Source organism: Kribbella hippodromi (assembly GCF_039531045.1).
In the GTDB taxonomy this organism is placed as follows: Bacteria; Actinomycetota; Actinomycetes; order Propionibacteriales; family Kribbellaceae; genus Kribbella; species Kribbella hippodromi.
Genome location: NZ_BAAAPH010000020.1, coordinates 114234 through 164638 on the forward strand (window position 1 = coordinate 114234; position 50405 = coordinate 164638).

At 67.3% G+C, this 50405-nt stretch carries 44 protein-coding genes; 30 read left to right on the top strand and 14 right to left on the bottom strand.

Annotation, left to right across the window (positions count from 1 at the left end; genetic code table 11):
* The first annotated feature begins 204 nt into the window (after positions 1-204).
* Positions 205-2832 (top strand): phosphoenolpyruvate carboxylase, encoded by a 2628-nt coding sequence (locus ABD260_RS27755; RefSeq protein WP_344238002.1) that lies wholly within the window; start codon positions 205-207, stop codon positions 2830-2832.
* A complete protein-coding gene (locus tag ABD260_RS27760; RefSeq protein WP_344238004.1) occupies positions 2832-3641 on the top strand; it encodes a biotin--[acetyl-CoA-carboxylase] ligase in 810 nt (269 codons plus the stop codon). The genes ABD260_RS27755 and ABD260_RS27760 overlap by 1 nt, the downstream gene beginning before the upstream one ends.
* Here ABD260_RS27760 and ABD260_RS37650 read toward each other — a convergent pair.
* Positions 3631-3738, bottom strand: a complete 108-nt coding sequence (locus ABD260_RS37650; protein WP_425553403.1) for an MFS transporter small subunit — start codon at positions 3736-3738, stop codon at positions 3631-3633. The genes ABD260_RS27760 and ABD260_RS37650 overlap by 11 nt on opposite strands.
* A complete protein-coding gene (locus ABD260_RS27765) occupies positions 3735-5120 on the bottom strand; it encodes an OFA family MFS transporter (RefSeq protein WP_344238006.1) in 1386 nt (461 codons plus the stop codon). Before ABD260_RS27765 ends, ABD260_RS37650 begins: the two co-directional genes overlap by 4 nt.
* 134 nt (positions 5121-5254) lie before the next feature.
* Here ABD260_RS27765 and ABD260_RS27770 point away from each other — a divergent pair, with 134 nt between their 5' ends.
* Entirely contained in the window at positions 5255-5887 is a 633-nt protein-coding gene (locus ABD260_RS27770; protein WP_344238008.1) for a PH domain-containing protein, read from the top strand.
* Between the two features lie 3 nt (positions 5888-5890).
* Here the strand turns inward: ABD260_RS27770 and ABD260_RS27775 are convergent, their stop codons facing one another.
* Positions 5891-7102, bottom strand: coding sequence for a GNAT family N-acetyltransferase (locus ABD260_RS27775; RefSeq protein WP_344238010.1), 1212 nt, complete (start codon positions 7100-7102; stop codon positions 5891-5893).
* A gap of 74 nt (positions 7103-7176) precedes the next feature.
* The gene (locus ABD260_RS27780; protein ID WP_184836428.1) at positions 7177-7734 is read right to left on the bottom strand and encodes a GtrA family protein; all 558 of its coding nucleotides are present in this window, start codon (positions 7732-7734) and stop codon (positions 7177-7179) included.
* A 123-nt stretch (positions 7735-7857) separates the two neighbouring features.
* Between ABD260_RS27780 and ABD260_RS27785 the strand changes: the two genes are divergently transcribed.
* From ABD260_RS27785 to ABD260_RS27795, 3 genes are all read left to right on the top strand, one after another.
* Positions 7858-9051: a 5-(carboxyamino)imidazole ribonucleotide synthase gene (locus ABD260_RS27785; RefSeq protein WP_344238012.1), complete on the top strand. Its 1194-nt coding sequence runs from the start codon at positions 7858-7860 to the stop codon at positions 9049-9051.
* A gap of 9 nt (positions 9052-9060) precedes the next feature.
* Complete coding sequence (gene purE, locus ABD260_RS27790) at positions 9061-9561, top strand: 5-(carboxyamino)imidazole ribonucleotide mutase (protein WP_344238014.1); 501 nt, start codon at positions 9061-9063, stop codon at positions 9559-9561.
* A gap of 75 nt (positions 9562-9636) precedes the next feature.
* Complete coding sequence (locus ABD260_RS27795) at positions 9637-10857, top strand: MFS transporter (protein ID WP_344238016.1); 1221 nt, start codon at positions 9637-9639, stop codon at positions 10855-10857.
* 18 nt (positions 10858-10875) lie between these two features.
* Here ABD260_RS27795 and ABD260_RS27800 read toward each other — a convergent pair whose 3' ends face one another.
* Positions 10876-12213: a UDP-glucose dehydrogenase family protein gene (locus tag ABD260_RS27800; protein WP_344238018.1), complete on the bottom strand. Its 1338-nt coding sequence runs from the start codon at positions 12211-12213 to the stop codon at positions 10876-10878.
* A 113-nt stretch (positions 12214-12326) separates the two neighbouring features.
* On the opposite strand from ABD260_RS27800, the gene ABD260_RS27805 reads away from it, so the two are divergent.
* The gene (locus ABD260_RS27805) at positions 12327-13490 is read left to right on the top strand and encodes an acyl-CoA dehydrogenase family protein (RefSeq protein WP_344238020.1); all 1164 of its coding nucleotides are present in this window, start codon (positions 12327-12329) and stop codon (positions 13488-13490) included.
* 223 nt (positions 13491-13713) lie between these two features.
* Here ABD260_RS27805 and ABD260_RS27810 read toward each other — a convergent pair whose 3' ends face one another.
* Both ABD260_RS27810 and ABD260_RS27815 read right to left on the bottom strand, forming a co-directional pair.
* A complete protein-coding gene (locus tag ABD260_RS27810) occupies positions 13714-14289 on the bottom strand; it encodes an HD domain-containing protein (protein WP_344238022.1) in 576 nt (191 codons plus the stop codon).
* A 13-nt stretch (positions 14290-14302) separates the two neighbouring features.
* The gene (locus ABD260_RS27815; protein ID WP_344238024.1) at positions 14303-15427 is read right to left on the bottom strand and encodes a helix-turn-helix domain-containing protein; all 1125 of its coding nucleotides are present in this window, start codon (positions 15425-15427) and stop codon (positions 14303-14305) included.
* A gap of 93 nt (positions 15428-15520) precedes the next feature.
* Here ABD260_RS27815 and ABD260_RS27820 point away from each other — a divergent pair, with 93 nt between their 5' ends.
* The 6 genes from ABD260_RS27820 to ABD260_RS27840 all read left to right on the top strand — a co-directional run bounded on the left by ABD260_RS27820 (position 15521) and on the right by ABD260_RS27840 (position 19440).
* The gene (locus tag ABD260_RS27820; protein WP_344238026.1) at positions 15521-15877 is read left to right on the top strand and encodes a hypothetical protein; all 357 of its coding nucleotides are present in this window, start codon (positions 15521-15523) and stop codon (positions 15875-15877) included.
* Positions 15870-16130, top strand: a complete 261-nt coding sequence (locus tag ABD260_RS27825) for a hypothetical protein (protein WP_344238028.1) — start codon at positions 15870-15872, stop codon at positions 16128-16130. Before ABD260_RS27820 ends, ABD260_RS27825 begins: the two co-directional genes overlap by 8 nt.
* Positions 16131-16349: 219 nt before the next feature.
* Positions 16350-16886, top strand: coding sequence for a DddA-like double-stranded DNA deaminase toxin (locus tag ABD260_RS37655; protein ID WP_425553404.1), 537 nt, complete (start codon positions 16350-16352; stop codon positions 16884-16886).
* Positions 16883-17332, top strand: coding sequence for an Imm1 family immunity protein (locus ABD260_RS27830; protein WP_344238030.1), 450 nt, complete (start codon positions 16883-16885; stop codon positions 17330-17332). The genes ABD260_RS37655 and ABD260_RS27830 overlap by 4 nt, the downstream gene beginning before the upstream one ends.
* A 149-nt stretch (positions 17333-17481) precedes the next feature.
* A complete protein-coding gene (locus tag ABD260_RS27835; RefSeq protein ID WP_344238032.1) occupies positions 17482-18237 on the top strand; it encodes a DUF5131 family protein in 756 nt (251 codons plus the stop codon).
* 96 nt (positions 18238-18333) lie between these two features.
* Positions 18334-19440 (top strand): three-Cys-motif partner protein TcmP, encoded by a 1107-nt coding sequence (locus tag ABD260_RS27840; RefSeq protein ID WP_344238034.1) that lies wholly within the window; start codon positions 18334-18336, stop codon positions 19438-19440.
* Positions 19441-20054: 614 nt separating this feature from the next.
* Here the strand turns inward: ABD260_RS27840 and ABD260_RS27845 are convergent.
* Positions 20055-21272, bottom strand: a complete 1218-nt coding sequence (locus tag ABD260_RS27845; RefSeq protein ID WP_344238036.1) for a PucR family transcriptional regulator — start codon at positions 21270-21272, stop codon at positions 20055-20057.
* A gap of 150 nt (positions 21273-21422) precedes the next feature.
* Between ABD260_RS27845 and ABD260_RS27850 the strand changes: the two genes are divergently transcribed.
* The 8 genes from ABD260_RS27850 (at position 21423) to ABD260_RS27885 (ending at position 31312) form a co-directional block, all read left to right on the top strand.
* On the top strand, positions 21423-22610 hold the full coding sequence (locus ABD260_RS27850; RefSeq protein ID WP_344238038.1) for a four-carbon acid sugar kinase family protein: 1188 nt from the start codon (positions 21423-21425) through the stop codon (positions 22608-22610).
* Positions 22611-22685: 75 nt separating this feature from the next.
* Positions 22686-23303 carry an isochorismatase family protein gene (locus tag ABD260_RS27855; RefSeq protein WP_344238040.1) on the top strand — a complete coding sequence of 206 codons (618 nt, stop codon included), beginning with the start codon at positions 22686-22688 and terminating at the stop codon, positions 23301-23303.
* Entirely contained in the window at positions 23300-24445 is a 1146-nt protein-coding gene (locus ABD260_RS27860) for an alpha-hydroxy acid oxidase (RefSeq protein WP_344238042.1), read from the top strand. The genes ABD260_RS27855 and ABD260_RS27860 overlap by 4 nt, the downstream gene beginning before the upstream one ends.
* Positions 24446-24485: 40 nt before the next feature.
* A complete protein-coding gene (locus ABD260_RS27865; protein WP_344238044.1) occupies positions 24486-26192 on the top strand; it encodes an ABC transporter family substrate-binding protein in 1707 nt (568 codons plus the stop codon).
* A 39-nt stretch (positions 26193-26231) separates the two neighbouring features.
* Positions 26232-27203 (top strand): ABC transporter permease, encoded by a 972-nt coding sequence (locus ABD260_RS27870; protein ID WP_344238046.1) that lies wholly within the window; start codon positions 26232-26234, stop codon positions 27201-27203.
* A gap of 10 nt (positions 27204-27213) precedes the next feature.
* Positions 27214-28122, top strand: coding sequence for an ABC transporter permease (locus tag ABD260_RS27875; RefSeq protein ID WP_344238048.1), 909 nt, complete (start codon positions 27214-27216; stop codon positions 28120-28122).
* The gene (locus ABD260_RS27880; protein WP_344238050.1) at positions 28119-30155 is read left to right on the top strand and encodes a dipeptide ABC transporter ATP-binding protein; all 2037 of its coding nucleotides are present in this window, start codon (positions 28119-28121) and stop codon (positions 30153-30155) included. The genes ABD260_RS27875 and ABD260_RS27880 overlap by 4 nt, the downstream gene beginning before the upstream one ends.
* Positions 30156-30166: 11 nt before the next feature.
* Positions 30167-31312 carry an NAD(P)/FAD-dependent oxidoreductase gene (locus tag ABD260_RS27885; protein ID WP_344238052.1) on the top strand — a complete coding sequence of 382 codons (1146 nt, stop codon included), beginning with the start codon at positions 30167-30169 and terminating at the stop codon, positions 31310-31312.
* A 31-nt stretch (positions 31313-31343) separates the two neighbouring features.
* On the opposite strand, the gene ABD260_RS27890 is transcribed toward ABD260_RS27885, so the two are convergent.
* Both ABD260_RS27890 and ABD260_RS27895 read right to left on the bottom strand, forming a co-directional pair.
* Entirely contained in the window at positions 31344-32123 is a 780-nt protein-coding gene (locus ABD260_RS27890) for a GntR family transcriptional regulator (RefSeq protein ID WP_344238054.1), read from the bottom strand.
* An 86-nt stretch (positions 32124-32209) separates the two neighbouring features.
* A complete protein-coding gene (locus ABD260_RS27895; RefSeq protein WP_344238056.1) occupies positions 32210-33211 on the bottom strand; it encodes a zinc-dependent alcohol dehydrogenase in 1002 nt (333 codons plus the stop codon).
* Between the two features lie 178 nt (positions 33212-33389).
* Here ABD260_RS27895 and ABD260_RS27900 point away from each other — a divergent pair, with 178 nt between their 5' ends.
* The 6 genes from ABD260_RS27900 to ABD260_RS27925 are packed head-to-tail and all read left to right on the top strand — an operon-like array spanning position 33390 to position 41162.
* On the top strand, positions 33390-35036 hold the full coding sequence (locus ABD260_RS27900; RefSeq protein ID WP_344238060.1) for an ABC transporter substrate-binding protein: 1647 nt from the start codon (positions 33390-33392) through the stop codon (positions 35034-35036).
* A 2-nt stretch (positions 35037-35038) separates the two neighbouring features.
* A complete protein-coding gene (locus ABD260_RS27905) occupies positions 35039-35992 on the top strand; it encodes an ABC transporter permease (RefSeq protein ID WP_344238062.1) in 954 nt (317 codons plus the stop codon).
* A complete protein-coding gene (locus ABD260_RS27910) occupies positions 35989-36858 on the top strand; it encodes an ABC transporter permease (RefSeq protein ID WP_344238064.1) in 870 nt (289 codons plus the stop codon). Before ABD260_RS27905 ends, ABD260_RS27910 begins: the two co-directional genes overlap by 4 nt.
* Positions 36851-38713 (top strand): dipeptide ABC transporter ATP-binding protein, encoded by a 1863-nt coding sequence (locus ABD260_RS27915; RefSeq protein WP_344238066.1) that lies wholly within the window; start codon positions 36851-36853, stop codon positions 38711-38713. Before ABD260_RS27910 ends, ABD260_RS27915 begins: the two co-directional genes overlap by 8 nt.
* The gene (locus tag ABD260_RS27920; protein ID WP_344238068.1) at positions 38710-39699 is read left to right on the top strand and encodes a Gfo/Idh/MocA family protein; all 990 of its coding nucleotides are present in this window, start codon (positions 38710-38712) and stop codon (positions 39697-39699) included. Before ABD260_RS27915 ends, ABD260_RS27920 begins: the two co-directional genes overlap by 4 nt.
* On the top strand, positions 39696-41162 hold the full coding sequence (locus ABD260_RS27925; protein ID WP_344238071.1) for a glycoside hydrolase family 3 protein: 1467 nt from the start codon (positions 39696-39698) through the stop codon (positions 41160-41162). Before ABD260_RS27920 ends, ABD260_RS27925 begins: the two co-directional genes overlap by 4 nt.
* Before the next feature lie 12 nt (positions 41163-41174).
* On the opposite strand, the gene ABD260_RS27930 is transcribed toward ABD260_RS27925, so the two are convergent.
* Positions 41175-42032, bottom strand: a complete 858-nt coding sequence (locus ABD260_RS27930) for an AraC family transcriptional regulator (protein WP_344238073.1) — start codon at positions 42030-42032, stop codon at positions 41175-41177.
* A 152-nt stretch (positions 42033-42184) separates the two neighbouring features.
* Here ABD260_RS27930 and ABD260_RS27935 point away from each other — a divergent pair, with 152 nt between their 5' ends.
* Positions 42185-43417: an NAD(P)/FAD-dependent oxidoreductase gene (locus ABD260_RS27935; RefSeq protein ID WP_344238075.1), complete on the top strand. Its 1233-nt coding sequence runs from the start codon at positions 42185-42187 to the stop codon at positions 43415-43417.
* A 2-nt stretch (positions 43418-43419) separates the two neighbouring features.
* On the opposite strand, the gene ABD260_RS27940 is transcribed toward ABD260_RS27935, so the two are convergent.
* Together ABD260_RS27940 and ABD260_RS27945 are read right to left on the bottom strand one after the other, a co-directional pair.
* A complete protein-coding gene (locus ABD260_RS27940; protein WP_344238077.1) occupies positions 43420-45204 on the bottom strand; it encodes an alpha/beta fold hydrolase in 1785 nt (594 codons plus the stop codon).
* The gene (locus tag ABD260_RS27945) at positions 45201-45821 is read right to left on the bottom strand and encodes a TetR/AcrR family transcriptional regulator (protein ID WP_344238079.1); all 621 of its coding nucleotides are present in this window, start codon (positions 45819-45821) and stop codon (positions 45201-45203) included. Before ABD260_RS27945 ends, ABD260_RS27940 begins: the two co-directional genes overlap by 4 nt.
* Before the next feature lie 119 nt (positions 45822-45940).
* Between ABD260_RS27945 and ABD260_RS27950 the strand changes: the two genes are divergently transcribed.
* Positions 45941-47545 (top strand): helix-turn-helix transcriptional regulator, encoded by a 1605-nt coding sequence (locus ABD260_RS27950; RefSeq protein ID WP_344238088.1) that lies wholly within the window; start codon positions 45941-45943, stop codon positions 47543-47545.
* A gap of 11 nt (positions 47546-47556) precedes the next feature.
* On the opposite strand, the gene ABD260_RS27955 is transcribed toward ABD260_RS27950, so the two are convergent.
* Entirely contained in the window at positions 47557-48750 is a 1194-nt protein-coding gene (locus ABD260_RS27955) for a Dyp-type peroxidase (protein ID WP_344238081.1), read from the bottom strand.
* A gap of 63 nt (positions 48751-48813) precedes the next feature.
* Between ABD260_RS27955 and ABD260_RS27960 the strand changes: the two genes are divergently transcribed.
* Entirely contained in the window at positions 48814-50295 is a 1482-nt protein-coding gene (locus ABD260_RS27960; RefSeq protein WP_344238083.1) for a right-handed parallel beta-helix repeat-containing protein, read from the top strand.
* Positions 50296-50405: the final 110 nt, after the last annotated feature.

Here is a 50405-nt window from a genome sequence, read left to right on the forward strand (position 1 = left end):
GCGTCAAGTACTGACGAACGCAGCGTCAAGTGCTGACCAACCCGCCGTCCAGTGCTGACCAGGGCCCCCGAAGTGCCGGCCGCCGGGACGCTCGGTTACGCACAGTGCCCGAAACTGGGAGATGGCTGAGCGATCGGTCACGATCGGCTTCCAGTGGATGGACGCTGCGGCGGCGACGGGCGTCCGCCGATAGGGTGGGCGAACGTGAGCGAGACCGGAAGTGAGACCCGTACCCGCGCGCGGTTCGAGGTGCCTGAGGAACTCAGGGCCGACGTCCGCCTGCTCGGCGAGATCCTCGGCAAAGTTCTGGTCGAGTACGCCGGTCAGCCGCTGCTCGACGACGTCGAGAAGTTGCGTGAGCTGACCATCGCCGGAGACGGCGCCGCGGCCGAGGCGCTGGTTGCCTCCTGGCCGCACGAGCGTGCCGAGGACGTTGCCCGGGCCTTCACCTGCTATTTCCATCTGACGAACCTCAGCGAGGAGCTGCACCGCGCCCGCGTGCTGCGTGAGCGTGACCGGGCCGGCAGCGAGGCGGTGGTGTCGGAGCTGGCCCAGGCGGTCGAGCAGATCGCCAAGGAGAGCGGCGAGCAGCAGGCCCGGGCGTTGCTGAACGGCCTGGAGTTCCGCCCGGTGCTGACCGCGCATCCGACCGAAGCACGCCGCCGTGCCGTACTGGCGACGATCCGCCGCATCTCGTCCTTGCTGGACGAGCGGCACGACCCGCGGGCCGGTGACAGCGACCTGGCCGAGAACCGGCGCCGTCTGGTCGAGCAGGTCGATGTCCTCTGGCGTACGTCCCAGCTCCGCACCAGCCGCCCGACTCCACTGGACGAGGTCCGGTCGGCGATGGCGGTCTTCGAGGAGACCCTGTTCGATGTCGTCGGCAACGTGTACCGGCGGCTCGATGATGCGCTCGCCGGAGACGCGGCCGGGACGCGTACGCCGGTGGTGGCCCCGTTCGTCCATCTGGGGTCGTGGATCGGTGGTGACCGCGACGGCAACCCGAATGTGACCGCCGCGATCACCCGCGAGGCCATGCAGATCCAGGCCGACCACGTGCTCCGGGCGCTGGAGCGGGCCACTGAGGCGCTCGGTCGTTCGCTGACGCTGGATGCCGCGACCACGCCGCCGTCCGCGCCGGTCCGTCGCATGCTGGAGGACGCCCGCGCGGTGAACCCGGAGCTGATCGCGGACATCGAGTCCCGTTCGCCCTCCGAGCCGCACCGGCAACTCCTGCTGCTCGCAGCACGCCGGCTGGCTGCCACCCGGTCCCGCGACGCGGACTTCGGCTATCCGCGCTCTGCTGACTTCCTGCACGAGCTGAAGGTGCTGCAGGACTCCCTGGTGACTGCAGGTGCACCCCGCCAGGCGTACGGCGAGCTGCAGCAGCTCATCTGGCAGGTGAACTCGTTCGGCTTCCACCTGGCCGAGCTGGAGATCCGCCAGCACTCATCCGTCCACGCCAAGGCGCTGGAGGAGGTGCTGGGCGGCGGCGAGCTGTCCGACCAGACCGAAGAGGTGCTGGCGACGCTGCGGGTGATCGCGCAGATCCAGCAGCGCTTCGGCCCGGAGGCGTGCCGTCGGTACGTCGTGTCGTTCACCCGCAACGCCGGTGACCTCGCAGCTGTGTACGAGTTGGCCGACGCCGCGCTTGACGGCCGTGCGATCGAGCTGGACGTCGTACCGCTGTTCGAAACCGGTGAAGACCTGCAGAACTCGGTGGAGGTGCTGGACAACGCGATCCAGCTCACCCGCGTACGCCACCGGCTGACTGCGAACGACCGGCGCTTCGAGGTCATGCTGGGCTACTCCGACTCCGCCAAGGACGTCGGACCGGTGTCGGCGACGCTGGCGCTGTACGACGCGCAGGCGCGGATCACTGCCTGGGCGCAGCGCAATGCCATCCGGCTGACGCTGTTCCATGGTCGTGGTGGTGCACTGGGCCGTGGCGGCGGTCCGGCCAACCGCGCCGTACTCGCGCAGGCTCCTGGTTCCGTTGCGGGCCGGTTCAAGCTCACTGAACAGGGTGAAGCGATCCCGGCTCGGTACGGGAATGCTCCGATCGCGCAGCGGCACATCGAGCAGGTCACTGCGGCGACACTGCTGGCGTCGACCCCTGCGATCGAGGAGCGGGCCACTGTGGCCGCGGAGCGGTTCGCGGTGATGGAGAAGACGCTCGACGAGGCTGCGCGGACGGCCTACCACCGGTTGGTGAAGGCGGACGGGTTCGCGGAGTGGTTCAGCACGGTGACTCCGCTGGAGGAGCTGGGCCAGCTGCCACTCGGTTCACGTCCGGCCCGGCGTGGTGTGGCGGTGTCGTCGCTGGAGGACCTGCGGGCGATCCCGTGGGTCTTTGCCTGGTCGCAGGCGCGTGTGAACGCTCCAGGCTGGTACGGGCTGGGCACAGCGCTCTCCGCGGTTGGAGACGTGCCGCTGCTGCAGGAGGCGAACCAGAACTGGCCGCTCTTCCAGGTGATGCTGGAGAACGCGGAGATGTCTCTGGCCAAGACGGACCGGCGCATCCTCGGCCGCTACCTCGAGCTGGGTGACCGGCCTGAGTTGACGCAGCAGATGCTGGACGAGCATGCACTCACTACTGAGTGGGTGCTGAAGGTGCTTGACCAGGAGCGGCTGCTGCAGGGGCGGCGTGTACTGGGCCGTGCAGTCGAGCTGCGCAACCCGTACGTGGATGCACTGAGCTACCTGCAACTGCGTGCGCTCCGGACGCTGCGTACCGATGACTCACTGGACGAGGAGCAGGTCATCCGCACTCGACGGTTACTGCTGCTGACCGTCTCGGGTGTTGCGGCCGGCCTCCAGAACACCGGCTGATGTTCAACGACCTGGACCGGCCCCCGCTGGACGAGAAGTTCCTGCGGGGCCGGTTGGTGCGTCCTGGTTCGCTGTGGACGCAGATCGATGTACTGGCCGAGACACCTTCGACCAATGCGGTAGTAGCAGCCGCAGCGGCGTCCGGCCAGCCGGAGGGGCTTGTAGTCACTGCGGAGTACCAGTCGTCCGGTCGTGGCCGACTAGGACGGACGTGGACGACCCCGCCGCAGTCAGCTGTGCTCATGTCGGTTCTACTGCGCCCCACTGCGGTAGACGCGTCCCGCTGGCCGTGGCTGGGCCTGCTGGTGCCCCTGGCTGTTGCTGCGGCTGTCCGCGAGGTCGGGGAGATCCCAGCACAGGTGAAGTGGCCGAACGACGTATTGGTCGAGAACCGCAAGCTGGCCGGCATCCTGCTCGAACGCGTCGAAGGACCCGCGGCCGTGGTCGGTATCGGTCTCAACGTCACGCTCCGCGAGTCGGAGAAGCCGCACGAGGCCGCGACTTCACTCGCGTTGGAGAACGCGGCCACCACCGACCGCGCGACCGTACTGGCGGCTGTGCTTCGGCAACTCGCCACTCGCTACCAGTCGTGGGTCGAGGCGAACGGTGATCCGGCCGTGCTCCTGCCCGAGTACCGCGAGCTGTCCGCGACCCTCGGCCGGCCGGTCCGCGTCGAGCTTCCGGACGGTACGTTCCTGACCGGCACTGCCCGTGACCTGGCCGATGACGGCCGGCTGATCGTCGACACCCGCGACGGCGTACACCAGCTCGCCGCCGGGGACGTGACGCACCTGCGCACTACGCGGTGAACAGCTTCACCGCGGTGATCAGGGTTTCGACGATCCCGTAGCCGAGCAGTACGGCGACCAGGAGCCAGGAGATCACCAGGCGTGGCGTCTGGTTCATCGTGCTGCCTCCGTCGCGGTCGCGGGTTGTTCGTGGAAGCGGCCGGCGACCGCGCGGATCAGCAGGTTGGCGACGAACCCCACCGCCAGTACGCCGACCATCGTGAACAGCGCCGGCCGGTACGCCGCCGCGGTCAACGTGCCTGGTTTGCCCTCCCGGTCGAGGAATCCGTTCACGATCAGCGGCCCGGCGATCCCGGCCGCCGACCACGCGGTCAGCAGCCGGCCGTGGATCGCGCCGACCTGATACGTACCGAAGAGATCCCGCAGGTACGCGGGCGCGGTCGCGAATCCGCCGCCGTAGAACGAGATGATCACCGCCGCCAGCAGGACGAACACCGCCGTACTCGTCTGCCCGACGGTGGCGAGCAAGGTGTACGCGATGATGCCGATGCCCAGGTACAGCGCGTAGATCGGCTTCCGGCCGATCACGTCCGAGGTCGACGACCAGCCGAACCGGCCGCCCATGTTGAAGATCGACAGCAGCCCGACGAAGCCGGCCGCCGCCGCGACCGCGACGCTCGAGGTCCCGTCCGCGCCGCGGAAGAAGTCCTGGATCATCGGGCTGGCCTGTTCGAGGATGCCGATGCCCGCGGTCACGTTGCAGAACAGGACGATCCACAGCAGCCAGAACTGCGGTGTCTTGATCGCGTTCGCCGCGGACACGTTCGCGCTGGTGACGAGGGTCTTCTGCCGGACGGCGGCCGAGTCGAAACCGTCCGGTGCCCAGCCGTCGGCCGGTACGCGAATGGTGAAGACGCCGAACATCATGATCGCGAAGTAGCCGATGCCCAAGGTGAGGAACAGCCCGACCAGGGCATTGTCGCCCGCGACCGACGTACTCACGTTCGGGTCGTACCCGGAGTCGTACAACCCAAGGAGTTGCCGCGACAGCGGGCTGGCGACGAGCGCGCCGCCGCCGAAACCCATGATCGCCAACCCGGTCGCGAGTCCGGGGCGGTCCGGGAACCACTTGATCAGCGTGGAAACGGGGGAGATGTACCCGATGCCGAGGCCGATCCCGCCGATCACGCCGTACCCGAGGTAGACGAGCCAGAGCTGACCGGTACCGATGCCGAGGGCACCGACCAGGAACCCGGCCGACCAGAAGCAGGCGGCGACGAACATCGCCTTGCGGGGGCCGTTGCGCTCGACCCAGGTGCCGCCGATCGCGGCGGACAGGCCGAGCATCACGATCGCGATGCTGAACACCACCCCGACCGCGGTCTGACTGCTGCCGAAGTGCTTGACCATCGAGGTCTTGTAGACGCTGGTCGCATACGCCTGCCCGATGCAGAGGTGTACGGCCAGCGCGGCCGGCGGGATCAGCCAGCGACTGTAGCCCGGCGGCGCGACGGTGTGCTCGCGGTCGAGTATCGGCAAGACGGCGCTCCCATCGGCTGGTAACCCTTCGCGCATCTTGGCTTACTGTATGCATTTTGTGAAGAGTTAAACCTCTTCCGACGCGTTGGTGTCGGGACAGGACAACCGAACCCGGCACCTGTGAGACTGGGGGTATGGCGATCTCGGCGAAGTTGTTGGGTGAGGACGAGTACGTGGTCGTCAGCACCCGGACGCACTGGAAGGCGCTGATCGGGCCGGTCTTCCTGCTGCTGGTGGTGGCCGGCGCGGGTGGGTTCCTGGCCGCGATCGTGCCATCGGGCTCGTTGCAGACGCCGGCCCGGATCGCGATCCTCGCGGTCGGGGTGGTGCTGCTCGCGGCGTTCGCGCTGAAGCCGGTGCTGAACTGGTACTTCTCCACGTACACCGTGACGAACCGGCGGCTGATCACCCGGCACGGCATCCTGACCCGGACCGGGCGCGACATCCCGCTGATGCGCGTCAACGACGTCTCGTACGAGCACGGCCTGATCGACCGCATCCTCGGCTGCGGCACCCTGCACATCGAGTCCGCCGGCGAGCGCGGCCAGGTGGTGCTGCCGGACGTGCCGCATGTCGAGCACGTCCACCTGCAGATGTCCGACCTGCTCTTCGGCGGCCCCGACGGCAAGATGGGCGACGGCATCCTGGACGACGAGGAGCCGCCGGAGCACATGCGCCGCCGCCCGGACCAGGCCCAGCAACAACGGCCCCGGCCGGACGACGGCGAAACAATCTTCAGCTCCGACGAGGACGACCGCCGCCGCTGACGGTCAGAAGATCTCCAAACTGACTGGGGCGAGCGCCCAGCGGAAGGCCGCGCTCGTCTGGTTGAGAGCGCCCGGCGTGTGCTCCACCACTCGCCCGGTCGCCACGAACTCGGCCAGTGACCGGGCGCCCAAGTACGTCGCGCCAAGCTCGGTCACCGTCAAACTCAGATCGGCCGCGTCCTCCGTACGCTCGCAAGTCACCGATCCACCATCAGCAGTCAGCCGGAACCGCCCGGTGTTCGCCGCGATCAGGTCATCGGTCACGTCGAGAACCACATCGAGCGGTACGGAGTACCGGCGCTGGCTCAACGCCCGCGGTACATCGGTGACGCGCAGCCACAACCCCTCGCCCAGCCGCCGATCCAACGCGGTAGGAGTGGCCACCAGGTGCACCAGCGCCTCGTCGACGCTCGCGAAGCTGTAGCTGAGCTTGCCGCTCAGGTCCATCGTCAGCAGGTACTGCCAGATCGCCTTGTACGCGGCCGGTTCCGGCGCGGCGAGCTCTTCCAGCAGGAGCTCGTTCGACGGGCCGGTCTGGGTCCAGTTCATCTTGCCGCGCCAGAGCGCGTACCCGTCGATGGTGCCGCTCTCGTCGCGGTGCACGAGGACGCGGAGGGCGTTCCAGCCGTGGCGGTCCTCGGGCTTGTCCTCGAGGTGCTTCCGCCAGGCCAGCTCGGTCCGGCTGGACACACCCGGCCGCTGCTCCTGCAGCCGGCGCAGGATCGGCGGCAGCTCCTTGAGCGCGTCCTCGGTGGTCAGCTCGCCGAGCTCACCGGGCCGCAGCCGATCGTTGGTCGGGCCAACACGATGCAGGTCGGCCTCGTAGCCGACCTTCCAGGACGCGGTCGCGTACCCGAATCGCCCGTAGATGGCCGGCTCGCTGGCCCACAGCACCGCGATCGGCTCGGGTACTTCGCGCAGCTGCCGCCCGATCAGCCCGGACATCACGCCGCGCCGCCGATGCGTCGGCAGTACGCCGACACTGGTCACGTGCGCGGCGTCAACCACCGCGCCGGGGACGGACAGGTCCCGCGTCAGCACCCGTGTCGTACCGATGACCTTGCCGTCGTCGGTCGCCACCAGCGCGCGCTCCGGCTCGAACAACTCGGCCGAGAGTTCGTCGAAGGACGGCTCGAACATCATCGCCGCGGCGAACACGGTCCGGAAAGTCTCGTAATCGCCCGCGTTCGCGGTACGGATCTCGATCTCACTCACCTCCGCATCCTCACATGCGGCGGTGGCGCCCGTGAATCAGCGCGTGAATCAGCGCCGGGAATCAGCGCTGGAAATCAGCGGACGGTCGGCAGGTCCCCGGTGTCCGGGTCGAGCTCGGCCGGCGAATCCGGTGCCGGCGTGTGTTCGACCTCGTCGAGCGCTATCTCCTCGCGGAAGACGAACTTCCGGTACGACCAGAAGCGGAACAACGTCCCGAGTCCGAGACCGACGAAGTTCGCCGCGATGTTGTCGGACAGCCAGGTGTGCAGGTCCAGCACGTACCGCGAGAAGGCCAGACAGCCGGCCGCGATCAGCAGCCCGATCCCGTTCAGTACGAAGAACAGCACGTACTCCCGGCGGAGGCCGCTGCGCTCACGATGCCGCCACGTCCAGTACCGGTTGCCGAAGTACGTCGCGACGGTGGCCACGGTCGTCGAGATCAGCTTCGCGGTCAGCGGTTTGTGGTGCAGCATGCCCTCGCCGGAGTCGGCGAGCACCAGCGGGTTGTTGAACACCAGCCAGTTGTAGATCGGCAGGTCGACGACCAGACCGAGCAGTCCGACGAGTCCGAACTTGGCCACTTCGTGCACCAGGTGCTGGAACTGGCGGTACAGCGTGGTGACGAGCTTCAACGGGGTTCGGGACTTTCTGTGATCGGACAGCCACAACGGGGTCAGCCTCCCACGGTACCCGGCGACAGGTCCTACCCCGAAATCCCCCGCGCGCCGCGGTAGCCGCCGTCAAGCGCATGATGTATGGACATTAGGCTCCCGGTTGTGAAGTTCGATCGAGATGACCTGCCCGTAGGTACGCCCGTGGTCGGCATGGTGGGTGGGGGTCAGCTGGCCCGGATGACCCAGGAAACGGCCGTTGCGCTCGGCATCCAGCTCCGGGTGCTCGCCGAAGGCCCCGCGGTGTCTGCCGCCCAGGCGGTCGCGGACGCGCCCGTCGGCGACTACAAGGACCCGGAGACGGTACGGCGGTTCGCGGCCGAGTGCGATGTGGTCACGTTCGACCACGAGCACGTACCGACGGACCTGCTGCACGCGCTCGAGGCGGACGGGATCGCCGTCCGGCCCGGTCCGGACGCGCTCGTGCACGCTCAGGACAAGGCCGTGATGCGGGCCCGGCTGGACAGCTTCGACGCGCCGTCCCCGGCCCATCAGGTGGTCGAGACGCCGGCCGATGTCGCGGACTTCGCCAAGCGGGTCGGCGGGTTCCCGATCATCCTGAAGACCACCCGCGGCGGGTACGACGGCAAGGGCGTCTGGTTCGTCGACGGACCGGACGACGCGGCCGTAGCGACGGCGTTCGGGTCCGGCGTACCGATCCTGGCCGAGGAGAAGGTCGACTTCGTCCGCGAGCTGTCCGCGATCGTGGCCCGCTCACCGCACGGGCAGGCGGTCGCGTACCCGATCGTCGAATCGGTCCAGCGCGACGGCATCTGCGTCGAGGTCACCGCCCCGGCCCCCGGCCTCGCGCCGGAGCGAGCCGCGCGAGCGCAGCAGACCGCACTGCGGATCGCCGGTGAGCTCGGCGTGGTCGGCATCCTCGCGGTCGAGATGTTCGAGGCGCGCGACGGCCGGCTGCTGGTGAACGAGCTGGCGATGCGTCCGCACAACACCGGGCACTGGTCGATCGACGGCGCGGTCACCTCCCAGTTCGAGAACCATCTGCGCGCGGTGCTCGACCTTCCACTCGGTTCGCCGGCCGCGCGGGCTCCGTACACGGTGATGGTGAACGTGCTCGGTGGCGATGTCGAGGACATGCACCGGGGGCTGCTGCACTGCCTGGCGCGCGATCCGGAGCTGAAGGTGCACTTCTACGGGAAGTCGGTGAAGCCGGGGCGCAAGGTCGGCCACGTCACCGCGTACGGCGACGATCTGGACGAAACCCGCGAACGCGCCCGGCACGCGGCCGCGTACCTGACCGGCACGATCGACGAATAGGGACTGCTGATGATTGGCATCATGATGGGGTCGGACTCGGACTGGCCGACGATGAAGGCCGCGGCCGAGGTGTGTACCGAGTTCGACGTGCCCTTTGAGGCAGATGTGATCTCCGCGCACCGGATGCCGACCGAGATGATCGACTACGGACGGTCAGCGCACGAGCGCGGCCTGAAGGTACTGATCGCCGGGGCCGGCGGCGCCGCGCACCTGCCCGGGATGCTCGCCTCGGTGACTCCGCTGCCGGTGATCGGGGTACCGGTGGCGCTGAAGTACCTCGATGGAATGGACTCGCTGCTCTCGATCGTGCAGATGCCGGCCGGAGTTCCGGTTGCGACCGTCTCGATCGGGAACGCTCGGAACGCGGGCCTGCTCGCGGTCCGGATCCTGGCGGCCTCCGACGACGGTCTCCGGGACCGGATGATCGCTTTCCAGGAATCCCTGGCCGAGCTGGCGCGCGGCAAGGGCAGCACGGTGCGTGACGGCGCGGCAGAGCTGCGTAAAGGCTGAGCGCGGCTCGGGTTTCCACAGGACGGGGGCGGGTAGTCGTGAGATCCCATTGGTTGTCGTCTAAGGTCGTCGATCGTGACTCCGCCCACTGATCCGGATACGCAGCGCATACCGGTCCGCTACTGGATCTGGTTGTTCGGCGCGGCGGTGTCGCTTCTCGGCGACCTGACCATGACGTTCGGGATCGGCTGGTCGGCGAGTCAGCACGGCGGCCGGGTGGCCGGTTTGGTGCTCCTGCTCGCCGCCGCGCCCCGGGCAGCGCTGCTGCTGGTCGGCGGCGCCGTTGGCGACCGGTTCGGCGCGCCGCGGGTGCTGATGGCGAGCTGTGCGGCGATGTTCGCGGTGACCGCGGCACTCGTTCCCACCACGCTGGCGATCGGCGAACCAGTGGCGCTGTTGCTCGTACTCGCGCTGGTCGTGGGTGTGATCGACGCGTTCTTTCTGCCGTCGTCGCGGTCGATGCCGCGGCTGCTCGTGCCGCCGGAGCAGGTGCCGCGGGCGCTCGCGAGTTTCCAGGTCACCGGGGTTGTCTTCGCTGTCAGCGGCACGGCGGTCGGCGGCGTACTGGTGGCGTGGTCCGGTCTGGCTGCTGCGGCCGGGTTCGATGCGCTGACTTTCGCCGCGATGATCGTGGTCCTGATCCTGCTGCGGAAGACGATCGCGCCGCCCGGGCGGATGCCGACCGGGATGATCCGGTCGATCGTCGCCGGGATTCAGGTCGCCTTCGGGCGTCCGTTGACCCGGGCGCTGCTGATCACGATGACGGTCGCGGCCGGTCTGCTGATGCCGTTGGACGCGCTGCTGTTCCCGCTGCTCGCCCGTTCGCACGGTTGGAGCGCCTCGACCGCCGGTCTGCTGGTCGCGAGCCGCAGCCTGGGTGTTGGCGTGATCGCGTTGCGGATCCTGATGCGCGGCGCGTTTCCGCGGCCGGGCATCTTCGCCGCCGTCGGTCTGCTGGTGGCGGCGGTCGGCCTGTTCGGTCTCTCGGTCTTCGATCCGCTGCCGCTCACGTTCGCGGCCGGCGTACTGAGCGGGATCGGGGTCGGTACGTTCACCGGTCACGTACTGCCGCTGCTGATGAACTCGGTGGAGCGTGAGTTCCAGTCCCGGCTGCAGTCGATCGTGGTGCTGTGTCAGAGCCTCGCGCTGGTGGTGATGAACCCGATCCTCGGCAGCCTGTCCGATGTGGGCAGCGTCGGGATCACCGGTGTGTGCCTGGCCATTTCGGTGGCGTCGGCACTCACCGGTTTCGTCGTCCTGACCCGTCCGGTGTTGCGGTCGGCGACGGTTTCCTGACCTGTTTACGGCTGGGGGCTACGGCTTGCCCGGGGCGCGGTAGGTCCAGCCGGCCGCGCGCCAGGTGGCCGCGTCCAGCGTGAGCCGGGCGTCGACGACCACCGGCGCGGCGACGACATCCTTCAGCGTGTTCGGGTCGAGCTCGAGGAACTCCGGCCACTCGGTCAGGTGCAGCACGGCGTGCGCGTCCCGGCAGGCCTCCAGGGCACTCGCCGCGTACCGCAGGGTTGGGCGGACGCGGCGCGCGTTCTCCATCGCCTCCGGGTCGTACACGGTGACGTTCGCGCCGTGCAGGTGGATTCGGCCGGCCACATCCAGGGCGGGCGAGTCGCGGACGTCGTCCGTACCGGCCTTGAAGGCGGCACCGAGGACGGTGACGTTCTTGCCGGACCATTCGCCGCCGAGCATTTCGTGGGTCAGGTCCACGATTCCGGCGCGGCGGTGCTGGTTGATGTCGTCGACCTCGCGGAGCAGCGTGATCACCTCTTCGACACCGAGCTCACCGGCGCGGTGCATGAACGCGCGCAGATCCTTCGGCAGGCAGCCACCCCCGTACCCGGGTCCGGCGTTCAAAGCGCCGCGGCCGATGCGCTTGTCGTACCCGAGGGCCTCGGCCAGCTGGGTGACGTCCGCGCCGGTCGCGTCGGCCATCTCGGCGAGCGCGTTGATGAACGAGATCTTCGTGGCCAGGAAGGCGTTCGCGCCGCCCTTGACCAGCTCGGCGGTGGGCAGGTTGCAGACCACCACCGGCGTACCCTCGCCGATCGGGGTCGCGAACACCTCGCGCAACCGGGCCTCGGCTTGTGCCGACTGCACCCCGAAGACCAGGCGGTCCGGGTGCAGCGTGTCCTCGACACCGTGCGCCTCGCGGAGGAATTCCGGCTGCCAGGCGATCTCCACCGCCGTACCGGCCGGGGCCTCGGTGTGGAAGCGCTGCTCGACGATCGTGGACGTACCGACCGGGACCGTCGACCGGCCGACCACCAGCACCGGCTTGGTCAGCAGCGGGGCGAGCATGTCAACCACCGAATGCACCTGGGACAGGTCGGCGGCCTCGCTGCCCTCGAGCTGCGGCGTCCCCACGCAGACGAAATGCACGTCCGCCCAGTCCGCGATCTCGGTGTAGTCCTTGGTGAACCGCAGCCGGCCGGAATCCACGTGTTTCTTCAGCAGTGGGTCCAGCCCGGGTTCGTACAGCGGGGCCTTGCCGTCGTTCAGCAGCTTCAGCCGGTGCTCGTCGATCTCGACCCCGATCACGTCGAAACCGAACTCGGCCATCCCCGCCGCGGTGTTCGCGCCGAGGTAGTTGGTGCCGATCACGGCGATCCGGAGCGGTCGGGACGTCGCTTCACTCATGGCCGGGACTCTACCCATCGTGGTTATCACTCGGTGACCGGCTCATGTCCGGTTGCTCACTTTCGGCGTACGACGCACCCCATCGCGGTGAAGTTCGTCGTACTGTGTGACTCGTGAGTAACTCATTCGAGCTGTACGCGCTGCCCGAAGAGCACCAGGCGATCCGGGCGGCCGTCCGCGACGTCTGTGACGCGAAGGTCGCCCCGCACGCCGGGGACGTGGACGAGCAGGCCGAGTTCCCGAACGCGTCGTACGACGCGCTGAAGGCCGCCGACTTCCACGCGCCGCACATCCCGGAGCAGTACGGCGGCGCCGGCGCGGACGCGCTCGCGACGGTGATCGTGATCGAGGAGGTCGCCCGCGCCTGCGCGTCGAGCTCGCTGATCCCGGCCGTGAACAAGCTCGGCTCACTCCCCTTGCTGCTGGCCGCGTCGGACGAGGTCAAGCAGCGGTACCTCCCGCCGGTGGCCGCGGGCGACGCGATGTTCTCGTACTGCCTGTCCGAGCCGGAAGCCGGTTCGGACGCCGCGTCGATGAAGACCCGCGCGGTGGCCGACGGCGACGAGTACGTGCTGAACGGCGTGAAGCGGTGGATCACCAACGCCGGCGTCAGCGACTTCTACACGGTCTTCGCGGTCACCGACCCGGACGCCCGGTCCCGCGGCATCTCCGCCTTCGTGGTGGAGAAGTCCGACGCCGGGGTGTCGTTCGGCGCGCCGGAGAAGAAGCTCGGCATCAAGGGTTCGCCGACCCGCGAGGTGTACTTCGACAACGTCCGCCTCCCGGCCGGCCGGCTGATCGGCGCCGAGGGCACCGGCTTCGCGACCGCGATGCAAACCCTCGACCACACCCGCGTGACCATCGCCGCCCAGGCCCTCGGCATCGCCCAGGGCGCTCTGGACTACGCCCTCGGTTACGTCCAGGAACGCAAGCAGTTCGGCAAGGCGATCTCCGAATTCCAGGGTCTGCAGTTCATGCTCGCGGACATGGGCATGAAACTCGAAGCAGCCCGCCAACTCACGTACGCGGCCGCCGCCAAGTCCGAACGCAACGACCCGGACCTCACCTACTTCGGCGCCGCCGCCAAATGCTTCGCCTCCGACACGGCCATGTCCATCACCACCGACGCCGTCCAACTCCTCGGCGGCTACGGCTACACCCACGACTACCCGGTCGAACGCATGATGCGAGACGCCAAAATCACCCAAATCTACGAAGGCACCAACCAAGTCCAACGAATCGTCATGGCCCGCCAACTACTCAAAGGCCTCGCCTGACCAACGGACACCGCCTCCGGCGGCGACAGCCTTTTGGCGCCTCCGGCGCATGCACGCGACATAGCTGCCCCCTCCACCCAGCCGCGCTGACAGGTGCGTGGGTGATCGAGCTGGGCGCCGTCTGTGACTGAACCGAGCAGCGTTGCCGTTCGTCCGCAGCACCCGGGGGTTCAGCTCCTGCTTCGCGACCGCTCCACGCACGGCCGCGCGGACTATCTGACGCTCAGCGATTGCGCCAGGTGAGCGGCGAGACCGTCAGCGCGGCGTCGGCGAGCCTTTGGCCGAAGGGGGTTTGGATCTTGGCGCGCGATGACTCGATCCAGCCGTCGACTCGGGTGTAGCCGGCTTCGCGGTACTCGACAGCTTGCATCAGGCATTCGAGCCGATCGGCGTCCTTGGCACACCGCGACTCGAGAGTCTCCTGAGACTCGTATTCGGTGACAGCCTCGTGGATGGTTTTGGCTGCAGCGTCAGGCAGGCCTGCGATCTGTTCCTCGGTGATCCGTTCGTTGGACACTACGTCGACATAGGGACGGGCGCTGTGCGGGATGTCGCCGATGCGCGTTTCCTGGGAGTCATGCCACATCCCCAGGTACGCGGCCCGGGCCGGATCCGCCCCTTCCTCAGCAGCAATCAGCGCCGCGAGCTGGGCCACGCGCAGGCTGTGCTCGGCGACGGACTCAGGATCACGCACGCCGGCATGCCACCACCCGGCGCGCCGAAGCCGTTTGAGAACTCCCATCTCATACGCGAAGGCGACGGTGCCTGCGGCGTCCTGGTCAGCAATGTCCTCGGCCACGAGTGTCCCTTCGTCAGCGATCAGCAAGTTGCACTGCACACCGCAGGTTAATCAACTCGTCTCTTGCCTGACCGGAGAACCCCTCGTCCAGCGCTTGTTCGACCCGCTTCTGAGTCTGGGCACGAAGGTTGACGTCTCGTTTGAGGAGATCGGGTTTGGCCAGGACGAGGGTCCACATGCTGTTGATGTTGATGGGGCTGTGGACGGGGTTGTCGAGGTGCGTCAGGAGGTGGGCGGCGACTCGGCTGCCGGACCAGCTGTGGTCGTCGGCGGCTGCGACGAGGTAGGTGTCGTCGGCATAGAGGTCCGTGATCTCGCCGAGCCAGTAGGCCCAGTACGCGAGGTTCGCGGCGGCGTGTTGTTCACTGCTGAGCGTCGTCTTGATGAAGTAGTGGAGAGGATCGCTGTCGCCTCGGCGAGCGAGGGCGAGGGTGGCGGATCGGGCGGCGATTCCGCCCGGGAGGTCTGAGTTCGGGGTGGCCACCTTGAACGTGCGCTCGTGTTCGCGCGCCAGCCACTGGGTGGAGGTCACACGTTGGTCGAAGCCAAGCAGGTACATCGCTTGACGGCGCAGGACTGGGGAATTGGCAGCGCCGGAGGATTGAACGGTGGCTAGCAAGTGGTCGAAGAAGCGCGTCTGATCTGCGTGGGCCAGCGTCGGTCGATTGGCGACCGGGCCGCGACCTGGAGTTCGAGGGAGTTCGCGAAACGGAACAGGTGAGATGCCGGTGAATGGCCAGGTGATCATGTTGATGAGGCTGCGTCGATGGACCGCGGCGCCGAGTGGGTTCATGTCCGCGCCGACTGATCGGCCGCCGGCAGAGATTGCGATCGACAGGATGCCGTCAGCTTCGACTGCGTCGTGAAGGGTGACGACCACGGCCGGAGCCGCGCCGAGCGTGATCAGGCGGGTCCGGAGACGCAGGAGGTCTGCCGTGCGTAGAGCGGTGAGGGAGCGTTTGCCGGTTTCCCAGCCTTGAACGGTACTGATGTCGACGCCGAGGCGTTCGGCAAGTTCGGTCTGGGTGAGCGTTAGGGAGCCCCGGATCAACTTCAGGACGAATCCTGAAACGATGCCGATCTCGGAACCTGGAGTGACGAAACCCCGCATGCCTGTCTGACTATTCGACGTCGCCATCGCCTGTGCTTTCCCTCCCCGCTCACGGGACGCGCGCAAACCCGCACTCACAGTCAGTTCAGCATAGTTCAGCTTTCCGTGATCGTTGTCGGCATGTTCACAAGCGTTGTCGAGGTCGGCCCGGTCGACTACACGCGTCCGCTCCTTCTTGGTTACCTCCGGCGGGATCTGTACTTGTCGGATCGGCAGCTAGGGGAGACCAGGATCGAGCTCGGAGCGTTCGCTGCGCTGGAGGGTTTCACACTCGGGACGATCTATATCGAGGACGCCGAGACAGCCCCAGCGGCGTACGAGGCACTCGTTGCCTCGGTGAACCGGTACGAGGTGACTGCGGTGGTGGCGCCCGACCTGCGCCAGTTCGGGTTGATTGGTGAACCCGCAGCAGTGAAGAGACGGTTCGAGCGAGACACCGGAGCTCGAATCATGCTGCCGGGGAGCGAGCGTGTCTGACGTACAACGCCTCAAGGAACAGCTGCACCAGATTTCGATGGAAGCCAAGCAGGCTGCGGGTGGGCTCGCTCAGTTCAAGATGAGGTTCTCGCAGCATTCCGCGCAGGTGCAGGCGCTCATCGCCGGGACCGCGACGGGAGTTGATCGAGACATTGCGGAGATTCTGGATGCGGCGGGCAGGGCGGTCGAGCAGGCGTCGAACGCGTTGGAGATCGCGGCCGCGGGATGTGCTCGGTACGCCGATCAGATCTAGGCGTGCGGCATGCCCTCGGAGCTGCAGCGGGTCGCCCAGGGACTGGTAGAGGCTCTCGATCAGATCCCGCGGGTGGTGACTCACCTGCAACGCACGGCGGCCAGATGCCGCGAAAATGCGGCGCTCGTCGGGACATTGGCCGGGCATCACGGCTCCACAGCGGCAGCACAACTCGACGAGGCGGCGCGTGCCTGTGATGCGGCGGCACACTTCCTCTCAATGGCGCCACCGAAGGCACTCGGCTGGGCGCAGCGGCTGGTCACGACGGAAGCGGACACGGCGCCTGACTCAATCGGTCGGCCAGACCCGAATCGGTCAGGGCTTCGGGCAAGTGAGGGCGGCGATGCTCAGGAGGAATCGGGGCCGGCGCCGTACTTCGAGCACATCTTCAAACGGCTTCCCGAGCGAGTCGGTGGCCAAGGACCGACCAGGGGAATTCTGACGTCGACCGACGGTCGCGGGATGACTCACCTTGTCAGTGGTACGCGTGGCCCGGGCGCCGGCGCGCCTGGCCTGACGGGCTGGAGGGTGGGACTGGCAGTCGCCCGCGAGCATGTGGAAGGCCACGCAGCTGCCCTGCTGAGGCGTACTGGTGCGCCTACGGAGGCGACTCTATACCTCAACAACAAGCCATGTCCTGGCGAAGCGGGATGTGATCAAACGCTGGAAGACCAGCTCCCGAAAGGCACGAAACTCACCGTGTACTGGCCAGGAGATCGTAAGGTCTACCGTGGCAACGGAAAGGGGATGGCATGACTGACCTGAGAGCCACCTACGACTACGAGACGGTCCAGGTGGCATCCGCAGACGAACTCGAAATTCTCCTCGAAAAGGTCGCCTCATTGCCAGTGCCAACGTGGCTCGAACTTGCCACTCCTGCACACGACGTACTTCAGATCGGGCTCGGCCGAGACTTCAGTTCCCTGCGCTTCATCGAGAGGCGCGACGGCGGCGAGGCATACCACTCGACGGCCACGCTCGAGACCCCGGACGACGGATCGTTCCAGTTGGGCACAGTGCCCACGACGATGGACGCCGCCAGCGCAATCAGCATCCCAGAGGCACGGGCTGCCGCAGCCGAGTTTCAGAGGACAGGTGAACGACCGACGGGGGTCAACTGGACCCTCGTCCAAGCGACAGCAACCGACGACACCGACTCCTTCAGCTGGGACGAATGGGACGCCACCGATCCCGAGACCTGACGCCGTCCCATGTGGGTTCCGTCCGGCGCCGCCGAATCCGACGCTGCGAGACAACCCGGAAGAGTCTGTCATCTCGAGCCAGCAAAGATTAGGCAAGCGAACGGCGACTGCCGCTTTCGAACATGCATTCGAATGGCTAAGGTGAGTGTATGTCGGACAAGAGCGCCATTGAGTGGACCGAAGCGACCTGGAATCCGACCACGGGTTGCGACCGAGTATCGGCAGGTTGCGACAACTGCTATGCGCTGGCGCTGTCCAAACGCTTGAAGGCGATGGGTGCCGCGAAGTATCAAACCGATGGCGACCCGCGTACGAGTGGCCCAGGCTTCGGCGTCGCCGTTCACTCCAGCGCTCTGCACATCCCTCTCAGCTGGCGTCGGCCGCGTCTCGTCTTCGTCAACTCCATGAGCGATCTATTTCACGCCAAGGTGCCCACCAGCTTCGTGCAAGAGGTGTTTGAAGTGATGCGCCGGACACCTCAACACACGTACCAAGTACTCACCAAGCGGAGTCTGCGACTTAAGCGGATTGCACCGAAGCTCTCTTGGCCATCGAACGTCTGGATGGGTGTGAGCGTCGAGTCAGCCGATCATTATGAGCGGATCAGCGACCTCGCCTCTACCCCGGCGGCAGTTCGATTTCTGTCCTGCGAGCCGCTCCTAGGTCCGCTGCCGGCGTTGCCTCTGGAAGCTGTCGACTGGGTCATTGCCGGTGGTGAGAGTGGACCGAATGCCCGCCCTCTCGAGGCCGACTGGGTTCGCGAGATTCGGGACCAGTGCGTGCACACCGGGACCCCGTTCTTCTTCAAGCAGTGGGGTGGGCTCCGTGCGAAGAGTGGAGGCCGCGAGCTCGACGGCCAACTGTGGAGCGAAAAGCCAGAAATTCACAGGGCTGAAGCTATTTGAGTCATGCACCAGAGGCCCGACACGGCGAGCGCCAGCGCCAGCGGTTGCGTAGCGCTACCCTAAGTTCCTTAGGACGGCGAAAGGGTGGGGACCCGTATGGCAGGCAAAGGTAAAGCGTTGGAACTCCGGGAGCGACCACCGCACACCGAGGCTAAGCACAAGCTGCTGCAGTCTTACCTCGGTGCATGGTTCCCGATCCTCTCTAAGCGAAATGGGCGACTCCTTTACTACGACGCGTTCGCCGGCCCAGGCAGGTACAGCGGTGGTGAAGATGGGTCCCCAATCATTGCTCTGAAGACTCTGATTACCCATAACCACGCCGAACCGATGGCAGACACGGAGTTCCTGTTCCTATTCAACGAACAAGACAAAGCGTGCGCAGAGCACCTTGAGTCGCTCCTCGACGAGCTGAAGGCCGCCAATCAGCCTTGGCCGAAGAACATGAAAATCGGCGTGACCAACACCAATTTCGTCGACCTGACCACCGAGGTGCTTGACGGCCTTGGGGAGGCCACGCTTGCGCCCACCTTTGCCTTCGTTGATCCAGTAGGGATCAAGCACACGCCTATGTCGGTCATCCAGCGACTGACGAGCTACCCCAAAGGCGAACTGCTTGTCTACTTCGCCCATGACACCGTGGTGAGATGGTGTGGCGCAGGCAATATCGACCAAGCACTCACCGACCTCTTCGGAACTGAAGACTACAAGGGAGCCGCAGGCCTGAATGGCAGCAAGCGGAGCCAGTTCATCCACGATCTCTACAAACACCAGCTCCACACGGTCTGCGACTTCCCCTACATTCAGAGCTTCGCGATGTATGACGATCGCGGGAAGCGGTTGTACGACCTCTACTACTGCACCCGCGCATCGATCGGACTGGATCGCATGAAGCAGGCCATGTGGAAGATTGCGCCATCCGGCGACTTCAGCTTTCGTGACCGCTTCGCCGGGATGGACGTCATTTTCGGTGCGGAGGTGGACACGACCCCTCTGCGGAAGCATCTCCTCGAACACTTCAACGGAAAGGCTGAAACGATCGAGGAGATCATCGAGCACGTCATTGTTGCTACGCCTTTCGCGAGCAACCACGTGAAGCGGGCCACCCTCCAGGTCATGCAGCGGGAAGGCCTGATCACTACGAACCAGGTTCGGAGGGGGAGCTTCAAGGACGGTACTGTCGTCAGCTTCCCAGGTGTGCCATGATCCGCACCCAGAGATGAACATTGGGCTTGGGCCTGCTGGGTAGAGTATTACGTCGGTCGTGCCGGCGGCTTGTAGAGCGGCTAGGTGGGTTTGGAGTTGTTCGGGGGTTGTGAGGGCGTCGGGGCAGGCGAATGGGTAGTAGGCGTCGCCGTAGCAGCGACGGATGTACTTGTTGGCGATTGTGTTCGCATTCGGGCCCAGGGTGACGTGGGCCGGTGATTATGCGGGGCGTGCCCTTCGCGGATGGCTTTTTTCCAGGCTGCGCATACGGCTCGGCGCCTGGGACGAGTGTTGGTGTTCCGAACAGCGGTGCCACCGAACCTTGACCAAACTCCGCGGCTCGCTGGCACGCCCGGGGGACGAAGCCGCCGAACGGCAACCCGGATGTCCCTCGGCGAGCTCTGTCATCGGCCTACCCGCACCGGTGAGCTTGCGTGACCACGCCTGCTGCCAGGTGTCGAGCGTGCTGTCCCACAAAGCGCCGAAGCCTTCACAGGCCGCGTTGCTGGCGATGAAATCTTCCGGCTAGCCGCCGAGGCCGACACACCCGCCGTTTACTCATGCCGGAGCGGTAGCTACCACGCCCGTCTTGAACGAATCGGACGCCAGGTTGATCAGCCGGTTTGTTGGTGGTCGGTGAGCATGGTCCAGGCGGTTAGGCCTAGGTGTACTTCGAGGCGGTTGGTGCCGTCGGAGAGGTTTATGCCGAGGATGGATTCGATGCGTTTCAGGCGGTAGTAGACGCTGGCTCGGTGGAGGTAGTTTTCTTCGGCTACTTTGGGGACGCTGCCGGCGTGGTGGAGGAAGCTTTCCAGGGTGGAGCGTAATTCGGCCATTTGGGGGTCGGTGAGGAAAGCGCGCAGAGCGGGGGAGACGAAATGGCTGCGGAGTTGGCGGACGGGCAGGGTTGAGAGGCCGCGTAGGTGGGAGACGGTCGGCCAGTCGACGCTGCGGTTTGCCCAGCCGAGGCGGGCGCCGAGGGCGAGGGCCTGCTGGGCCTGCCAGACGGCCTCGGCGGCGTGCAGTACGCCGGAGCGGCGATCGCTGGCCGACACCAGCCATGCGGTGTCATGCCGTTTCGGTACGTGCCGGAACATGATGTCCCGCGCGAACGTCGACAGCTTCTCCGTCACCGCACCAAGGTCCTCGTTCCGGTACGGAGCCACCAGCAGGACCGCCCGATCATCGCGATAGAACTCGAGTCTCCGGTGCGCCGGGTACGCGCCCTTCAACCGCTGCAGCGCATCGAACACCCGGTGATGATCATCCAGGCTCTCCGGCTTGGCTCGCAGGTTCCGCAGGGCCATCCCGATCGCGAGGAAGTTCTCGTCGTGGTGCAGCGTGTCCGCGATGATCCGGGACTCGACCGCGCGCCGGATCACCCGCAGATCGGCGCCCAACGGTTCGAAGGCCTGGTCGTCCTCCCGGGCCGCACCTTGTTTCAGCAGCTCGGCCGACCGCTGGTACGCCTGGAAGGTTGCCGTCGCGACCCGTTCCGCGTGCTGGATCATGCCCGCCGGCATCGGACCGTTCACGCAGGTGAGCCAGAGCAATCCGTGTAACCGGCCGGTGTCTGTCAGTGGCATCACCACGAACCCGGGGATGGCCAGCTCCTCGACCTCGGGCACGACGATCGGCTGCGCCAGCTCCAGCGTGGCGTCGAACCGGATCCCGAGGTGCCGCGGCGACACGGCGTGCATCCGCCGGGACGCGGCCAGTACGTCCAGATCGGACCGGGCGAGTGGGGTCAGCCGGGTGTCGGTGAGCTCGACCGGAACCTGCAGCGACATGCTCAAGGCCTCGACGAGCTGCTGAAGCATCGACGACTGCACGGTTCCTCCTTCAGGACAGCACGGGGTACGTAGCCTGGGCCAATGGTCGACCCGAACCCCGGTGCAACGTCTTCGACAGTTGTCGAATGCGCGCCGGACACCGCCATCCATAGCATCTGATCACATTCCGATCGACGAAGGGACGGGCCCGTGGACACAGTCCAAGCACGGCAGGCGCGTCCCGGGTTCGGCGTCCTGTCCGAAGACCTGCAGGGCGCACTGACAGTAGCCAGCCGGCTGCAGCAACGCGGCCTGAGCGTCGACATCGTCCAGGACCCGTCGGCCCGCCCGGTCGGCACGGACGCGGTCGTCGTGGACATGAACGTGCACAACATCGTCCGGGACCTGCCGAGGCGAGTCGGCGAATGGGCCCAGTGGCTGGCGGCAACCGGCGTCACCGCGATGGAATGCCGCTTCGACACCGAGCTGCGCGGCGCCCCCGGGCCGTGTCTGGAAGGGCTGATCACCGGCGCGGACCTGCCGGATCCGACCGTCTTGGTGGTCGGTGCGTACCCGTCGAGCGGCCGGGTGTGTATCGACGGCCGGATGGTCATTCCCGCCCTGCACAGCCCGGCGATGGAGGTCGACATCGCCCGCCGGCTGTTCGGCGGTCAGACCTCCAGGCAGGTCGGCCTCGACGAAGTGACAGCGGGCGAGGACCACGTCCTGTCGGTGATCCAGGCTGCCCGCGCGGCGGGCGAGCGGCGGTTCGTGTTCGACGGTACGACGGACGGTCACCTGGCAACCGTCAGCGCGGTGGCGCAACGGCTCCGGAACGACGGCGTCGAACTACTGACCGCGAGCACCGGCGGCTGGCTCCGGTTCTATCCGCCGACCGAGTCCGACGGGTTCGTCCTGCTCGTCAGCCCGGTGCAGGCCGAGGTGGACAGTGACCAGCTCGCGCAGGTCGCCACGGCGTACGGATCGGATGCTGTAACGATCACCAGCGCCGAACTGATGGAGGCATCCGGAGAGCACCTGGACGAGCTGCTCTCCGTGCATCGGGTGCTGATCATGCACGAGTCCGAACAGATCGACGATGACCGGTGGTCGGTCGCGGACGGGCTGGGTGCGGCGACCCGGCGCATCCTCGAGGTCGCGCAGCAGGGCCGAAGTCGTTGCCTCGGCGTGATCACCAGCGGCGGTCTCACCACCAGCGCGATCTTCCGCCGGCTCGAACCGGTCAGTCTCCGGGCCGGTCAGGAGCTCGAACCGCTGTGTCCGGTGGCCCGGCTGGTCGGCGGACCCTTCGACAACCTTCCGGTGATCAGCAAGGCCAGCGGCGTCGGCAACGAACAGACTCCGGTACGGCTGATCCGCCGCCTCGTCGGCAACTGATCCACCGTCCTCCGCCGCGCCACCGCACGCGCGGCCAAGCGATGACGCATGCCCAACCACGAAAGGTACTCACCCGTGTCTCTTTTGCCGCCCGAGCTGACCCCAGAGCTGACCCCTGAGCGCACCGCGCTGGTGCTGATCGACCTGCAGGGCGCCAACAACTCCCATCCGGTCGCGCCGTACACCGCCGACGAGGTCGTGCAGCGCAGTCGCCAACTGATCGATGCCGCTCGCCAGGCCGGATCGCTCGTTGTGTACGTACGCACCAGCTTCTTGCCGGATGAGTCGGATTCGCTGACCGGGAAGGTCGCGATCGACGCCCACCGCCCGCCCAAGCCGAACCGCCCGGCGGGCTGGGACCAGCTCGTCGACGGCATCGAGCCCACCGCCACCGAGCCGGTGATCATCAAGCGCAGCTGGAACGCCTTCCACGGCTCAGACCTCGACCTGCAACTGCGGCGGCACGGCATCGACACCGTGGTGATGGCCGGCATCTCGACCACCTTCGGTGTCGAAGGAACGGCCCGGGCCGCGTACGACCACGGGTACAACCTGATCTTCGTACCCGAAGCGATGTCCAGTGTCACCGCTGAACAGCACGACTTCTCGGTCCGCGAGGTGTTCCCGCAGATCGGACGCGTACGCGACCTGGACGCCGTACTCGCCGCCCTGACCACGGAGGTAGCCGCATGACCAGCACCATGGACAGTACTGTGACCAGCAACGGTACCGCGATCGCCGACGACCGCTTCCGCTCCGAGGCCCGTTTCACCACGCTCCGCGCGCTCCGGGAGCACGCCGAGCACCAGCTCAGCGAGGCCGTCTGGAACTACCTCTGGACCGGTACGGGCGACGAGACCACCGCCGACCGGAACGTCGCGAAGTTCGACGAGGTGCTCTGGGAAGTCCCTTTGTTCGCGGGCGTTTCGAACCCGACCACCAACACCAACGTGTTCGGCATCGAGCTCGCGCTGCCGCTGTTCACCGCGCCGTTCGGTCAGGAGACCGAGTTCCATTCCGGCGGGCATCTGGCCGTCGGCCGGGCTGCGCAGGAAGCCGGCATCGCGCAAATGGTCCCGGTCGCCGCCGCGTACTCGATGGAGGAGATCGCCGGTGCTTCGGACCGGGCGCTGTTCTTCCAGATGACGCTGGTCGGCAAGCTCGAGCACACGCTGGCGATGGCGCAGCGGGCCAAGGACGCCGGGTACCAGTACCTCATCGCGACGTACTCGCCGATCCGGCAGTGGCGGGAGCGGCTGATCCATGACAAGTTCAGCCCGCGGAACAGCTCCGTACACAACGTGAACTTCGGTCCGGGCAAGTCCGATCCGGCTCCGCTGCAGGAGCTGATCAACTTCACCGAGCCGCGCTGGACCTGGGCCGAGGCCGCGGAGTTCATCCGCCGTTCGCCGCTTCCCGTTGTGGTGAAGGGAATCTCCAGCGCCCGCGACGCCACGGCTGCCCTCGACGCCGGCGCGGTCGGGCTGTACGTGTCGAACTACGGCGGCCGCACCATCGACCGGACACTGTCCGCGATCGAAACCCTGCCCGAGGTACGAAAGGCCGCCGGGCCGGATGTGCCGATCGTGCTCGACTCGGGGATCCGGCGCGGCAGCGACATCGCCGCGGCGCTCGCACTCGGTGCGAACGCGGTAGCGATCGGCCGGCTGACCGCGGTCGGGCTGGCGGCCGACGGCGAGGCGGGCGTACTGCGCACGATCGAACTGCTGCGCGACGAACTCTGGACCACGCTCGGCCATCTCGGCTGCAGCTCGGTGGCCGATCTCGGCCCGGACGCGATCCGGCAAGCACCGAACGTGCCCACGGCCGGCTGACCAATGTTGATGCTCGGGGCCTGAAGAAGGAGGCAGTGCGGTGCGTAGGACATTCACAACGGCTGCGATCGTGGCCGCGCTGGCCACGGCGGCCTGTAGCGCCGGTGGCGCGGCGGGCGGCACCGGCGGCGCGACCGCGGGCCGGGTGACCGGTGACCTGATGACGGCCAACACGGCCAAGGTGCAGCCGGACACCGGCGAGATCACGATGGCGATCGAGAAGACGATCAGCAACTGGAACACGATGACCGCCGCCGGCGACATCTCGGAGACGGTCTGGGTGACGACCCCGGTGTACCCGTCGGTGTTCACGATCCAGCCGGACGGTTCGACCGTCGAGCTGAACCAGGACATGATGACCAGCGCCGAGGTGGTGTCCCAGCACCCCACCGTCGTCAAGTACGTGATCAAGCCGGAGGCGACCTGGTCCGACGGCGTACCGATCACCGGCGCGGACTTCGAGTACCAGTACCAGGCGATGAACGGCCGGGACTGCCCGAAGTGCCAGGCCAAGGACACCAACGGCCTGGACCGGGTGAAGTCGATCCAGACCCAGGACAACGGCAAGACCGTCACGGTCACATACAACGGCGACTTTTCGGAGTGGAAGCGTCCGTTCAGCCGGCTGCTGCCTGCGCACATCGCCAAGCAGCACGGCGATCTCACCACCAGCTTCAACGACTACTTCGCGAAGACCGTACCGACGTTCAGCGGTGGCCCGTACCGGATCAGCGACTTCAAGAAGGACGTCTCGGTCACCCTCGAACCGAACCCGAAGTGGTACGGCCGGAAGCCGAATTTGCAAAAGATCACCTTCCGGATGATCACCGACACCCAGCAGACGCCGATCGCCATGCAGAACGGCGAGATCCAGGCGATGTACCCGCAGCCGCAGGTCGATCTGCTCAGTCAGGTCACCAACATGGAGGGACAGGGCGTCGCGTACCAGATGAACCAGTCGCTGGTGATGGAGACGTTCCAGTTCAACCTGTCGAACTCCACACTGGCCGATCCGGCGCTGCGCAAGGCGATCTACACCGCGCTGAACCGCCAGGAGATCATCGGCAAGACCGTCGGGCAGTTCGACAAGGACGTCAAGCCGCTCGGCTCGGTGATGATCATGCAGCAGCAGAAGGGCTATCAGTCCAAGACCGAGAAGTTCGGGTACGGCGACGGCAACGTCGATGCGGCGAAGAAGATCCTCACCGACGCCGGCTACACGGTCAAGGACGGGCAACTGATCAACCCGAAGGGCGTCCCGGTGCCGGCGCTGCGCTCGGTGTACTCGGTCGGCAACCAGACCCGGAAGGCGTCGATGGAGGTGCTGCAGGCAACGGTCAAGCAGCTCGGCATCACCTTGCGGCTGGAGACCACCGACTCGCTCGGTGACACCACGGCCGAGAACGCGCCGTACGGCTATGACCTGCTGATCGTCGGCTACACCGGCTCGCCGTTCCTGGCCGCGAACGCGAAGCAGCGGTTCACCACCGGTACCGGCTACAACAAGCACTACTCGAGCAAGAAGGTCGACGGGCTGGTCGACCAGGCCCTGTCCTCCACCGACTCGGCGAAGACCGTCGACCTGATCAACCAGGCCGACGAGCAGGTGATCGATGACGCGTTCATGATGCCGCTGTACCAGAAGCCGACGCTGATGGTCTACGACGGCAAGTACGCGAACATCCGGGACAACCCGACGATCAGCGGGCCGACCTACAACATCCTCGAGTGGGGCCTGCGCGGCTGAGCCGGCGTACCCACACCCCGTACCGACCCGGAGGCACCGATGCTGCGTTATCTGCTCCGGAGGCTCGCGATCGCCGTCCCGATGCTGATCGTCGCCTCGTTCGCGATGTTCATGCTGGTCTCGCTGTCCGGCGATCCGCTGTCGCGCTTCCGCTCCATGGACCCACCACCGCCGGAGTCGTCGATCCGGTCGATGGAGCTCGAGCTCGGCCTGGACCGGCCGCTGCCGGAGCGGTACGTGCGCTGGCTGCTCGGCGTCCTGCACGGCGATTTCGGGAAGTCGGTGGTCAACGTGGACATCGGCCAGGTCCTGCCCGGCCGGCTGCTGATCAGCCTGCGCCTGATCGTGATCGCGATCGTGGTGGCGGCGATCGTCTCGATCGCCGTCGGGGTGATCGGCGCCGTCCGGCAGTACGGGCTGATCGACAACTCGCTCAGCGTGCTGGTCTTCGTGGGCATGTCGCTGCCGTTGTTCTGGTTCGCGGTGATGCTCAAGCAATGGGCGATCTCGATCAACCGGAGCAGCGGCCGGACCATCCTGTACACCATCGGTGACGGCAGCCAGACCGGCGCGCACGGCCTTGCCCTACTGGGATTCCTCGCACTGCCGACGATCGCGCTGGCGGTGAACATCTTCGCCTCGTGGAGCCGGTACGTGCGCGCGTCGATGATCGAGGTACTGAACACCGACTACATGCGACTGGCCCGCGCGAAAGGGCTGTCGCGTACGCAGGCCGTACTCCGGCACGGTCTTCGGAACGCGCTGATGCCCTTTGTCACGGTCGTCGCGCTGGAGTTCTCCAGTCTGGTCGGCGGCGCGGTGGTGACCGAGTCGGTGTTCCAGTGGCGGGGGATGGGCGACCTGCTGCTGAACGGCATCCGCAACCTCGACGTGCATGTGGTGATGGCGTGGCTGCTGGTGTTCGCGACCGCCACGATCCTGCTGAACCTGCTGGCCGACCTGGTGTACGGCCTGCTCGACCCCCGGATCCGTCATGCGCGGACATTCTGAGGAGCCTGTGATGACCTCGACCGAGAACAGCACGCCGGTCCTCGCCGTACCGGCGACGAGCGGCCGGTTACGGCTCCCGCCAGTCCTCCGACGGTACCTGCGGAACCCGGTGTCGGTGGCCGCGTTGATCGTCTTCGGGCTGGTCCTGGTGTTCGCCTTCATCGGACCGCTGCTGTGGAAGTACAGCTACGCGACGTTCACCCCGGACAACTCCCGGCCGCCGTCGCTCGATCATCCATTCGGTACGGACAGCACCGGGTACGACACCTTGTCCCAGGTGATGCGCGGTACCCAGCGATCGGTGCAGATCGCCTTGTTCGTAGCCGTTGTCGCAACAGTCCTCGGATCGGTCGTCGGAGCAGCGGCCGGGTACTTCGGCCGGCTCGTCGACGCCACGTTGATGCGATTGGTCGACCTCGTCCTGATGTTCCCGTCGATCGCCGTCGCAGCGGTGATGGCGTACGTGGGCCGGGGCAGCCAGACGTCCTGGATCACCATCGGCCTGGTGCTGTCCGCGCTGGCCTGGCCGATCGTGGCCCGCGTCGTCCGCTCGACTGTCCTGGTGCATGCCTCCGCCGAGTACGTCCAAGCAGCCAAGGGACTGGGCGCGTCCGACGCGGCGATCATCGCCCGGCACCTGATCCCGAACGCGAGCGGCACGATCATGGTCGCGGTCACCGTACTGACGTCGACCGCAATCCTGTCCGAGACCGCGTTGTCGTACCTGGGCTTCGGCGTCCAGCCGCCGGACACCTCGCTCGGGCTGCTGGTCTCCGAAGCGCAGACCGCGCTCACCACCCGGCCCTGGGTCTTCTACTTCCCGGGTGCCTTCATCGTCCTGATCGCGCTGTCGGCGAGCTTCATCGGCGACGGGCTGCGGATGGCGCTCGATCCTCGTCAGGCCAAGGGGAACAGATGAACCAGCCACTCCTACGGCTCCGCGACCTGACGGTCACGTTCGGCCGCCGCCCGGAAACCGGCGCCTCGGTCCGCGGGGTGAGTTTCGACCTTCATCGCGGCGAAGTGCTCGGCATCGTGGGCGAATCGGGGTCCGGCAAGTCGGCGACCGCGAACGCGATCATGGGCCTGCACCCGCCCCGATCGACCCGGGTGACCGGTTCGATCGAGCTGGACGGGACGGAACTGATCGGCGCGCCCGAGTCCAAGCTGAACAGCCTGCGTGGCGCCCGGATCGCGATGATCTTCCAAGACCCGATGGCGTCGCTGAACCCGGTGATGACCGTCGGCGCCCAGGTCGCCGAAGCGCTCCGGATTCATCAGCGCGGACTGACCTCCGGGCAGGCCCGGGAGCGTACGCTCGAACTGCTCCGGGTGGTCGGGATTCCGCATCCGGAGCAGCGGATCAAGCAGTACCCGCACGAGTTCTCCGGCGGGATGCGGCAGCGCGTGGTGATCGCGATCGCGATGGCCAACGAGCCGGACGTGATCATCGCCGACGAGCCGACGACAGCGCTCGACGTGACCGTGCAGGCGCAGGTGATGGCCGCGCTGGATCGCGCCCGCGAGCACGTGAACGCCGCACTGATCCTGGTCACGCACGACCTCGGTGTGGTCGCGGGCCGTGCCGATCGGGTCCTGGTGATGTACGGCGGACGTGTCGTCGAGTCCGGTCCGACCGCGGAACTCTTCGAACGATCGCGGATGCCGTACACACGTGGTCTGCTGGCGGCGACGCCCCGCATCGACGAACCCGATGTACCGCTGATCCCGATCCCCGGCGCGCCACCCGCGCCGGAGCTGCTCGGCCACGGCGGCTGCCCGTTCGCGCCGCGCTGCAGCTTCCGCACCGAACGCTGCGATCAGGACGAACCGGAGCTCGATGCTCTCGGCAACGATCATGCTTCCGCCTGCCACTACGCAAAGGACCGGCAGCACCTTCCGGACCAGGAGCGGGCCGCGGGGCGCTCGACGCCACGAGGGTCGATCGATCGCTCCGGTGCGCCGCTGCTGAGCATCAACGAGCTGCGTCACGAGTACAAGGTCAACGGCGGCAAGGTGGTGTACGCGGTTGACGGCGTGACGCTGGATGTGTGGCCCGGCGAGACAGTCGGCCTGGTCGGCGAGTCCGGGTGTGGAAAGTCGTCGGCCGGGCGGAGTATCGTCCGGCTGCAAGAACCGACGGCCGGCGAAGTCACGTTGCGCGGCTCGTCCGTGACCGGCGTACGCGGTGCGGCCCTGAAGGACCTGCGGAGCCGGATTCAGATGGTCTTCCAGGACCCGCAGGCATCGCTGGACGCACGGTTCTCGGTACGGCAGATCATCGGCGAGGCACTTCGGTACGCGAAAGTCCCCCGGAGTGAATGGGACGAACGAATCGCTGGGCTGCTGACCGATGTGGGCCTGAGTCCGTCGATCGTCGACCGGTACCCGCACGAGTTTTCCGGCGGCCAGCGGCAACGGCTGGGCATCGCCCGGGCGCTCGCCACCGGCCCGGACATCCTGGTCCTGGACGAGCCGGTCAGCGCGCTGGACGTTTCGGTGCAGGCGGGTGTCATCAACCTGCTCCGGTCCCTCCAGCAAGACCGGCGGCTCGGGTACGTGTTCATCGCCCATGATCTGTCGGTCGTCGCATCGATCAGCGACCGGATCGCGGTGATGTACCTCGGCCGGATCGTGGAGCTCGGCCCGACGCGTACGGTGCTCGGCGCGCCACGGCATCCGTACACCCGGGCGCTGATCTCCGCGGTCCCGATCCCGGACCCGGCGGTCGAGCGCGGACGTGCTCCCGAGACCCTGGCCGGCGATGTGCCGTCGCCGATGGAGCGGATCGAAGGCTGCAGGTTCCGGAGCCGCTGCCCGGTGTACCGGCTCGCACTGGATTCCGACCGCCGAACCGCTTGTGAGCAGGACGCGCCCGAGCTCGGCGCCGGCGACCACAGCCAGGCCTGCCATTACCCCGACGTTTCCCTCGACGAACTTCCGACGAACTGAGGAACCACATCATGAAGGTGATAGTCATCGGCGCCGGCTCGATCGGCGCACATACCGCTTACCGGCTCGCCGAACAGGGCGCCGAGGTCGAGTTGCTGGAGGCATCAGCCGTCGCGTCCGGTACGACCGGGTCGTCGATCGCGTGGCTGTCCCAGTTCCCGCAGATGGCCTGGGACGAGGAGCCCGGCAAGCGAGCCCTGCGGCCGCAGGTGCACGACCTGTTCATGGAAGTGGAGCAGGAGGTGCCGGGGGACTACGTGACCTGGTCGGGCACGTTGTCGTGGGGCCTCCCGCACGAGCGCAAGGAGCTGACAGAGCTCGCCGGTACGGCCCGATCCCGCGGCGTCCGCGTCGACGTGATCGATGCCGCGGCGGCGCGTGACCTAGACCCGAGCATCCGCTTCGACGATGACGAGGTGGTGTTCTGGGAGCCGGGTTCGGGCTGGGTGGATGGCCCGGGGATCGTGCGGGCGCTGATCGAGGCGCTGACGGCTCGCGGCGGTCGGCTGCGGACGGCGGCACGGGTGACGAAGATCCTGGTCCAGGGCGGCCGGGTGACCGGCGTACGCCTCGCGGACGGCGAGGTGATCGGCGCCGACGCGGTCGTGAACGCCAGTGGCAGCTGGGGATCGCACGTGGCCGCGATGGCGGACCTGGCGATCCCGATGAATCTCGTACCGGGCCGGGTGATCTACACCGAACCGTACGCCGGCGGGCCGACGCGGGTGCTGACCGGACCGACCTGGGGCGGGCGACCCGACCCGGACGGCGGGCTGGCGATTCACTGGCGCGGCGAGACGTCGATCAAGGATCACGGCGCCAACATCCGCTCGGCCGAGGAGGTACTTGCGGCAGTCGCGGAGGTCGTACCCGCGCTGGCCGGCTGCAAGGTACGGCGGAGCAGCGTAGGGATTCGGCCGATCCCGCCGGACGGGCCGATCGTCGGCGCGCTGCCGTGGCTGCCGAACTTCTACTTCACGCTGTCCCACGGTGGGATCGGCTGGGGTCCGATGTGGGGCTGGGCGGCGGCCCGCGAACTGCTGCACGGGCAGGTCGTTCCGGAGCTCGCGGCGATGCGCCCGGAGCGTTTCTACCTGGCGCCGACGACGATGGGCCGGTACGCCGACGACGCCGACCACCGGCCGATCACCAGCTGATCGCCAGGCCACGTACTGGAAGAAGCTGAGTCTAGAAAGGCAGCTGGGCGCCGCGTTCCTGGCGGAGGCGGGCTTCGTAGCGGTCGCCGCGGTAGACGGCGTCGGTGAAGTGCACGACATTGCCGACCTCGTCCAGGCCGGTGGTCCGGAAGCGGAGCGCGGCGTCGCCCTCTCCCAGCTCCAGCAGCCGGGCGTGGAATTCGTCGAGCAGCACTGCCACGATGCGCTGCTCGGCCTCCCACAGTTGGACGCCCCAACGACTTTCCAGCACCTCGTACAGGGAGGTGTCGGTCAGGTCCTCGTCCTCGAGCCCGGGGAAGCGGTCGGCCGGCAGGTACGCGCGCTCCAGCGCCATCGGGATGTCGTCACCGGTCCGGACCCGGTCGATCTGGACGATCGGTGCGCCGACGGTGATCTTCAGCTGCCGGGCGATCACCCCGATGGCGGGAACCACGCTGTTGCCGAGCACCTCGGCACCGGGCCGCATGCCCCGGCTGCGCATCTCGTCCGAGAACGACGCCACCGAGGCTGCCTGCGCGACGCTGACGGTGCGATCGGCGACGAAGGTGCCGCTGCCCTGGACGCGGTAGGTGAAACCCTCCGCGCTCATCCGCTCGAGCTCGCCGCGGACGGTCTGCCGGGCGACGCCGAACCGGCTGGCGAGGACGCGCTCGGACGGCAGCAGCGAGCCGGGCTCGAGCGTGCCGACGAGTTCCTCCAGCAGCCGGCGCAGCTCGCGGCCCTTGGACGTGCTGCCGGACAGGCTCTCCGGCATCAGCCCGGCGACCGGCTGGGAGCGGGCGCGGCTCATCGGAGGAAGCCACCGTTCGGGCGGGCGTTCGCTGATCGTCGCATGGCGGCACTCAATCTACCGGTCGGCGGCACCAGGTGGGCATCTCAGTCGGTCCAGTCGAAGATCACGCCCATCGTCTCCCCGCGCTGGGTGCTGACCAGCCGGTACGCCTCGGCGCAGTCCTTCGGCGCGAACCGGTGCGTGTTCAGCCCGTCGAGCGACAGCCGGCCGGAGATGTTCAAGCCGAAGAAGGACCGGTACGTCTCGGCTTCGACGTCCAGCAGGAGCGGGCCGTGCGCGCCGCGGATCTGCAGGCCGCGGGTGATCACGTCCATGGTGAGGTGCTGTTCCGACGGGCTGCCGGGGTCGCCGAGCAGCACGACCGTGCCGCGGTCACGGACCAGGCCGAGCGCCTTCGGCAGCATCTCCGACCGGCCGGTGGTGTCGATCACGACCCGGGGCGACTCCCCGAAACAGGCCTCGACGATCTGGTCGGCGTGGTCCGCCGGGTCCCCGGTCACGATCGCCGTCGCGCCACCCCACTGGGCCAGTTCGAGGCGGCGCGGAGCGATGTCCGCGACCACGATGCTCTCGACGCCGGCGGCCGCGGCCCACCGGACGGACATCTGCCCGATCGGGCCGGCGCCGATCACCAGCACGCTGTCCCGGAGCCGGTGCTCCGCGGCGGCAGCGCCCACGTACGCCACCTGGGCAAGGGTCGCCCAGGGCGCCACCTCGGACGGGATGGCGGCCGGAATCGGGAAGCACTCGACGGCGTCCACGACCGCGTGCGACGCATGCGGGATCCGGGCCATCACCCGGTCACCGACGTGCACTCCGTCGACGTCGGCACCGAGCTCCTCGACCACCGCGGTCGCCGTGTACCCGGGCAGGAACGGGTACCGCACGTAGTCGTCCCAGTGCGAGCCGGGCTCGAAGTTACCGCTCAGCGCGGTCGTCTCGGTGCCGGTGCTGATCAGCGAGAACTCGGTCCGCAGCCGGACCTGTCCGGGCCCGGTCTCCGGGACGTCGAACTGCTCCAGCTCGACCTGGCCGCGGTCCGGAAAGACGACCCGGTGGGCTTCCAGCAACTGTTGTGGGGACATCGTCGGCTGCCTCTCGTGGTGGTGAATGCGCGGAAACATAGCACAGGTGGCCCAGTCCACTTTCTGATTTCCCAAGTATTGACAGCTCGTTCGGCGTTTGCCAAGTTATAGGTGGCCTAGGCCACCTGAGGTGGCCGGCCGGGTCCCGGATGCGGGACCGCCCTTACCTGGAGGCGTCATGACCCATTCCTCGGCGCGCTCGAAGCGCAGCTGGACGATCCGCTACCTCGCCCCCGCCCTCGCGTGCCTGCTGATCGCGGCGTGTTCACCCACCGGAGCGAGCAAGTCCGGCAGCAAGGCGCTCGGCGCCGACTTCCCGGCGGCCAAGCCGGGTGACATCGCGACCTTGAAGATCGGGCTCGCCTCCGGGCAGGGCCGCTACGACGTGCTGCTGGCCACCTCGAGCGCGATCGTGGTCAACTCCTACGACGCGCTGCTGGCCTGGAACAGCAAGGGCGAACTGGTCCCGTCGCTGGCGAAGTCCTGGAAGCAGACCTCGCCGACCACCTACGTGTACGAACTGCGCGACGGCGTGAAGTTCTGGGACGGTACGCCGCTCACCACCGACGACGTCATCTACTCGATGAACCGCAATGTCGATCCCAAGGTGGCCAGCCCGTACGGCGTGTACTACACCGCCTTCGACAAGGTGACCGCGACCGGGCCGAACCAGCTCACGGTCCAGCTGAAGCGCCCCGACCCGTACTGGCGGTACGCGAGCGCGATCGCGACCACGGTGATCCAGAAGAAGTTCGCCCTCGCGCACGCGAAGGACCTGGGTACGCCGGCCGCCATTCCGATCGGCACCGGTCCGTACCTGCCGAAGAGCTACTCGCCGGCCACCGGCGGCACGCTGGTCCAGAACCCGCACTACTGGGGTGAGAAGCCCGCGGTCCAGAGCCTCGAGTTCTCGGTCATCCCGGATCCGGAGTCGCGCCGGCTGGCGCTGCAGTCCGGCGCCATCGACGCCACCCTGGACGTGCCGCTCGAGCAGGCGAAGACCTGGGACCAGATCCCGAACACCCGGGTGGCGTACGGCTCCGGCGGCAACACCAAGATCTTCAGCTTCGACACGAAGTCCGCGCCGTTCAACGACATCCACCTGCGCCGCGCGATCGCGCACGCGATCGACCGCGAAGGCATCGCCAAGTCGGTCTTCAACGGCACCGCCAAGCCGGCCCGCGGGGTGATCCCGCCGGAGATCTTCGAGGTCTTCTTCGGCAAGGACGAGACGGACAAGTGGTACAACTCGGTGCCCGTCTACGACTACGACCTGACCAAGGCGAAGGCCGAGCTGGCGAAGTCCAAGTACCCGAACGGCGGACTGACCATCGACATGCCGTTCCAGGCGTCGCAGACGGTCGACCGCGACATCCTCGCCACCGTTCAGCAGAACCTGAAGCAGCTGAACATCGACCTGAAGTACCGCAGTCTCCCGGACACGCAGTACTTCGCCGAGCTGTACCGGCACCAGAAGCTCGGGATGCAGCTGTTCTACTTCGGCGCGACGTACCCCGACCCGTTCACCTACACGTTCTACATGATGGCCAAGAGCCAGGCCGTACCCAACGCGTTCAACTTCGCGAACTTCTACTCCGGCGAGTCCGAGAAGCTGATGCGGATCCAGGAAACCGATCCCGATCTGCAGAAGCGGGTCCGGGCCGGCGCGGAGCTGGTCAAGCTGGCCGCCGACGACGCCGCGTACATCGGGATCAACTTCCTGCCGTTCCCGATCGCGCTGAACAAGAAGTACACGATCGACGGCGAGTTCAGCATCTGGTCGTTCGCGAACTGGCCCACCCGGGTCCGGATTGCGGGGTCCTAGTCGTGAGGCTCGGCTGGTACGTCCTCCGGCGGCTCGGCGTCGGCGCGCTGCTGCTGGTGATCGCGTCGTTCTTCGTGTTCAGCCTGCTCTACATCAGTCCCGGGCGGCCGGAGCAGATCCTGCTGGGCGGCCGCCCGGCGACGCCGGAGATCATGGCCGCGATCCGCGCGAAGTACAGCCTGGACGACCCGTTCCTGGTCCAGTACGGGCGCTGGTTCCTGGAGGCGATCCGGCTCGACTTCGGTCAGTCGATCGTCACGGACCAGCCGGTCACCACGGTGCTGGCCGAGCGCAGCCTGCCGACGCTCGCGCTGTCGGTGGCCGGTCTGGTGCTGACGATGATCATCGCGGTACCGGCCGGCATGTACGCCGCGGCCAAGCGCAACAAGGTCGGCGACCGGCTGGTCAGCATGCTCACGTTGCTCGGCATGAGCGCTCCGACCTTCGCGGTCGGGGTGCTCCTGCTGTACGTGTTCGGCGTCGCGCTCGCCTGGTTCCCGGTGTTCGGCAACGGCGAAGGATTCGGCAGCCAGTTGCAGCACCTGGTCCTGCCGGCGATCGCGCTGGCGGTCACGCAGATCGCCTATGTCACCAGACAGACGCGGGCCGCGGCACTCAGCGTGTATGGCCAGGACTATGTGACGTTCGCGCGCTCCCGTGGTCTCGGCCGGTCGCTGATCTGGCGCCGGTACGCGCTGCTGAACAGCAGTCTCCCGATCGTCACCGCGAGCGGCCTGCTGCTCGCGTACACCCTGGCCGGCGCGGTGCTGGTCGAGGTGACGTTCTCTCGTGAAGGACTCGGCTCGCTGATGCTGCAAGCGGTTCAGAGCAAGGACATTCCGGTCGTTCAGGGCCTGGTGGCGTTCGCGGCGGTGACCGTGACGCTGGTCAACCTCGGAGTGGACCTGATCAATCTCGCCATCGATCCACGGCTGCGCAAGGAAGTGATCGGATGAGTGCCGCGATCGGCCTCGAAGCCGGGACGACGACCGTCCGGCGACGGCGGAAACTACCACCGATCAGCGTACTGCTGGCCGCCGTCTTCGCCCTGATCGTGGTCGTGCTGGCGATCTTCGGTCCGCTCCTGGCCCCGCACGACCCGGCTGCCCAATCGCTGCAGACCGGAGTCGTCGGCCCAGGTGGCGAGCATCTGCTCGGTACGGACCACCTCGGCCGCGACATCTTGTCCCGGGTGATGGCCGGCGCCCGCGACGCGATCGTCGGTCCGGCGCTGATCGCGGTCGTCACCACGTTCTTCAGCCTGCTGTTCGGCATCATCTCCGGCTACCGCGGCGGGATCATCGAAGCGATCGTGATGCGGGTCGGCGACCTGATGTACTCGGTGCCCGCGATCCTGGTGTCGATCGTGGTCGTCGGCGTGCTCGGTGGCGGGTACTACCTCGCGGTCGGCGTGATCATCCTGCTGTCCGTCCCGGCGGACACCCGAGTGGTCCGGGCGGCGGTCCTCTCCGAACGCCATCTGCCCTATATCGAGGCCTGCAAGACGCTGGGCCTGTCCCGCCGCCGGATCATGGCGGTGCACATCCTGCCCAATGTGATGCCGACCGCGATGGCGATCCTGCTGCTGGACTTCGTGTACGGGCTGATCGCCTTGTCGTCGCTGTCCTATCTGGGGCTGGGCGCCGAGGCCGGCTCGCCGGAATGGGGCCGGATGCTGGCCGACAACCGTGCCCTGCTGGCGGACAACCCGAACGCGGCGCTCGTGCCGGCCGTGCTGATCATGGCGACCGCGGCCGCGGTGACGCTGCTCGGTGACTGGGCCTACGACCGCGTGAGTCAGGAAGCGATCACCCATGACTGATCCCGTAGCGCTCCAGTCTCCCGTCGACAAGGAGCCGGCGAACGGTACGCCGTTGTTGTCGATGCACGACCTGCGGATCACCCGCGGGATCAAGGGCCCGCCGCTGGTGACCGGCCTGGACCTCGAGCTGTTACGCGGCGAGACCGTTGCGTTGGTAGGGGAGTCCGGAGCCGGCAAGTCGTTGACGGCACGGGCGGCGATCAAGCTCGTACCGCCTGGTCTGCACGTTTCGGGCGAGGTGCGGTTCCAGGGCGCGGACCTGGTCAGCATGGACGAGGAGTCGGCCCGCTCCTTGCGCGGTGGCGGGGTCGCCATGCTGTTGCAGGACCCGTTCACCATCCTCAATCCGCTCACCCGTACCCGTACGCATCTGATCGAAACGTTGCGCTCGGCATCGGGCAGGAACCTCAGCCGGAGTCAGGCGGCCGACGAGGTGGCCCGGCGGCTGGCCGAGGTCGGCATCGACGATCCGGCGGTCGGCGACCGGTACCCGTTCGAGCTCTCGGGCGGGATGCGGCAGCGGGTAGCGCTGGCTTGTGCGCTGGCCAAGGACCCCGCGCTGCTGATCGCCGACGAACCGACCACCGCGCTCGACGCAACCACCCAGCGTGAGGTGCTGCGGTTGCTGCGCTCGGTCCAGCAGGCCCGCGGCATGGGCGTACTGCTGATCACCCACGATCTGCGCGTTGCGTTCTCGATCAGCGATCGGGTGTACGTGATGTACGCGGGCAGTGTCGTCGAGCAAGCGCGGCCCACTGAATTCACGGACAGTCCCGCGCACCCGTACACGGTCGGTCTGCTCAGTGCCGAACCGCCGACCGACCGGCGGCGCAAGCAGCTGGACGGCATCCCGGGCCAGGTACCGGCGGTGGAGACCGTGCTCGATCAGTGTGCGTTCGCGGCTCGCTGCGCCTGGGCCACGCCGGACTGTGAGGTCGGCAAGCCGCCTTTGCTGCCGGTCACCGACACGCATGCCAGCGCGTGCCGGCGGCAAGATCACATCGCGCATGAGTTGCGTACCGCACTCAAGGAAACCAAGGCCGCCGACGCGGAACCGGTAGACGACGATCAGACCGCGGCCGAGATTCTGCGGGTGAGCGGTCTGCGGAAAAGCTATCAGCGTGACCGGTCCAGTTGGGCGCTGAAGGGTATCGACTTCACGCTGCGCGAAGGCCGGAGCCTTGGCATCGTTGGTGAATCGGGCTCTGGTAAAACGACGCTCGCACGTTGTCTGCTCGGGCTCGAGGAGCCGACCGACGGCATGATCGAGCTGCTCGGCACGGACATCACCAGCTATCGCGGTCTGGGTCGCAAGCAGTTGCGCGAGATCCACGGGCAGATTCAGTGCGTCTTTCAGGACCCGTATTCATCACTGAATCGTTCGCACACGATCGGGTTCATCCTGCGCGAGGCGCTGAGTCGTCGCGCGGCGACCGCCGGCCCGGCTCCGAGTGCGGAGGAACTGCTGGAACGGGTCGGACTGGGTGCGCACTACGCCACCCGGCGTCCGGTGGCGCTGTCCGGCGGTCAGCGGCAGCGCGTCGCGATCGCCCGTGCGCTCGCGGTCGCGCCGAAGGTGCTGCTCTGCGACGAGCCCGTCGCGGCTCTCGACGTTTCGGTTCAAGGACAGGTACTGCAGGTCCTACGTGAAGTCAGTGAAGGGGGAACTCAGCTCTTGTTCATCACTCATGACCTGGCCGTCGTACGCCAGATGACCGACGACATCGTTGTCCTCGAGCAGGGCACGATCGTCGAGGCCGGAACGACGAGTTCCGTGCTCGATCAGCCACAGCACGCGTACACGCAGCGACTCGTCGGTGCGGTACCGACCGGCGACACCGGGTGGCTGTCGTGAGCCTGGTGCGGTGGGCGATTCTCGGCACCGCACAAATCGCTGCCGGTGAGTTCATCCCGAGCCTGTGGGAAGTGGGCGGTGGCCGCGTCGACCTGATCGTGGCCCGGGACGGTCAACGGGCGAAGGACTTTGCGACGGAGCACGGCATCGCCCGGTACGCCGCCGGGTATCAGCAAGCGATCGACGATCCGGACATCGACGCGATCTACATCCCGCTGCCGAACACGCTGCATGCGGAGTGGACGATCGCCGCGCTCCGGGCCGGCAAGGCGGTGCTGTGCGAGAAACCGTTCGCGACCAGCCTGGCCGAGGCGCGGACGGTCACCTCGGTCGCGGAGCGGACCGGCGGGCACGCCTGGGAGGCCTTCGCGTTCCTCTACCACCCGCAGACCCGCCGCGTCCTTGAGCTGGTTGAGCAGGGCACGATCGGCGCGATCCGCGAGGTGCACGGGATCTATCACTCGCCGAACGACGACACCAGCACGATCCGCAACGACGCCACGCTGGCCGGTGGCGCGTTGATGGACGTCGGCGTTTATCCGTTGCGGCTCGCCCGGCTGCTGCTCGGTTCGGACTTCTCGGTCGTCCGGGCCAGTCAGCAACTGACCTCGGCGGGACTCGATCTCGCGTCGTCGGCCGAGATCGACTTCGCCGGTGGGGCACGGCTCTTCTTCGAGGCGAGTTTCAGTACGGAGTACGCGCCGGCCGCCCGCGTCGTCGGCGAGCTCGGCGAATTGCGCATCTCCGGCCCGTACGCCACCGGCCTGGAAGACACGCTCGAAATCCTCGTCACCGGCGAGGAACCACGCATCGAGCGGCTGGGCAGCAACCGCCCACTGTTCACCGATCAGCTCGCCCACATCCACGCGGTTCTCGACGGCACGTCCGCTCCTCGCCGCCAGCTCACCAGTGATGCGGCCGGGACCTTGGCTCTCGTCGACGCGATCCGCCGTACCGCAGGCACTTCCGGGAAGGGAACTCCATGACACCTCCACCGATCCGCGTCAACGAGGCGGAGATCCGCAGACTGGCGCTCGGTTGCGTACTGGCTTCCTGGGAAGGTCCTTCCATCCCGTACTGGATCGAACGCCTGCTGGGCGACGGTCTCGGCGGTGTCGTGCTGTTCGAGTCCAACCTCGCCGCCGACGACGCGTACACGCGGGCGATGACCGACCAGCTGCGGGCCGCGGCCGGGCGCCCGATCGTGATCGCGCTCGACGAGGAAGGCGGCGAAGTCACCCGGTTGCCGAGGTTGCCGGCCGGCAACAGCCCGGGTCAGGCAGCGCTGGGATTCCTGGACGACGTCGAGACGACCGAGCAGGTGTACGCGAGCATCGGCGAGCGACTTGTCCGGTGCGGGATCACCATGAACCTTGCACCGGTCGCGGACGTGAATTCGAACCCGCACAACCCGGTGATCGGCGTCCGGTCCTTCGGCGCGGATAGTGAGCTCGTCGCGCGGCACGTACGCGCCGCCGTTCGTGGTTTGCAGCGTGCCGGGGTCGCCGCGTGTGTGAAGCACTTCCCGGGACACGGTGACACCTCGCTGGACTCGCACTACGACCTGCCGACGATCGCGGCGGATCTCGATCACCTGGAGCGGTACGAGCTGCCGCCGTTCCAGGCCGGCATCGAGGCCGGGGCGCGGGCGATCATGACCGGGCATCTCGCCGTACCGGCCTTGGATGCGGAGCTGTTCACGACGATCAGCCCGGTGGTGAACCAGGCGCTGCTGCGGGATCGGCTCGGGTTCGAGGGGACGATCGTCAGTGATGCGATGGAGATGCGGCCGCTCTCGGGCGGGCTCGGCATCGTCGAGGGGACCGTCGAGGCGCTGATCGCCGGGACCGACACGCTCGAGCTCGGCTTCGAAGAACATGTGGATGTGCTCAAGGCGATCCCTACGGCTGTGTACAACGCGGTTGTGCTCGGGCGGCTCTCGGTTGAGCGGCTGCGCGACGCGGCAGCTCGTACCGCGGCGCTGGCGACGTTGGACGGGGCACACGCCCAGCCGGCTTACGACGACCTTGTCGTGACCGCCGCGGCTCGGAGCATCGAGCGGTCGCCGGAGCTCAGGGTCGGGAAGAAGCTGCTGGTGGTCGAATGCCACAGCCCGCACAACCTCGCGGTCGGCGAGGTCGAGTGGTCACTCGCCCGGCCGTTGGTGAAGCGCGGGGCGGACGTGACGCTGATCAAGGTCGACGACGAAGCGACCGCGGTCGCGGCGGCGCATGAGCTCCGCGCGTCGACGCTGTCCATGGTGGTGGTGACTCGTGATCCGCATCGGCATCCGTGGCAGCAGCATCTGCTGACGGCCGCGGCGGAGCGGACCGGTGCTGTCACGGTCGAGACCGGCTGGCCGGCTCCGGGGCAGTCGGCAACGATCCGTACCCGGGGGATCAGCGCGGACCTGCTGGACGCGGCCGCTGAGTTGCTGACTAACTCCTGACGGCTTGCAGCTTCAGCTGCGGAGGTGGGCGTTCCGGTACTCGCGGGGGGACATGCCCTTCAGTTCGCGGAAGCGTCGGTTGAAGTTGGAGAGATTGACGAAACCGCTGTCGGCCGCGATTTCGGTGACCGGTGAGTTGCTGTTGGTGAGCAGCCGGCAAGCGGTGTCGATCCTTAGCTGATTGATGTAGTCGGTCAGCGTCCGTCCCATCGCGCGGCTGAAGAAGCGGCTGAACGATGTCGGCGACATGTGCACCAGTTCCGCGACCTCGGCCAGCTCGACGTGCCGCCGGTGGACGTCCTCGAGGTGGCTGCAGACCTTGTCGATCCGCTCCCGGACGGAAGCATCGGGAGCGGGGGTGTAGCCGGGGCCGGTGATCGGTTCGGCGTCGCGGCACACCGACAGCACGTGCAGTACCTCCAGGAGCCGTACTGTCTGCGCGGCGGCGCTGTCGAGTACGGGCAGCGCGGTCAGGATGTCCCGCGCCAGCCTGGGCGCGGGGTTGAACAACAGGCCGTGTGACGCGTTCGTGAGCAGCTTCGCGATGTCGTGGAACTGCGGCAGGCCGAAGAATCCCGCGCCGAGGAAGTCCTCGTGAAACTGGATCACGGCGGCCTCGGCCGGCCGCCCCGGGTCCGACGCCGACGTGAAGGTGTGCGGCAGGCCGGGGCCCAGCAGCAGCAGGTCGCCCGGGTGGTACGGGGCGACTGTGGTACCCACATACCGGGTGCCGGTGCCCTTGGTGATCAGCGCCAGCTCGTACTCCTCGTGGAACTGCCAGGCGAAGTCGAACGACTCCTGGCGCAGCATGAAGCAGCTGAACGTGATCCCGTAGGGGATGATCCCTGGCTGTTCGTGGCGCGGCTTCATCGCGTGATCCTCTCGTCGCCCTGAGAACCAGGGCGCGCTATCTGAGTACCAGTTTTGGGCAACAGTTGTGTGGTTGTCACCTGGCCGCACTGCGAAACTCGAAATCACTCGCCCCCCAGATACCGCGGCTTCGGTTGGAAGGTGACACGCGAATGAGAGCCACCTACGTCATCGCCGGTGCGAGCCTCCCGGGCGCCAGAGCGGCTCAGGCGCTGCGCGAACACGGTTTCGCCGGCCGGATCGTGCTGATCGGCGACGAGACCACCGGCCCGTACGAACGTCCTGCCTTGTCGAACGGTTACTTGCTGGGCAAGGACGAGCGGACCAAGGTCTTCGTCCATGAGCGGCGCTGGCACGTCGCGCGGGAGGTGGAGCTACGGCTCGGTGAGCGGGTGGTGTCGCTCGATCGCGGTGCGCATGAGGTGGAGCTTTCCACCGGCGAGCGGATCGCGTACACCAAGTTGCTGCTGGCAACCGGTGCGTCACCGCGGCGGGTCGGCCTGCCCGGGGCGGACCTGGACGGCGTACACGACCTGCGCTGGGCGGCGGACTCCGACCGGCTGCGGGAGACCATCCTCGACGGCGGCCGGATCGTGGTCGTCGGCGCCGGGTGGACCGGGCTGGAGACGGCGGCCGCGGCGCGTGAGTACGGGTGTGCGGTCACGATCGTCGACTCCCGTCCGACCTTGCCGGCCGATGCGCTCGGCACCGAAATGGGCGCGTTCTTCGCCGGCCTGCACCGCCGCCACGGCGTCGACCTGCAACTCGGGCGGACCGTGAGCGGTTTCCGCGGGACGTCCGAGGTGAGCAGTGTGCTGACGGACGACGGCGGTGAGTTCGCGGCGGACGCGGTGATCGTGGCGTCGCGCGCCGTACCCAACGTCGAACTGGCCCAACGCGCCGGCCTCGCGTGCGACGACGGCATCCTGGTCGACGAGTCGCTGCGTACGGACGACCCCGACATCTTCGCGATCGGTGAGGTGGCGAACTCGTACCGCCCGTTCTACGCCGGACATCTGCGTACCGAACACTGGTCCAACGCACTGCACTGCGCACCGGTCGTCGCCCAGTCCATGCTCGGCCGCAACGTCGCGTACGACCGCCTGCCGTACTTCAGCACCGAGCAATACGACGTAGAAATGGAATTCACCGGCCACCTCGACCCCGCCGGCTACGACCAGGTAATCGTCCGCGGAGACCTCTCAGCCGACGCCTTCCAAGCCTTCTGGCTAACCAACAACCAGGTAGTAGCCGGCCTCCACGTAAACCTCTGGGAAACCGGCCTGCAACCCATCGAAGACCTGATCCGCAACCACCCCTCCGTAGACCCCACCCACCTGGCCAACCCCACCCACCCCCTAACCCCCTTCGCCACCACCTACTGAAGTCAGCTTGCTGCGGTTGTTGCCCTGGCTTGGGTCAGGAGTGTTAGCAGTTCGGTGGGGTGGGTTAGGTGGGGGTAGTGGCCGGCGTTGGGGATGGTTGTGTGGGGGAAGGTGGATTGGGCTTCGGGGGTTAGGGGGTCTTGTTCGCCGGTGATGATGTGGAGTTTGGTGGGGTAGGTGGTGAGGGTTTGGATTAGGGCGGTTCGGCGGGGTGGGTGGGCGCCTTGGTGGAGGAGGGTGGCTACTCGGCGGGCTGTGGTGGGGCGGTGTAGGTCCTGGATGGAAGTGGTGAGTTTGGGGGCTAGGGCCTTGTCGCCCAGGAGTCTGGCGGCCAGGGATTCAGGGGTGGTGTGGCGGAGCCAGAGGGTGGCCAGGAGGCGGGAGCGGGCGAGTGCTCCGGCGCGGGGCTGGAGGAAGGCGGGGGCTACAAGGGTGAGCCGGCTGAGCTTGTCCGGGTGATTGGCGGCGTACTCGAGGGCGTACGCGGCGCCGATCGAGTGGCCGATGAGATGGACGTTCGGGCGACGTTCCAGCAAGGCCTCGAGCCAGCTTGTCCAGTGAGTGGTGTTGCCTGAGCTCATGCCCAGACCGGGCAGGTCCACGACTTGCAGGTCGGTGGGGAACGCGTTGGCGATCTCGGACCAGCTGTCCGCGTTGAGCGGCAGCGGCGGCAGTACGACGGTGTCGGCGTCCGGGTTGCCGAGGCTGAAAGTACGTGTGCCGCCGACGTCGATGAACCCCCGCCGCTGATCACTTAGGCGTACGGCACCGAAGCGATGCGCGGCCAGGTGATCGGCCCAGCGCAGTAGGGAAGGGATTGTTGCCGGCTGCACGAGGCCGTGCTGATCCGCGAGTGCCTCGGCTTCGGCGGTCGGATAGCGGGCGCTGTCCAGGAAACTCAAGGTTTCTGGGTCAACCTGGGTCACGCGTCGGGGAAGTTTCCGGATGACCCCGACCGGCAACGACAACCTCGGCCCGCGGACGCGGTAGTGCTTTCCGATCAGCGTCAGCAGCTCCCGGAGCCGTGGTGTGTGGTCGTCCAGCACCCAGTACGACTTGCCGCGCGCCTCGTCGACGGTCGGTACGAGCGCCATGAACTTCGCCAAATAGTCGACCGTGACGACCGGAACAAACGTCTCCGCGTTCCCCGGCAGCGCGGCCAGCGTGCCCTGCCACAGGTCGCGGATAGTTGCCGCCAGCCCGATCTGCTGCTCGGATTCGCCGGTCACGGAATGCCCGCTGACCGTCGACGGATTGACGATCGTGTACGCGACACCGAGCTCGCCGGCGGTCTGTTTGACGACCCCATCGGCCTCGATCTTCGACGCCTCGTACGCGCCCAGCCGCTCGTACGCCGCCGCCCGCGCAGCACCGGTCAGTACTGCATCGCCGTGACTGCCGACGCGATACCCCGACACGTGTACGACGTGCGGCCGCAGCGGCAGCCGCGCAGCGAGCTCGACGATCCGCCGCGCGGTGACCACATTCCCGTCGTACGCCTCCTGCTCCGGCATCCCGAACCGAAAGGCGCCGGCCAGGTTGTGGATCTCGGTCGTACCGGCCAGCGCCGCATCATCCATCCCTAGATCGGCCGCGGCGAAGTCGGCCTCGATGAACTCGACACCGTTCTCCACACCATGCGCGCTCAGCCAAAGCCGGAGCTTCTCACCAGCTGACCGGGTACGGACGGCCGCGATCACCGGTACGCCCTGCGCAACCAGCTCGATCACCAACCAGCGCCCGATGAAGCCGGTCGACCCGAAGACCAGTGCTGTACGCCGCGTCATCGTGACTCCTCCGGCGTACCGCGAACGGCCGACCCAGCGAGCGTACGCAAACTCGCGCCCGCGTCGCGCAACGGCTGCGGTGATCGCCGCGCCCGCGAAATGATCAGCGCGCCCTCGATCAAACTCACCGCCGCCGAGCCGAGCACCTTCGCTTCGGCCGCTGGAACCTGCCGCGCGACCAGGAACTCCTCGACCAGCGCGACCCACGCGTCGTACGCGTCGGTGCAGGCCGCGCGCAGGGCGTCGCTCGCATTACCCATCTCCAGCGTCACCACCGAAACCGGGCAGCCCAAGGTGTAGTCGCTGGCGACCATCAGCGCAGCCAGTGCGTCGATCGCCGACTCGATCGCATCCGCGAGCTCAGTGGCCGGATCGGTCGTCAAGCACTCTCGAATCAACGCCGTGAACTGCTCCGCTGCGAGCCCAATCGCTTGGACGCCGAGCTGTTCTTTGCCGCCGGGGAAGTGGAAGTACAGCGAGCCTTTCGGCGCACCCGCGTGTTCGAGCACGGCGTTCAGCCCGGTGCCCGCGTACCCCTGCCGCTGGATCAACTCCAGCATCGAGACGGCCATCCGGCCTTTCACGGCCTCGCCCTTGCGTACTGGCTCTGGACTCATGACGCGAATATAGACCAGTCTACATATTTTCGCCAGACATGCCGAGACGCGCCCTTACTCACTGAGAGCGAATATGCTCTCTGGGTTACATCCGGAGCTGGGAGGACCTGGATTTGGACGTGGGGGGTGGCCGGCTCGCGCCGGTGCCGGTGGCGGGGTTGCCGGCCGAGTTGGCGCGAGTTGCGGCGGAGCGGGATTGGGATGCGCTGCAGGTGTTGTGCGATCAGCACCTGCTGGCAGTGGAGGGCGAGCTGGCCGGCCGGCTGCTGGCCGTGCTGACGCAGGTGCCGGATGCGGAATTGCGGGCGCGGCCGCGGCTGATGTTGTCGTGGACCAGCGCGTACTACGCCGCCACCCAGCCGGACGCCGGCGAGCTGCGGCCGTATCTCCGTCACTACATGGAGCTCGGTACGCGCCTGGTCGAGTCGATGGATCTTGACCAGGAAACGTCGGTGGCGACCCTCACGACAGTCGGCGTCGCCGCGATGATCGCCCTGCGTGCGCAGGGGAAATGCGCCGAAGCGGAGGAGCTTGGGCAGCGGCTCACTACCCGCGCCGCGCAACTCAGCCCGCTGCCCGGCGCGGACGGTGTTTGGCGGCCGGGCTGGTTGCCCTTGCAGCGTGGAGTTACGCGGACGTTGATGGACGATCTGCCGACCGCGGTAGAGCAGTACCGGCACGCGTACGAGCTTGCCGCAGCCGAACCGATCACCGCGGCCACCGCCCTGAACGCCGCCGCGAACCTCGCGATGATCTTCGCGAACCTCGGTCATGGTGCGTACGCGCGGCAGTGGCTCGACCGGATGCACGAAGTCGAAGCGCCGTCGCACCGGGTCAGGCACCTGCTCACCCTCGGCGGATCAATCGCCGAAGGGTGGGACGCCCTCGACCGGTACGACGACGCGGCGGTGACGCGTTCGCTGGACCTCATCGGCGACGGTACGAGCCGCGTCGAAGTCTGGCCGTTCGTCGCGGCGCTGGGGTTCGCGCACGCGGTGTACCGGGGCGATCAGGCGTCCGCGCTCGTACATCTGAGCACGCTCCGGCTCAGCCACGCGCCCGAGCTGGCCGAACTGAAGACCGCGTTGCAAGTGCTGCGGCGGGCGTGGATCGATCTGCTGATCGCGAACGGGCACGGTACCCGCGCGCTGCGGCTGATCCAGGAAGCCGGCGCGCACGAACCGTGGCTCACCCTTCCGACCGCACGAATCCGTTTGTGCAAAGGCGAATACGAGTCCGTACGCGCCCTCGCGTCGCGCTTGTCCTGGGGTACTGTCACGTCGCATCGCGATCTGCGGCAATTGTTGTTGCTCAAGGCAATCGCCGCGTTGCGGATGGGCGATCGGAACGAGGCGCGCGAGGCGGCCGATTTGGCCGGGCGGTTGCGTACGCCGGATGAGGTGCTATCGCTGGCCGCCTTGTCGCGGGCCGATCGGGCGGATTTGTTTGAAATCAAGGACTTTCCGTTGACCGATGAGGCGCGAGAACGGTTGGAGAAAGCGCGGGAGGTGTTTCCGGATCGGCTGAATTTGGTGGAGCTGACGACGCGGGAGCACGCTGTTTTGAGTCAGTTGGATGCGGGCGGAAGTACGCCGGAGATTGCCGGGAAGCTGGTTGTATCGGTCAACACGGTGCGTACGCAGGTGAAAAGCGTGTATCGGAAGCTCGGTGCGTCGAGTCGTGAGGATGCGTTGATGCGGGCGTACGAGCTGGGGTTGCTCTAGCTTGGTTCGCTCTAGAAGAGCGTGCTGCCCAACGGGTGCTGTTCGTCGTACCCGGGCAGGATCAGGAAGGTGCCGCTGGCGGTGGTTTTGGTGAACGGGAGCAGGGCGTCGCCGTTTTCCATGTGGGTGAGGGTTGCGGTGAACGTCCGTAGCTCGTTCTGGAAGCTGATGAACAGCAAACCGGGCGCGGGGTCGTCGATGCTGTAGGAACGGCGCAGCATCAGTCCGACGCCGACTGCGGTAGCGTGCGCGCGGCGGGCGTGGGCGCCGGCCGGAACCAGGTAGCGGCCGTCGGGCGTTTTGGCGTTGAGGTCTGGCCCTTCGGCGATGTTGCCGCCGGAGAGTGGGGCGCCGGTGTCGCGATGCCTGCCCATGACCGCTTCCTGGTCTTCTCTGGGCAGTGCTGCGAACCGGGGGAGGTCGAGTTGCATGCGGCGGACTACGGCGATGGTGCCGCCGGCAACTTGTTTGGGGCCGGCCAGCCAGAGGTTGCGGTTCTGTTCGGATTCGGTGTGGGGGCCGATGATTCCGTCGATGAAACCCAGTTGGTTGCGGGGTGCGGTGAGGTGCTCGGCGACTGGTACGGCCGGGCCGCGGCGGGCTGATTGGCGCCAGCGTTCTTTGAGGCCGGGGTGGTTCAGGAGCGCGGTCGCGGCGAGGGAGAGCAGGAGAGGGTCTGTCGCACAGATCTGCAACAGAACGTCCCCACCGCGTGCGTGCGGCTCCATCTGCTCATTCGCAAACACCGGCAGCTCCGCGGTGCCGGGCAGCGCGGTGCTCGACGTGCGTACCAGGCGGGGGCCTAGGCCGACTGTGATGGTGAGGTCGGCTGGGGAGAGGCCGAGGAGGTGAGGGGTGGGTTTGGTGGTGAGGGTGCGGATGGTGTTGCCGAGGGCTGCCAGTAGTGGGCCGATGGGGGTGGAGGGGGTGACGTCGGCGACTACGGCGAGCAGGTTTGGCTGGGGAGCTTGTGGGGTGGTGATGCCGGCCTGGTACTTGCCGGTTGATGGGACAGCCGCGGGCGGGGATGGTGCCGACGGTGCCTGCGGTGATGAGGCGGCCTGGGGCTGGTCGGTGGTGTCGCAGGCGGTGAGGATGCCCGCGGTGGCGGCGCCGATCGCGGTGGCAGCGGCGCCGAGCAGAGCGCGGCGCGACGTGCCGGCGGCTCGAGGCTTATGCGCGGACGGTGTCCTGTCGGCGAGCACGGAGTGAGAGTGCCACATCACCCGCAGTACGGGCGAATCGGCGAACCGTGCCACACTGCCGCCATGTCACGTGTGCGTGGGGTGTTGATCGTGGTACTCAGTGTCATCAGCTTGGCGGGGTGCGGCGCGGGGTCCGACCAGAAGCCGGCCCAAGGCTCGGGCTCGGGTCAGAGGTCGGCGCAGCGGCCGGCGGGCGAGAAGGTCACGATCCGCGTGCCCGCCAACGCCCCGACCATCGCGGCCGCGGTTTCCGTTGCCCAGCAAGGCGATCTGGTCCTGGTAGCGCCCGGCACGTACCACGAGTCGGTGCGCATCACGACGCCGCACGTCACCCTCCGCGGCGAATCCCGCGACAAGGTGATCATCGACGGCCAGCTGCAGCAGCCGAACGGCATCGTCGTCACCGCGCCCGGCGTCGCGGTCGAGAACCTGACCGTCCGCGGCAACACCCAGAACGGCGTCCTCGTCACCGGATCGGTCAAGGCCGCGGACGGCGAGCCAGGCGACGGCGGGTACGACACCGGTGACGAGCCGGTGCGCTTCCTGGAGTCATTCCTGGTGTCGCATGTGACCGCGACCCGCAACGGTTTGTACGGCATCTACGCGTTCTCCGCGCGGAACGGGGTGATCGAGCAGTCGTACGCGTCCGGTGGTGCTGACTCGGGGATCTACGTCGGTCAATGCAAGCCCTGTCACATGGTGGTGCAGGACAACGTGGCCGAGTACAACGCGGTCGGCATCGAGGGTACGAATGCGAGCGGCGAAATGTACTTCGTCGGCAATCGGATTGTCGGCAATCGGGTCGGTCTGACGACTGGATCTGACCATCAGGAGAAGCTGCTGCCCCAGCAGGGCGCGGTGGTTGCGGGCAATCTGATTGCGGACAATCAGCAATCCGCCACGCCGGAGCAGGCCGACGGTGGCTGGGGGGTCGGCGTCGGGATCGACGGTGGCAGCGGCAATCAGATTGTCCACAATCGGATCGCAGGCAATGTGAACGCGGGCGTGATCCTCACCGCGACCCAGGACCTCCCACCGGACAACAACCGAATCCAGAACAACGTCTTCACCGGCAATGCCCTGGACGTCGGCTGGACCTTCCCGACAGCCACCAAAGGCCACGACAACTGCCTCACCGGCCCAACCACCCGCACAATCCCCACCAACCTCCCCACCACCGCCCCCTGCCCAGCCCTAAGCACCCCAACCAGCCCGCCGAGCACGTCGCCCGGCGCCCCGGGCAGCCCGTCCGGCGCCCCGGCGAGCCCGTCCGGAGCAGCGGCGAGCCCGTCCGGGGCAGCGGCCAATCCGTCGGCCAGTGCATCGTCCGGTCGAGCTGTCTCGCCGTCGGGTGCTTGGAAGGGCCCAGTTCCGCCGCGGGGCATCCCGTTCAACCAGGTGGTTGCGCCACCCGTACAACCCCAGTACCCAGCCGCCACCACCACCGGCGCCACGACCGTTCCCGAAGCCCCCGCCCTACCAAGCCTCGCCCAACTGACGACCCCAGCACCAACCCTCCTGGCCGACCGCGCCCTGGCGAAGTAGGAGCTTTTCGCGGGATTGCCCGGCAGCCCTGGAGCCTTTTGCCCTCATAGCCACCGGCGGATTCACGCGGTGGTTGCAACACCGGGTGGATTTGCTTGGTTGGACAGTAG

Coding starts and splice junctions, on each gene's coding strand:
- ABD260_RS27760 (WP_344238004.1), top strand. CDS start 2,832: ATGTTCAACGACCTGGACCGGCCCCCGCTGGACGAGAAGTTCCTGCGG.
- ABD260_RS37650 (WP_425553403.1), bottom strand. CDS start 3,738: ATGAACCAGACGCCACGCCTGGTGATCTCCTGGCTCCTGGTCGCCGTA.
- ABD260_RS27770 (WP_344238008.1), top strand. CDS start 5,255: ATGGCGATCTCGGCGAAGTTGTTGGGTGAGGACGAGTACGTGGTCGTC.
- ABD260_RS27785 (WP_344238012.1), top strand. CDS start 7,858: ATGGACATTAGGCTCCCGGTTGTGAAGTTCGATCGAGATGACCTGCCC.
- purE (WP_344238014.1), top strand. CDS start 9,061: ATGATTGGCATCATGATGGGGTCGGACTCGGACTGGCCGACGATGAAG.
- ABD260_RS27800 (WP_344238018.1), bottom strand. CDS start 12,213: ATGAGTGAAGCGACGTCCCGACCGCTCCGGATCGCCGTGATCGGCACC.
- ABD260_RS27815 (WP_344238024.1), bottom strand. CDS start 15,427: ATGGCGACGTCGAATAGTCAGACAGGCATGCGGGGTTTCGTCACTCCA.
- ABD260_RS27820 (WP_344238026.1), top strand. CDS start 15,521: ATGTTCACAAGCGTTGTCGAGGTCGGCCCGGTCGACTACACGCGTCCG.
- ABD260_RS37655 (WP_425553404.1), top strand. CDS start 16,350: ATGGCGCCACCGAAGGCACTCGGCTGGGCGCAGCGGCTGGTCACGACG.
- ABD260_RS27830 (WP_344238030.1), top strand. CDS start 16,883: ATGACTGACCTGAGAGCCACCTACGACTACGAGACGGTCCAGGTGGCA.
- ABD260_RS27835 (WP_344238032.1), top strand. CDS start 17,482: ATGTCGGACAAGAGCGCCATTGAGTGGACCGAAGCGACCTGGAATCCG.
- ABD260_RS27840 (WP_344238034.1), top strand. CDS start 18,334: ATGGCAGGCAAAGGTAAAGCGTTGGAACTCCGGGAGCGACCACCGCAC.
- ABD260_RS27860 (WP_344238042.1), top strand. CDS start 23,300: ATGACCAGCACCATGGACAGTACTGTGACCAGCAACGGTACCGCGATC.
- ABD260_RS27870 (WP_344238046.1), top strand. CDS start 26,232: ATGCTGCGTTATCTGCTCCGGAGGCTCGCGATCGCCGTCCCGATGCTG.
- ABD260_RS27875 (WP_344238048.1), top strand. CDS start 27,214: ATGACCTCGACCGAGAACAGCACGCCGGTCCTCGCCGTACCGGCGACG.
- ABD260_RS27880 (WP_344238050.1), top strand. CDS start 28,119: ATGAACCAGCCACTCCTACGGCTCCGCGACCTGACGGTCACGTTCGGC.
- ABD260_RS27885 (WP_344238052.1), top strand. CDS start 30,167: ATGAAGGTGATAGTCATCGGCGCCGGCTCGATCGGCGCACATACCGCT.
- ABD260_RS27890 (WP_344238054.1), bottom strand. CDS start 32,123: ATGAGCCGCGCCCGCTCCCAGCCGGTCGCCGGGCTGATGCCGGAGAGC.
- ABD260_RS27895 (WP_344238056.1), bottom strand. CDS start 33,211: ATGTCCCCACAACAGTTGCTGGAAGCCCACCGGGTCGTCTTTCCGGAC.
- ABD260_RS27900 (WP_344238060.1), top strand. CDS start 33,390: ATGACCCATTCCTCGGCGCGCTCGAAGCGCAGCTGGACGATCCGCTAC.
- ABD260_RS27910 (WP_344238064.1), top strand. CDS start 35,989: ATGAGTGCCGCGATCGGCCTCGAAGCCGGGACGACGACCGTCCGGCGA.
- ABD260_RS27915 (WP_344238066.1), top strand. CDS start 36,851: ATGACTGATCCCGTAGCGCTCCAGTCTCCCGTCGACAAGGAGCCGGCG.
- ABD260_RS27925 (WP_344238071.1), top strand. CDS start 39,696: ATGACACCTCCACCGATCCGCGTCAACGAGGCGGAGATCCGCAGACTG.
- ABD260_RS27930 (WP_344238073.1), bottom strand. CDS start 42,032: ATGAAGCCGCGCCACGAACAGCCAGGGATCATCCCCTACGGGATCACG.
- ABD260_RS27935 (WP_344238075.1), top strand. CDS start 42,185: ATGAGAGCCACCTACGTCATCGCCGGTGCGAGCCTCCCGGGCGCCAGA.
- ABD260_RS27940 (WP_344238077.1), bottom strand. CDS start 45,204: ATGACGCGGCGTACAGCACTGGTCTTCGGGTCGACCGGCTTCATCGGG.
- ABD260_RS27945 (WP_344238079.1), bottom strand. CDS start 45,821: ATGAGTCCAGAGCCAGTACGCAAGGGCGAGGCCGTGAAAGGCCGGATG.
- ABD260_RS27960 (WP_344238083.1), top strand. CDS start 48,814: ATGTCACGTGTGCGTGGGGTGTTGATCGTGGTACTCAGTGTCATCAGC.